Source organism: Hydrogenophaga atypica (assembly GCF_042665215.1).
Taxonomy (GTDB): domain Bacteria; phylum Pseudomonadota; class Gammaproteobacteria; order Burkholderiales; family Burkholderiaceae_C; genus Hydrogenophaga; species Hydrogenophaga defluvii_A.
Genome location: NZ_JBHTCA010000004.1, coordinates 219,176 through 275,360, shown reverse-complemented (window position 1 = coordinate 275,360; position 56,185 = coordinate 219,176). Strand labels below are relative to the sequence as shown.

Genomic DNA, 56,185 nt, shown 5'->3' with positions numbered 1-56,185 from the left:
CACGGCATCGCGGTCTATTTTGTGTTGTTTGCGCCGGCCGCGCGCCGTGCGAGCCGCGCGTATCTGCACAAGGTCCTGGGGCGCTGGGCGACGTGGCGCGACGGCTACCGCCATGTGTTCAGTTTTGCCAGCACCATCCACGACCGCATCTACCTGCTGAACGACCGTTTTGACCTCTTTGATGTGGAGGTGGTGGGTGACAAGGCGGTGTTGGAGCAGCTTCAGCGCCAGCCCGGTGCCTTGCTCATGGGGGCACACCTGGGCAGTTTTGAGGTGCTGCGTGCCATGGGGCGGGGCAAAAAAGGCTTGCGTGTGGCCATGCTGATGTACGAACAGAACGCGCGCAAGCTCAACGCCACGCTCGCGGCCATCAACCCCAAGGCCATGCAAGACATCATTTCGCTCGGGCATCTGGAGTCGATGCTGGAGGTGCGCGACAAGCTGGACCAAGGTTTCCTGGTGGGCATGCTGGCCGACCGCTCGTTGAACGATGACCCCGCGTTGTCGGTGGAATTCCTGGGCGAGCCGGCCGCGTTTCCACTCGGGCCGTGGCGCATGGCCGCACTGCTCAAGCGCCCGGTGTTCCTGATGGCCGGCCTCTACCTGGGTGGCAACCGCTACCAACTGCACTTTGAGCCCTTGGCCGATTTCTCGCACGTCAAACGCGGTGACCGCGACGCGGCGATTCACAACGCGGTGCAGGCCTACGCGGACAGCCTGGCGCGGTTGTGCCAACTGGCGCCCTACAACTGGTTCAACTTTTTCGATTTTTGGCAAAAAAAATGATGAAACGTTTTGGTCTGGTGGCCTTGTTGTGGCTGGGGTTCGCCGGTGCGGCCCAGGCCGCCTACGACATCGAACAGTTGATGAGCGACCTGGCCAGCCACAAGGGCGGGCGGGCGCGTTTTGTCGAGAAGCGCCACATGGCGGTGCTGGACAAGCCGGTGTTGTCCAGTGGTGAGATGGTGTACAGCCCGCCCGACCGCTTGGAAAAGCGCACGCTGTTGCCCAAACCCGAGACCATGGTGCTCGACAAGGACACCCTCAGCATGGAGCGAGACAAGCGCAAGCTCTCCATCAACCTGCAAAGCCGCCCGGAGGCTTTGGCTTTTGTGGACAGCATCCGCAGCACCTTGTCGGGCAACCGCCACGTGCTGGAACAGAACTACCGGCTGAGCCTGCAAGGCGAGTCTGGTCAATGGGTGTTGACCTTGGTCCCGATCGAGCCGGCCATCGCGGCGCTGCTCCAGCGCATCACGGTCAGTGGCGCCCAACGCCAGGTGCGCCACATCGAATACCTGCAGGTGGACGGCGACCGGTCGGAGATCAGCATCGACCCCATCGAGACCCCATGAGCCCGGCCCGTTCGCCCCAAGGGTTTTTCACCGCAGTGCACCCAATGGGGATGGTCCAGTGAGGTCGATAGCGGTCAGGGTGTTTTTGATTTGGCTGGCGCTGATGCTGGCTGGGGTGGCTGTGGTGTGGAACAGCCGCTTTTCGGCGGACATGTCGTTTTTTCTGCCGTCTGAGCCCTCGGTGGAGCAACAGGCATTGGTGGAGCAGATGCGTGACGGTGCGGTGTCGCGCCTGTTGATGCTGTCGATTGAAGGCGGTGACGCGCCACAACGTGCCGCCGTCTCGCGCGGGTTGCGCACCCAACTGGCCAGCAGTGGCGCTTTTGTCTCGGTGCAGAACGGTGAGGCTGGCGGGCTCGAGGGCGAGCGCGACGTGCTGCTGCGCTACCGCTACCAGCTCAGCCCGGCGGTCTCACCCGAGCGTTTCACCGAAGAGGGCCTGCGCACCGCCGTTGCCGACACCATTGACCTGCTCTCTTCGCCGGCAGGCGTGTTGCTCAAGCCCTACCTCGCGAACGACCCCACGGGTGAGGTGCTCGCCGTGCTGGGTCAACTTGACTCGGCCGCGCAGCCGCAGATGCGGGCGGGCGTTTGGGCTTCGCGCAACGGCGAGCGTGCCATGCTGCTGCTGCAGACGCGCGCCCCCGGCTCCGACACCGATGGTCAGGCCGCCGCCATCGACACGGTGCGCCTGGCCTTCGCCCAAACGCTGCAGGCCACCGGGCATTCGGATCTGAAATTGAACCTGTCAGGACCAGGCCAGTTCGCTGTGCAATCGCGCGCGACCATCAAGGCCGAGGTTGCCCGCCTGTCCCTCATCAGCTCCGTCGCCATCTGGCTGGTGCTGTTTGCGGTCTACCGTTCCTTCCGCTTGCTGCTGTTGGGTTTGATTCCCGTGCTGAGCGGCACGCTTGCCGGCATCGTCACGGTGAGCCTGGTGCATGGCACGGTGTTTGGCATCACCGTGGGTTTCGGGTCGGCTTTGATTGGCGAGGCGGTGGACTACGCCATTTACTACTTTGTGCAGGCAGGGCACCAGGGGGTCCACCAATGGCGCCGGGTGTTCTGGCCGACCATCCGGCTGGGCGTTTTGACCACGGCCATCGGTTTCGGTGCCTTGTTGTTCTCGGGTTTCCCGGGCCTTGCGCAGCTGGGCCTGTACGCCTTGTCGGGTGTGGTCACGGCGGCGCTGGTGACCCGTTTTGTGCTGCCCGCACTGACCAGCGCGGGCGTCAACGTGCCGCAGTCGGGGCTGTGGGTGAAACAGGGCTTGTTGCTGTTGAACCAGGCCCACCGCCTGCGCTGGCTGGCGGTGGTGTTGACGGTGGCGGTGGGCGCCTACCTGTGGCAGGTGCGCGATGGTTTGTGGGACGGCAACCTGTCGGCCTTGTCCACCGTGAGCGCGGCCGAAGCCTCGGCCGATTCGCGCATGCGAACCGACCTCGCCGCGCCCGACGCGCGTTACCTCGTGACCGTGGCGGCGCCCGATCAGGAGGGCGCTTTGCAGGCCGCCGAACGTGCTGGCCAGCGGCTGGACCGGCTGGTGGAGGCCGGCGTGATCGGTGGCTACGACAGCCCCGCACGTTTTCTGCCCAGCGAACAATTGCAGCGCCAGCGACTGGCCAGCGTGCCCGAGCCCGCCGAATTGCAGGCCCGGCTTGACCGGGCGCTGGTCGACTCACCCCTGTCTTCGCGCAAGCTCGGGCCTTTCCTGGCCGACGTGACGGCGGCCCGCAGCCAGGGTGTGGTGCGCCGCGCCGACCTGGAGGGCAGTGCGCTGGCCCTGGCGGTGGACTCGATGTTGACCCGCAACCAGCACGGTGGATGGACCGCGATGCTGCCGCTGCGGCCGACGGCGGACGCGCCCGAATCCAGCCTGCCCACCGACCAGATTCGTGCCACGCTGGCAGGCAGCGGGGCCGTGTTTGTGGATCTCAAGACCGAGTTCGAATCGCTCTACAGCGGCTACATGAGTGAAGCGGTGCAACTGTCGCTGGCCGGGGTGGTGGCCATTGCGGTGCTGCTCGGTTTCACCATGCGCTCGGCCCTGCGTTTGTCGCGGGTCTTGTTCACCCTGGCGCTCACGGTGGCCTGCGTGATCGCGCTGCTGCACCTCTCCGGTGCGCGGCTGCACCTGTTGCACCTCGTGGGCATGTTGCTGATCGTGGCCGTGGGCTCCAACTACGCGTTGTTCTTCGACCGCGCGGCGGCGGGCGAACCGCTGGACCAGGCGACATTGATGTCCATGTCGGTGGCCGTGCTCACCACCGTGATCGGATTTGGCACCTTGGCCAGTTCCAGCGTGCCCGTGCTGCAGGCCGTGGGCATCACGGTCGGCCCGGGGGCTTTGCTGGCGCTGCTGTTGTCTGCGGTGCTGGTCTATCCCAAGGGTGGCAAGTGAACGCGACGGAGCGACATGAATGTGGCGCCACCAGCGTGCTGATCATGCTGCCGGGCGCCTTGATGACGCCGCAGCACATGCGCGCTGCCGGGCTGTTTGTCGAGGTGGCGCAGCGCGCGTTGGCGCTGGACCTCATCGCGCCCGATCTGCACGCCGAGGGGGCCGACAACCGGGTCGCGCTGCAACGCTTGGAGCAGGACTGGCTGGCACCGGCCCGCGAGCGCTACCAGCGTGTCTGGCTGGGGGGCATATCGCGTGGTGGCCAACTGGCTTTGTCGTTCCTGGCAGGGCGGCACGGCACGATGCATGGCCTGTGCCTGCTTGCGCCCTACGCGGGTGGGCGCATCACCACCAACGCCATCCGCCGCGCGGGCGGGCTCCATGCCTGGCAGCCCCCTGCCGACCAGCAATCCGACCCCGATGTGCGCCTGTGGACGTGGCTCAAAACGCCGCTGCCTGCGGTGCCGGTGTTCATGGGCTACGGCGAACAGGACCGTTTTGCCGACGGCATGCAGATGTTGGCCACCCAACTGCCAACGGCCACCCACGTCACCGTGTCTGGGGGCCACGATTGGGCGGCGTGGCTGCCGCTGTGGCAGGGTTTCCTTGACCAGCGTCACTTTCCTGTTTTGACATGAGCCGCGCCTGGACGATCTCACCCGCGCTCAAAGCCTCGGCCGCCCTCCATGTGGGGGCCGTGTTGGGCACCGCTGCCGTGCCGGCGGTTTGGCCCTGGGCGCTGGGCGCGCTGGCGCTCAACCACGCGGTCATCACCGGCGCCGGGCTTCTGCCGCGAACACACCTGCTGGGGCCCAACCTCACGCGCCTGCCGCCCGCTTCGCAGGCACGGCACGAACTGGCATTGACGATCGACGACGGTCCCGATCCGCAGGTCACGCCGCGTGTGCTGGATCTGCTGGATGCCGCAGGTGCCAAAGCGACTTTTTTTTGTATTGGCTGGCGGGCACGGGCGCAGCCCGCCTTGTGCCGCGAGATCGTCGCGCGGGGCCACCGGGTCGAAAACCATGGTGACGCGCATTCCAACCTGTTCTCGCTGTTTGGCCCAGGCCGCATGCGGGCCGACATCTCAGCCGCGCAGGCCAGCCTGAGCGACATCACCGGCCAGGCGCCGCTGTTTTTTCGCCCGACGGCTGGCCTGCGCAACCCGTTCCTGGAGCCGGTGCTGGCCAGCCTGGACCTGCAGCTTGCCGCCTGGACGCGCCGGCCCTACGACACCCGCGATGGCCGTCCGCAGCAGGTCTTGCAGCGGCTGACGCATGGGCTGGGCCCGGGCGACATTCTGCTGATGCACGATGGCCACGCCGCACTCACGCCCGAGGGGCAAGCCGTCATCCTCGCCACCTTGCCGGCGCTGTTGGCCTGCATCAAAGCCCAGGGACTCCACACCGTGACATTGCAACAGTCATTGACATGACCGATTCCTTTTTTAGAACCCTGCTCGACGACGCGACCCAGCCGTTCAAAGTGGCCGGGCCATTTGCTTACCACTATGCGCGTGGCAAGCTCGGCTCCGACCCGATTTTCCGGGAGGTGCTGCGTTTGGGTTTGTTGCCCGCCACAGGTCGTTTGCTGGACCTGGGTTGTGGGCAGGGCAGCCTGTTTGGCTGGCTGTTGGCCGCTCAGCGCATGCACGTGCGTGGCCAGTGGCCCGCCGACTGGGCCCCCGCGCCTCATTTTCAAAGCATGCGTGGCATCGAGCTCATGCAGAACGACGTGGACCGCGCGGCCCGCTGCTTTGGCGCCAACCACCCGGTGGTCCGGGTCGAACGTGGCGACATGAACCAAGCCGACTTTGGGCAGGTGGATGTGGTCACGGTGCTCGACGCACTGCACTACTTTCCCCATGAACAGCAGGCGCAGGTGTTGCAGCGCATACGCGCGGCCCTGCCGCCCGGTGGCCTGTTTCTCACCCGCATTGGCGACGCCAGTGCGGGCCTGCCTTTCCACATTTCCAACTGGGTGGACCACCTGGTCACCTTCGCTCGGGGGCACCGCCTGCCGCGCCTCTACTGCCGCAGCCTGGCCGAGTGGACAACGCTGCTCACGGGGCTGGGCTTTGTGGTCGAGTCCGAGCCCATGAGCCACGGCAAACCCTTTGCCAACGTGATGCTGGCGTGCCGTGTGCCCGCCTGATCCTCAACCCATGGCCTTGTTGCCCCGCTTGTTGTGAACCCTGTCCAGCTCTCTGCCTACACGCTGACCACCGCCCTCGGGCGTGGCCTGCAGGCGCACCGTGAGGCCTTGCGCGCCGAGCGTTCCGCGCTGACCGCTTGCGCCTTCGAATCGGTCGCGCTCAACACCTGGGTCGGTGAGGTGCCCGGTGTGGATGCCCAACGTTTGCCCGACGCGCTGGCACGCTACGACTGCCGCAACAACCGCCTCACCTTGATGGGGCTGGAGACCGATGGTTTTGCCGATCGCGTGCGCGAGGCGGCCGCGCGCTACGGCGCCGACCGCGTGGGCGTGTTCCTGGGCACCAGCACCGCCGGCATCCTTCAGACCGAGTTGGCCTACCGCCGGCGCGACCCGCAAAGTGGCGCGCTGCCCGACGACTTTCACTACCGCAGCACCCACAACGCGTTCTCGCTCGCCGAGTTCACGCGCGACCACTTTGGGTTGGAAGGCATGGCGATGGCGATCTCCACCGCCTGCTCGTCCAGCGCCAAGGTGTTTGCCGCAGCGGCACGCCAGCTCGCATTGGGCACCATCGATGCGGCCGTTGTTGGTGGTGTCGATTCGCTGTGCCTGACCACGCTCTACGGTTTTGCCTCGCTGCAACTCACCTCGACACAACCTTGCCGGCCCTACGACGCGCAACGCGACGGCATCTCCATCGGCGAGGGCGCGGCCTTTGCCCTGCTGGAGCGCAACGAGGCCCCAGCGGCCGGTGCGGTGCTGCTGCTGGGCGTGGGCGAGTCCAGCGACGCGTACCACATGTCGGCGCCCCACCCGCAGGGCCTGGGCGCACGCCTGGCCATGGAGGCCGCGCTGCGCTCGGCGGGCCTGCAAGCACAAGATATGGGCTACATCAACCTGCACGGCACCGCCACGCCCGCCAACGATTCGGCCGAAGGCCAGGCCGTGAGCGCGCTGTTCGGCGACACCGTGCCGGCCAACTCCACCAAGGGCTACATGGGCCACACCTTGGGCGCTGCCGGCGCCATCGAAGCCATCATCTGCGCGCTGGCGCTGACCGACGGGCGCCTGCCCGGCAGCCCCGGTACCGGCGCGCTCGACCCGTCCATCCCGATCCGCTACCAGCGCCACGGTGCCGATGCGCCGCTGCGCCACGCACTGAGCAATTCGTTCGGATTTGGTGGCAGCAATTGCAGCCTCGTGTTGGGGGTGGCGCAATGAACCCCACACCCTTGCATGCCTGGATCAACGGCGTTGGTCTGATCGCACCCGGGCTGCCAGACTGGCCTACCGCAGCGGCGGTGCTGCGCGACGAGGTGGCTTATGTGCCGGCCCCGAGCGTGCTGCCCGCGCCCATGTTGTTGCCCCCGGCCGAACGCCGCCGCGCCAGCCGCGTGATACGGCTCAGTCTGGGGGTGGGCCTGGAGGCGGTGACCCATGCGGGCGCCGATGCCGCCACGCTGGCCACGGTGTTTTCGGCCTCGGGCGCCGACGGCCACAACTGCCACGCGCTGTGTGAGCAGCTCGCGGGCGACGACCGCCAGATATCGCCCACACGTTTTCACAACTCGGTGCACAACGCCGCCGCCGGCTACTGGGGCATTGCCACGCGCAGCATGGCGCCTTGCCAGGTGTTGGGCGCGTTCGATGCCAGCTTCGGCGCCGGCCTGCTGGACGCCCTGGCCCAGGTGGCCCTGGGCGGCGAACCGGTGTTGCTGGTGGCCTACGACAGCGAATACCCCGAACCGCTGCACGCCAAACGCGACACGCCCGACTGCGGCGGTGTGGCCTTGTTGTTGAGCGCGCAACGCAGCGAGCGTTCGCTGGCGTCTGTCGCGGTGACGGCTGGCCGCGCGCCGGCCGACGTGTTGGCGGTGCCGGCCCTGGAGCGGTTGCGCCGGAACATCCCGGCCATGCGCGCCTTGCCACTGTTGCATCACCTGGCGCATGGCATGGCGGGCGCCGTGGTGCTGGACTACCTGGCGCCCATGCAGCTTCAACTGGAGCTTCAACCGTGCTGAACCACGCGTGGATTGCCGCGCACATTCCCCACCAGGGCAACATGTGTCTGTTGGAGAACGTGCTCGAATGGAGCGAGCATCGCATCGTTTGTGATGCCATCAGCCACACGGACCCGGCCAACCCCTTGCGTGCGGCCGGGCGGCTGGGCGCTGCGGTCGGTGTGGAGTACGCGGCGCAGGCGATGGCGGCGCACGGCGCTTTGCTGGCGCCGTCCGACGCGGCGCCCACCCGAGGTTTTCTGACCAGTGTGCGTGGCCTGAGCCTGCACGTGAACCGCCTGGACGATCTGGCCGGGCCGCTGCGTGTGAGCGCGGAGCGCTTGTCAGGGGACACCCGCCTCAGCCTTTACCAATTCCACATCCACCACGGCGAGCGCTGCCTGCTTGAAGGCCGCGCCTCGGTGGTGCTCGACGCACAATCCCTATGACTGCTTCATCCACTCGCCGACGCGCTTTGGTCACCGGCGGCAGTGGCGGCATTGGCGCCGCCATTTGCCAGCGCCTGGCCGCCGACGGCCACCATGTCATCGTGCACGCCAACCGGGGCCTGGCAAAAGCGCAGGCCATCGCCTCGCAGATCGTGGCCGAAGGCGGCAGCGCCGAGGCCGTGGCCTTCGACATCACCGACCGTGCCGCCACCGCCGCTGCGCTGGAGGCCCTCACCGAAGCCGGCGCGATCCAGATCCTCGTCAACAACGCCGGCATCCACGACGACGCAGTGTTTCCGGGCATGAGCGGCGAGCAGTGGGACCGGGTGCTCGACGTGTCGCTCAATGGCTTTTTCAACGTGACCCAGCCGTTGACCATGCCCATGATGCGCACGCGCTGGGGCCGCATCGTCAGCATCTCGTCGGTGGCGGCCGTGGCGGGCAACCGGGGGCAGGTGAACTATTCCGCCGCCAAGGGCGCGCTGCACGCGGCGAGCAAATCGCTGGCGCTGGAGCTGGCGAGCCGGGGCGTGACCGTCAATGCCGTTGCGCCGGGGCTCATCGCCACCAGCATGATCGAGGGCAGCTTCGATGCGGATATGGTCAAGCGCCTGGTGCCCATGCAACGTGTGGGCCAGCCGCAAGAGGTTGCGAACCTGGTCGCCTTTTTGGCCTCAGACCAGGCAGGCTACATTTCCGGACAGGTCATTTCTATCAATGGGGCGATGATCTGAACGCGCCCCGCAGGCCCGTTGTGGGCCGGAAAGCGAAACACATGCGGCACCTCCGACACCTAGCCTGCCTCTTGGCCACCTGCCTCACATGGGCGGCTGCAGGCCCGAGCCACGCGCAAGACAATGAAAGCGGCGCGCTTCAGGCCTGCCTGGCGGCCTGGGGTGAACATCCCTTCGGCCCCAACCCCAGCTACAGGACGCTGGCCACCTCGGTCAAGGTGTTTGGCATTGGCCCGGGCACGGCGGACCGCGAGGTCACGGCCGGCCCGAGCCTTGTCATGGTCAACCCAGGCGTCAACGTCATGGGCGGCTCCGCCATCGAGTTGCTCAACCCCCAGGGTTGGTACTGCCTGCGTGCGGCGGTCAATGTCATGGGCGGCATGGACATCAAGCTGCATTGCAGCGCCCGCTTGGCGTCGTCCAGCAACGGCGCCTCGGTCATGAGCGGGGAGAACACCGCCAAGGGTGTGTCGGTGATGGGCGCGATCAAAGTCGAGCGGGTGGGCTGCAGCAACTCGTAGACGTTGGCGCAGGATCAGGTGCGTTGATTGGCCCAACCGGCCAACGCGCGCGCACGCCGCATCAGCGGCTCCACCATGGGCACGGTCAGCATGGTGCTGGCCACGGCCATCAGCAGCAGGGCGGTGAAGGTTTCGTTGGTGATCACCTGCTTGTCGAGCAGGATGTTGGCGAAGATGATCATGATCAGGGCCTTGGTTTGCAGCAGCCAGCCAATGATGGAGGCCTCTCCTGCGGGCCAGCGCAACACGCGCGCCGCCAAGCGCACACCAACGAGTTTGCCGGCCACCGATGCGACCAGCAGCAGCGCGGCTGCCGCGAAGACCTCGGTGCCGCCCACGGCCCAGTTGGTGCGCAGGCCGGTGGAGAGGAAAAACACGGGCATCATGATCAGCAGCACGTGGTGGCGCAGTTGGTCGAGCTTGTCTTGGTTGAACCAGTGGACGTCCATGATGGCGCCTGCGAGGAATGCGCCAACCATGAAATGCAGCCCCGCCCAGTCAGAGCCCAGCCCGCACAAGGCGAGCCAGATGGGTGCCACGTACCAGCGGTCTTTTTCGTCCAGCCACGCCATGAGGCGGCGAAACGCCCAACCCAGCACCACAAACCCGACCAGGAAGGCGAGCTGTTTGCCGATGCGGCTCCAGTCCATCAGGATCAAGGCGAGCACGCCCCAGATGGCGATGTCGTCCAGACTGGCGTAGCGCAGGATGCGCTGGCCCAGGGGGTGGCGCAGGATGTCGAGCTTCTCCATCAGCAGGATGAGTATGGGCAAGGCGGTGACGGCGCAGGCCATGCCAATGCCCACGACAAATTGCCAGGGCTGCGCTTGCTGACCCACCCAGCCGTCAAAACCCAACAACACGGCGGCAGCGGCACAGCCCAGCAGCAAGGGTGCGCCCAGGGCAAAGCCCGCTGTGATGCCGCTCTCGCGGCGGTGTTGCCAAGCCTTGTTGAGGTCGAGCTCGACACCCGCAATCATCACAAACAACATGACCGCCCACCAAGCGATGCCGTTGAGGGAGTGCACCACGGTGGGTGTGAACACAAAGTCGTAGTACGCCGGAAACCAGTGACCCAGCACGCCGGGGCCGAGCACGATGCCCATGACGATCTGCACGACCACCAGGGGGGCGTAGTAGTCGGTGTTGCACAGGCGCCAGACCAACCAGGGGATGCTGAAGATGATCAGCATCGCGATGAGAAAAATTTCGGTGGTGTTCACGGGCGGCGTCCGGTGTATTCGCGAAAAACACCCAGGGTCACCGAGCAGCCCACGTCGACAAAACCGGCCCGCTTCAAGGCGTCCAGTATGGGTTGTGGCTCCAGCGCGGATTCGATGGTGTCGCCGTAGTAGGCCCACAGGCGCTGCACGTCGGCGTGGCGGCGTGTGAGGCGCGCCAACACCGGAACAATCACGGAGAGGTGAAAGTGCAGCAGACCACGCAGCACCCGGTTGCTGGGGCGGCTGATTTCCATGATGCAGACACGCCCCCCCGGGCGCAGCACACGCAGGTATTCGGCAAACGCCAGGTTCAGGTCGCTCACGTGCCGCAGCGCGTAGCCCATGGAGACAAAGTCGACCTGGGCATCAGGCAGTGGGATGGCCTCAGCATAGGCCACAAGCGTCTCGACCTTCACCTTTTTGCGCAGTTCAGACAACATGCCGGGCGAGGGGTCCAAGGCCCACACGCGGCCCTGGGGGCCGACCAGCTCGTGCCCGGCAACGGTGACGAGCCCGGTGCCAGCGGCCACGTCCAGCAAGGCCATGCCGGGTTTGAGGCCATTGCGTTGCAGCACGTCGCGGCGGTACCAGGCGCCACTGCCCATCGCGGTCAGGGCTTCGGCCTTGTCGTAGCCCGAGGCCGCTTCGTCGAACATCGCTTGTGTCATGGCGCGGCGTTCGTCTTCGGACTTGAAGTACTGCTGCATGCGCGGGTCGGACTTCAGCGCTGCGGTGGGTTCTGGGGTGGGGTTCATGTCATTCTCCGAAGGTGCGCAGTCGGCGCCAGATCAGCAGGGGAAGTCGGGCCACAAAGCCGAGGAAGAGGCGGGTGTGCATCCACGTCAGCAGGCTGTTGTCGCGCAGGTATTTGAAGTGCGAGACGCCACCTTCTTCGGCACTGAGGTAGCGCACGGGCGCGTCGATGTTGATGGGCCGCACGCCTGCCCAGCAGAGCCGGACCACCGCTTCGGGGTCGAAGTCGAAGCGCCGCATGAAACGGTTGGCGTGCATGATGCGGGACAGGGGCGCGATGGGGTAGACGCGAAAGCCGTAGAGCGAGTCGCCGATGCCCATCCACAAGGTTTCGAGGTTGGCCCAGCCGTTGGACACCTTGCGTCCGTTGACGCGAAGGGCGGGCGCTTCCGGGCCGAACACCGGTTTGCCCAGCACCATGGCCGCGGGCGATTGCAAGGACGCGGCCATGAAAGTGGGAATCAGATGGGCCGGGTGCTGGCCATCGGAGTCCATGGTCAGGGCGTGTGTGAAGCCGGCCCGGGCGGCTTGATCGATGCCTTCGAGCACGGCTGAGCCTTTGCCCCGGTTCTGTGGCAGCACAATGACCCGCAAGCCTGGGTCGTCTTGGGCTATGGCCTGCAGGCTGGCGTCGGTGCCGTCGGTGCTGCCGTCCACAACGACCCAGACCGGCGTCCATTGCGCTCGGGCTTGGCGCACGGTCTCCAGCACACCGGCGCCGGGGTTGTAGCTCGGGATCAACACCACATGGGTGGTCGATGGGGCGGGTGGGGTCTCAGTCATCGTGGATGGCCTGTGCAGGCGGGGTCAATTCCTGTCGAAAGTAGGCTTCCAACGTTTGGGTGAATAGGGCGTGGTCGGTGGGCACGTCGAACCGGCGCCCCAGGCGCGCGCGGCAACGCAGCGGCAGCATGGGCTTGCGCCACAGCGGCCAGGCTTTGCCCAGGTAGGGCGTGGAGTACTCCAGGATCACGGTTTGCACGGGCACACCCGAGCGTTGGGTGATCAGTCCCAAGGTGGGCGTCAGGGCGCCCAGGGGAAACGTGCCCGTTCGTGTGCCTTCGGGGAAGATCAGCACCTGCGCGCCGGTCGGCAGCGCCTCGCGGCTTTGTTGGACGATTTGCAACATGCCGTCGTTGCGGATGTAGCGCGCCAGCCGCGCGGCGGCGCCGAACAGCGGGTGGTGCATCAGGCTGGCCTTCATGACACATAGCACATTGGGCAAGCGGGACACGATCAGCACCACATCGAGCAGGGACGGGTGGTTGGCGGCGATGATCAGCGGGCCGTCGTGTTGCAGGTTGTCCAGTTCGGAGAGGTCGAAACGGCAGCCACACACGGCACCCAACACACGCAGGTAAACACGAAAACCCCACATGATGGCTTGGCGGCCCAGCCGCTGCCCCGTGGCGGGTGGCAACAGGGGGGTCAGCAGCATGGCAAAGGGCAACCACGCCAGGCACATGAGGGCCAGGCTCCCCAACCCAACGACCATGGCGACGTGCTCGTACACCGCCCACAGCGGCCGGCGCTGCGCAAGCTGCTCAGTCATCAACGGCGACACGGGTGGCGGACGAACCCAGGACCCACGACACCGCCACCCCAGCCGCCACATGGTGTCGGGTTCGCACCAAGGGGCTGTTCACAAAGCGTGCGCCGGTGAGGTTGTCGTAACGCAAAAATGCCCCCACCCAGTGGTTGGGGTAGCGTTTGGACACGCCAACAACGTACTGCATGCCCCCGAAACCCGCAGCGGCGGCATAGGCGGGCCGCTCGCCTGTGGCGTAGGGCGCGGTAACGCCATAAAAGTGGTTGTGTTGCCTGCGGTCGCCCCACAGAGGGCCGGCCTGCAGCCCCAGGTTCCAGCCCGCCAGGCCACCGACATGTGCGACGTCGAGGTTGAGTTTGGGGTGAAACACCCAACCCACGTGTTGGGGGCGTTGTTCCAGCGTGAAGGCGGCGCGCACGGGCAAGAGCAGCTTGAGTGTGGCGCTGCGCCGCTGTGTTTGCCACAGGGTGAGGTCGAGCTGGGGGCCCACTTCGAAGGTGGCTCGCAGATCCGGCATGCCGGCGCGTGCGCGCACGTCCCGCGTGGACGCTGGCGGCGAGAGTGCCCCCGAGAAGGTGAGTTCCACCCGGTCTGAATCGAACAACTGCGCGCGAACGCCGTCCCTGTCCACCTTGAAGAAATCGCCTCGGTAGACCAGATAAGGCACAGGCAGCAGCAGGCCTTGGCCCTGGTCTGACCCCCGGTACGCCGGAAAGTGGAGGGCGGCTGCGCCCAGCCCCACTTCCCACAGGGGCTGCTCCTGGGCGGCTTGTGCGGTGTGTCCGGCGGCGGCCATCAGCAGCACACAGCCCATGAGCGCACGGGCGCGATGCCGTGCCTGTGGTGTTGGCATGCGCGTCATGCGTTGTACAGGCTGGGGTCGTCCACCTTGCGGATGTTGACGCGGCGGCGCTGCCAGGCGAGGTAGGCGCGCCGGGGCTGGACGATGTTGGCGACGTAGTAGATGGTCTTGAACACCAGGAGGGAGCGCCAGATCGGTGTTTTGCCGAACACGTCGCCCGCCAACACCGACAAGATCGCTTCTTTCACCCGCAACACGTTCTTGGGGCCCATCAGGAAGTCGCGCATGATGGGATTGGTGACCCGGTAGATGAACCAGGAAAACGCCTTGGGGCCGTGCCGCATCGTGCGGTCGAAGTGCTTCAGCGCGGCGCCCGCACGGTGGGGCTCTCGCAGGCAGGTGTCTACGGTGTCGGCGCCGACCACGGCGCTGTGCATGGCCAGCCACACACCCGATGAAAACACCGGGTCGATGAAGGCGTAAGCGTCGCCCAGCATCACGTAGCTGTCACCGTGGGTGCAGGTCGAGACGTAGGAGAAATTGCCTGTGGCCTCGGCGTCGCTGACCTGTCGCGCCTGTTTCAGCCGCTCCAGCAGCGGTGGGCAGGTGGCGATGTTGTCGTCCAGGAACTGCTGCAGGCTGCGCCGAGCACGCGTTTTCATGTGGTAAGGCCAGGTCACCATGCCAATGCTGGTGGTGCCGTTGGTCAGCGGTATGAACCAGAACCAGCCGTGGGCAAACCAAAAAATGCTGATGTTGCCTTCGTCCGCGCCGCCATGCCGCTGTGCGCCTTCATAGTGGGCGTACACCGCCGAGCTGTTGTGGCGCGGGTTGCGCTGCTTGGTCTTGAAGCGGTTGGCGAGAAAGGTGTCGCGCCCAGAGGCGTCCACCACAAACCGCGCTTGCCATCGCAGGTCCTGTCCGTCGTTGTTGCGGGCGCTGACCACGGCGCCACCTTGGGCTTGAAAGTCCACCCCGGTGACTTTGACCCCTTCGTGCACCTCAGCCCCTTGGGACGCCGCGTGCCGGAACAGGATGTTGTCGAAATCTGCCCGGCGCACCTGGTAGGCATGGGGCATGGACTTGTCCCAGGCTTCGGCGAAATGCACCGTCTGCGCCCGGTTGTGCTCCATGGAGACAAACTCGGCGCCGGGCTTGTGCATGCCAATCGCCTTGATTTGGTCCGCGATGCCCATTTTTTCAAACAAGGGCAGGTTGGCCGGCAGCAGGGATTCGCCGATGTGAAAGCGGGGATGGTGGGCCTTCTCCAGCAGCACAACACGGTGGCCTTTTTGGGCCAGCAGGCTGGCTGCGGTCGATCCGGCGGGGCCGCCGCCAATCACCAGGACATCGCAAGTGGGGCCGGTGTCTGCCAGGGCCATTGAATTCATAAAAATAGACGTGTGGGTGTCGGCCGGAACCAAGGGTCGATCATCGGAAGGCAACCCGGAATGATAGTCCCTCCACTGCTGCCCGCCCTTGGGGCGTGCGGCGTGCGGGCATGTGCGTGTGTGTGGTGTTCAGGGCAGGGTTTCGTGCAGCATGGGTTCGTCTGTCCCCGTGGCATCGGCGGTGGCTGAGAGGCATTGGGCCAACGCGCTGGTGTCCAATGTGGGGTGCGCTGCTTGCGCTCGGCGGAGGATTTCGGTCGCCAGGCGGTTCAGGCGTTCATGTGACTCGCGTATGCGGGCGATGAAGCCGTTGGCATCGAGCTTGTCGGTCAGGCTGCGGTTGAGTTCGGCGAACCAGGGCATTTGTGCTTGGTCCAGCATCACCGCCGGATTGCGTTTGAGGCTCAGACCCGACCACTGGCGCAGGAAGTTCTGCATGCTCGCATTGAGTTGCTGGCATTGGGCCAGCTCGCCACGCAGCGCTGCCAGCGCGGACAAATCGGTCAGCCGGTCGTGGAAAAAAAACTGGGCCAGCACCCCCCAGTAGTAGGTGTAATCCCAGATCACCTTGACCGGCAGCACCTCGGGGTCGCCGAACAGGGTGTACTGGTCTTGGTACAGCGCCATGGTGCTGTCGTAGAACGAATGGAACAGCTGGTCAAAAATCTGTGCGCGGGCGCCCAGGCGCTCGCCCCGCCGGTCCATGGCAACCAGTTCGGTGATGTAGGTGTTGCCGATGGCAATGAAGTCGCTGCCAGGCGAATAAAACGGGTCGAGGAACAGCCCGGCCTCGCCGGTGAGGGCCCATCGCTCGGCGGAAAACACCTGTTTGCAGCCGTAGGAAAACCGTTTGAAGCAGGCAAAGTCCTGCAGCAGGTGGCGTTTTTGATCAAGCTCGTCGAACAGCAGCGGCTGGTGGTGTTCCAGCCAAGCCATGGCCTTGTCGAAGCTGTTCATGTCCGTGAAGGGATGCATCGAGGGGTCGGCCACAATGCCCACCGAGTGGGAGCCTGAGACCAGGGGAATCAGCCAGACCCAGTAGCCCGCGCCCACCAGGTGGTTGGTCGACAGCCAACGCGCTTGTGGATCGCAGCGCGCGCGCCAACGTGGGTCGCTGCTCCAGCGATCGAGGTGGATGTGGTCTTTGATGCGAAACCACACGGCGTGGGCCAGGTGCTGGTTGGGTTCGGCCAGGCCGAGTTGGCGTTTGAGCAAACCGGCGCGCCCACTGGCATCCACCACCCAGCGCGCCTGCACCGTGTGGGTGCTGCCCCCGTGTTCGAAACCCACTTGGTGTGGGCCATCTGCTGCTGCTGCTGAGGCGCTGTTGAGTGCCACCTGCCGAACCGTTGCCCCTTCGATGAGCCCGATGCCCCGGCGTTTGGCCTCAAGTGCCAGGTGGTTCTCAAAGATGCCCCGGTCGATTTGGTAGCTGGGCACCGAGAGATGGCGGCTGGCGCCAATTTCAGTCACTTGGTCGATGTCTCGGCGCCCCTCGGAGAAGAAGAAGCGGAAACCGAACTTGCGGAGCTGGTGCTGTTTGAGGTGGTCACCCAGGCCCAGCACCTGATCGAAATAATGGGCACCGATTTCAACCGACGACTCGCCCACTTTGTGGGTCGCGTCGGGTGCCGGGTCGGCGCGCCGCTCCAGGACCAGCACCTGGGTATCGGGGTCTCGTTTTTTGAGTTGAAGGGCCAGCGTCAGGCCGGCCAGACCTCCGCCGAGAATGACGACGTCGGTGGGGGAATGTGTGTTGCCCATGGGCAGAGTATCGCTTCACGTCTTGACCGGTTTGCCCGGGGTGCCTGCCAGCGGTGCTACAGCGCTACGGGCGGCGGTTGCGGGCTGATGAGCGCAGTGTGTGGCGCAGCGTGGGGCACCAAGCACCTAAAATCCGCGCTTGGTGTTCCTGCCTTGCCCACGCCCCACGCTGCCGATGTCCTCCCGCCCGCCCGAAATCCTCGACGCCTTGCCGGCCGGGTTGCCCTGTGAAGCGGCAACCCTCGACACTGAGGATGCGGCAGGTGCAGCCGACTCACTGTGGGGCCACGCGCGGGCCGTCGGGGTGGTGGTGCTGGCGGTGGTGTGGGCGGTGGCCTCGCACTACGCCAGCACGCATCCGGGATCAAGCGGCTGGGGTGCGGTCCTGGCCTTGGTGCCCATCACATCGGCGTTGGCGGTGGGCTTGTCGCGCCTGCCGCATCGCTGGCTGGGTGCGCTGCTCGGGATGGGCGTGATCGGCTTGCTGGTGGGTTTTTGGCCCCACCTCAAAGGCCAGGTGGCGCTGTTGTACTACCTGGAGCATTTGGGGGTTTATCTGCTGATGGCCCATGTGTTTGGGCGCAGCCTGCGTGGCCCGGGGGAATCGCTGGTCACGCGCATGGCGCGCAGTGTGCACGGTGGTGTGCTCTCGCCGGCCCAACTGGTCTACACCCGGCGCGTGACCGGTGCCTGGTGCGTGTTTTTTGTGGGCATGGCGGTGATGTCCACGTTGTTGTTTGTGTTGGCGCCAGTGGTCGTGTGGTCGACCTTCGCCAATCTGTTGGGCGGCCCGTTGATTGTGTTGATGTTTGTGGGCGAATATTTCTGGCGGCGCCATGCATTGCCAGACGACAAACCTTCCACCATGGCAGATGCCGTCCGTGCCTGGAAAGCCCAACGCGCCAACAGCGTGAAGTGAGCTTGCCTCTGAGGCTTGGCGTTCTGGGGCCTTGTTCTGGGCCCTTGTCAAAAAGGCGGCAAGGCGTCCGGGCCTTCGGGTGCCGGATGTGCGTCAAAATTGCCACGTCATGATGTTTACCCCTCCCGAACTCTCGCTGGCCCTGGGCTTGGTCAATCTGTTGCTGTTGATGTGGCTGGTGCTGCGCAAGCCGACCGTATCTGAGGAAACCCCGGCGCAGGCGCTGCACCGTCAGCAGTTGATGGACGCCGTCAAAGGAGGCGACGAGCGACTGGAGCGCGAGCTGCGCCACGAGGTTACCGAGTCGGCGCGCGCTGGCCGCCAGGAGTTGTTGCAGACGCTGAGCGCTTTTCAGGGCAGCCTGTCGCAGCAAAGTGCCGATGCCACCCGCACACAAAACGCGCAGATCGACGCCTTTGCCCAGCAGCTGCTGCAGTTGCGTGGCACGCTGGCCGACACCCTCACCAAACAACTGCAAGACCTGAGCGAAAGCAACGCGCGCCGCCTGGCCGAGGTGCGGGCCACGCTGGAGCAGCAACTCGCCCAACTGCAGCAGAACAACGCCGCCAAGCTCGACGAGATGCGCGCCACGGTGGACGAAAAGCTGCACGCCACGTTGGAGGCCCGGCTGGGCGAGAGCTTCAAGCAGGTGGCCGAGCGCTTGGAGCAGGTGCACAAAGGCTTGGGCGAGATGCAGACCCTGGCCCAGGGCGTGGGCGATTTGAAACACCTGTTGAGCAACGTGAAAACGCGTGGCATGTTTGGCGAAGCGCAACTGGCGGCGCTGCTGGAGCAGGTGTTTGCGCCCGACCAGTACGCCACCCAGGTGGCCACGCGTCCGGGCAGCAAAAACGTGGTGGATTTCGCCATCCGCCTGCCGGGCCGGGGGGACGATGGTGCACCCTGCTGGTTGCCCATCGACGCCAAGTTTCCCAACGAAGATTACGAGCGCCTGCTCGATGCCCAGCAACGGGCCGACGTGGCGGGGGCCGATGCGGCTGGCAAGGCGCTGGAAGCGCGCATCCGGCTTGAAGCCAAAAGCATGGCCGAGAAGTACGTGGAGCCACCGCACACCACCGACTTCGCGTTGATGTTTTTGCCGACCGAAGGTCTCTACGCCGAGGTGCTGCGCCGCCCTGGCCTGATGGAGGCACTGCAGCGCGATCACCGCGTCACGCTGGCCGGGCCCACCACGCTGCTGGCCATGCTCAATTCGCTGCAGATGGGATTTCGGACCCTGGCGCTGGAAAAGCGCAGCTCCGAGGTTTGGCAGGTGCTGGGGGCGGTCAAGACCGAGTTCGGAAAGTTTGGTGACGTGTTGGCCAAGGTCAAGGCCCAGACCCAGACGGTGCTCAACACCCTGGACAGCGCCGAAGTGCGCAGCCGCGCCATGGGGCGTGCACTCAAACAGGTGGAGGCCTTGCCCACCGAACAGGCGCAGGCCTTGCTGCCCCTGCCCGAGCAGGACGAATGAAACAGCAGCTCCTGCGCCTGATCGCAGCCCACGTGTGCCTGCACGTGTGCATGGCGGGCACCCGCATGGCCGCACCTTTGTTGGCCTTGCGCGAGGGCCACAGCCCGGTGGCGGTGGGTGTGCTGTTGGCCTTGTTTGCGCTGGCGCAGGTGTTTCTGGCCTTGCCTGCCGGTCGCTACGCCGATCGCCACGGCCTGCGTCGGCCGGTCGGCTGGGCCGTGTTGGTGGCCATGTTGGGTGCGGGGGCCGCCGCCGCTTGGCCCGCATTTGGTGTGCTGTGTTTTGCCGCGCTGTTGACCGGAGGCGCCACCGGCGCAGCCTCGATTGCGGTGCAGCGCCAGGCCGGTGTGCTGGCCACCAACCCCACCGAGCTCAAGCAGGTGTTCAGTTGGCTGGCCATTGGCCCGGCCTTGTCCAACTTCGCGGGGCCGTTTGGGGCTGGGCTGTTGATCGATCACGGGGGCTTTCGGCTGGCCTTTGCCGTGCTCGCGCTGGTGCCCTTGTTGAGTTGGTGGTGGGTGCGCAGCCAGCAAGCGCCCGCCCGCGCCGCGCCCAGCGCCACGGCCGCAGCCGGCCCCGGTGCCTGGGACCTGATGCGCGAGCCACCGTTCCGACGCCTGATGATCGTCAACTGGCTGTTGGCCTCGTGTTGGGACGTGCACACCTTTCTGGTGCCCGTGCTGGGGCACGAACGCGGCATGAGTGCGTCGGCCATTGGTGCCGTGCTGGGCGGTTTTGCGCTGGCGGCCACCGCCGTGCGTGTGCTGATGCCTTTGCTGGCCGCCCATTTGCGGGAAGCGGTGGTGGTGTCGGGGGCCATGGTGGCCACGGCACTCTTGTTCGGTGTCTACCCGCTGGCACACTCCGCGCTGGCCATGGGCGGCCTGTCGGTGCTGCTGGGCGTGGCCTTGGGGTCGGTCCAACCCATGATCATGAGCACCTTGCACCAGATCACGCCCAGCCATCGCCATGGTGAGGCGCTGGGCCTGCGGCTCATGGCTATCAATGGCTCCAGCGTGTTGATGCCACTGCTGTTCGGCAGCGCCGGTGTGGTGGTGGGGACGGCCGGTGTGTTCTGGGTCGCGGGTGCCGCTGTGGGCCTGGGCGCACGGCTGCCACTGCGGCGCTGAGGCCCGGCGTGGCGCTGCCCTTTTTGGGCCGGTGTGCGGAACTTGTCTGACGCAGTTTTATCTTGCGTTAGATTCGAAGTTTTGGGAATAAAGCCGTGTTATTGCTGATCGTCATGTTGCCCCTGGTGCTGGGCGTGGGGCTGACGGCATGGGGCGGGCGCCATGGGCGGCCGGCCTCTGCCGCTTTTGCCGGCGCCATCACGCTGGGCTGCATCGCCTTGCTGTTGCAGCAGGGCGGGGCCGTGTTCGACGGTCAAACCTTGATGAACGCTTGGGCCTGGGTGCCCGAGATCGGCCTGAACCTCACGTTCCGGCTCGATGGCCTGTCGCTGATGTTTGCGCTGCTGATCACCGGCATTGGCCTCTTGATCGTCGTCTACGCCCACTTCTACCTCGCGCCCGAGGACTCGGCGGCCAAGTTCTACAGCCTCATGATGCTGTTCATGGCCGCCATGCTGGGCGTGGTGCTGTCGGACAACCTGCTGCTGCTGGTGGTGTTCTGGGAGCTGACCAGCCTGTCGTCCTTTTTGCTGGTGGGCTACTGGAGCCACCGGCCCGATGCCCGTGCGGGTGCCCGTCAGGCGCTGGCCGTCACCGGCGGCGGCGGCTTGGCCATGTTGGGCGGGTTTGTGTTGTTGGGCCAGATCGCGGGCACCTTTGAGTTGAGCGAGATGGCGGGCCGCGCCGCCGAGATCCAGGCTTCGCCCTTGTTCCTGCCGGCCCTGCTGCTCATTCTGCTGGGCTGTTTCACCAAAAGCGCGCAGTTCCCCTTCCACTTCTGGTTGCCCGATGCGATGGCTGCGCCCACCCCGGTGTCGGCCTACCTGCACTCGGCCACCATGGTCAAGGCCGGGGTGTTTCTGCTCATGCGCATGTACCCGGTGCTGGGCGGTTCGGGTTACTTCGAGGCGATTGTGACCACCGCCGGTTTGATGACCGTGTGTTTTGCGGCCTTTATCGCCATCTTCAAACACGACCTCAAAGGCCTGCTGGCCTACTCCACCGTCAGCCACCTCGGGTTGATCACGTTCCTGATCGGTCTGGGGTCGCCGCTGGCGGCCGTGGCGGCGGTGTTTCACGTACTCAACCACGCCACCTTCAAGGCGCCGCTGTTCATGGTGGCGGGCATCGTGGACCACGAGACCCACACGCGCGACATGCGGCAGCTGGGTGGCCTGTGGAAGTTCATGCCCTGGACAGCGACATTGGCCATGGTGGCGGCAGCGTCCATGGCCGGTGTGCCACTGACCAACGGTTTTCTGTCCAAAGAGATGTACTTCACCGAGGCGGTGGTCGGCACGGCCGCCGCGGGTGTGCTGGCGTGGCTGGTGCCCGCGCTGGTGACGCTGGCCGGTGCCTTCAGCGTGGCCTATTCGCTGCGCCTCATCCACGATACCTTCTTCAACGGCCCGCCGGGCGACATGCCCCACATGCACCCACACGAGCCCCCGGTGGGCATGAAAGCGCCGGTGGCGCTGCTCGCCGCCATCTGCCTGGCGGTGGGGCTGTTGCCGGCCGCGTTGTTTGGTCCCATGGTGCATGTGGCCGCCACCGCCATGACGGGGAAGGCGCTGCCCGAATACCACCTCGCCATCTGGCACGGCTTCAACCTGCCGCTGCTGATGAGTGCCATCGCCTTGGTGGCCGGCGTGGTGCTCTACCTGTGGCTGGCGCGTGGGCGTTGGCTGCACCGTATCCAGTCCGAACACTGGTTTGGCGCGCTCACGGGGCGCAGTCTGTTTGAAGGCAGTGTGGACCGCCTGTTTGGCCTCGCCGGCCGGCTCACCGATGCGCTGGAGAACGGCTCGCTGCAGCGCTACGTGGCCATCACCCTGGGCGCGGCCATTGTGGGTGCGGCGGTGGTGCTGGTGGAGCAGCCGGTGGTGGGTGGTGCGCGCGCCCTGTTGCCGGCTTCACCGCTGGCGGTTGTGTTGTGGCTGTTGTTGGTGGTGGCGCTGGTGCTCATCGTGCGCGATCACCACCAGCGTTTCCGCGCCGTGGTGCTGGTCGGGGTGGTGGGGCTGGTCACGGCGGTGTCGTTCATTGGCCTGTCGGCGCCCGATCTGGCGCTCACCCAGCTGTCGGTGGAGGTGGTGTCCACGGTGTTGTTGCTCATGGGCCTGGCCTTGCTGCCGGCCACGTCGCCGCGCGAATCCAGTGGCGCGCGCCGGGGGCGCGACGCCTTGCTGGCCCTGGCCGGCGGCGGTGGTGTGGGCTGGCTGGCCTGGCTGGTCATGACCCGCGACCACGACTCGATCTCGTGGTACTTCCTCGACAAATCCTTGCCTGCGGGCGGCGGCACCAACGTGGTCAACGTCATCCTGGTGGACTTCCGGGGTTACGACACCTTTGGCGAGATCACGGTGCTGGGCATTGCGGCACTGGGCGTGTACGCCCTGATGCAGGGCATGCGCACGCGCCGTGCCGGCACCGATGCGCAAGGTCTGGCCTGGACCTTTGCCGAACAACCCCTGCTGCTGCGGGTGGCGGCGTCGGTGGTGCTGCCGCTGGCGCTGGTGTTCACGCTCTACATCTTCATGCGTGGCCACAACCTGCCCGGCGGCGGCTTCATTGCCGGCCTGATCACCGCCGTGGCCCTGGTGCTGCAGTTCATGGCCCTGGGCCAGGCCCGTGCCGAAGCCATGCTGCGCGCGCGTTTGGGGCGGCGCTTCATCCAGTGGATTGGCGCCGGCCTCGGCATCGCGGGCCTGACCGGCATCGGCGCCTTCGTCTGGGGCCGTCCCTTCCTCACCAGCGCCCACGGTCACCCGCACGTGCCAGTGCTGGGTGAACTGCCGTTGGCCACCGCCGCCTTGTTTGACCTGGGCGTCTACCTCACCGTGGTGGGCGCCACGTTGTTGACCGTGTCGGTGCTGGGCAACGCCAGCCGCGACACGGCCCCGTCCGCCACCACCGGAGCCACGTCATGAACAGTTGGATGAGCCTCGAATTTCTGCTCGCATCTGGCCTGGGCCTGGTGGCCGCGGCCGGCATCTACCTCATGCTGCGCGGGCGCACCTTCCCGGTGGTGTTGGGCCTGTCCTTGCTGGGCTACGCGGTCAACGTGTTCCTGGTCGCCATGGGCCGGCTGTGGCACAACGCGCCGCCCATTCTCACCGGCGGTGCGGCTGTGGCCGACCCGTTGCCCCAGGCCCTGGTGCTGACCGCCATCGTGATCGGTTTTGCCACCACCGGTTTTGTCATCGAACTCGCGCTGCGCAGCCGACACGAGAGCGGCAGCGACCACGTCGATGGGCACGAGCCCGCGCCACAGCGCGCGAAGGCGGGGGACCGCTGATGGCGATGCTGATGGAACTCTGGCTGCAACACGCGCCCGTGTTGACGGTGCTGCTGCCGGCCATGACGGCGGTGGTCTTGCTGCTGCTGGGCGACAGTGGGGGCGAACACGGGCACGATGGCGACAGCGTGGGTGTGTGCCGCCGTGTGTCGCTCACGTCGGTGGCCTTGGGGGTGCTGATGGCGGTGGGCCTGGTGGTGCACGCGAGCACAGGCGAACTGATGGTCTATCGGCTGGGCGAGTGGCCGGCGCCGTTTGGCATCGTGCTGCTGGTGGACCGCCTCTCGGCCCTGATGCTGTTGCTCACCGCCACCGTGGCGCTGCCGGTCTTGTGGTACGCCTGTGGGGGCTGGGACACACGGGGGCGCTACTTCCACGCGCTGTTCCACTTTCAGTTGATGGGCCTCAACGGCGCGTTTGTCACCGGCGACCTGTTCAACCTGTTCGTGTTTTTCGAGGTGCTGCTGATCGCCTCCTACGTGCTGTTGGTGCACGGGCAGGGGCGCGAGCGCTTCCGCATGGGCGTGCACTACGTGGTGCTCAACCTGGCCGCCTCGGCGCTGTTCCTCATTGGCCTGGGCCTGGTCTACGCCACCACGGGCACCCTCAACATGGCCGACGTGGCGCAGCGTGTGGCCCAGTTGCAAGGCGACGACGCGACCCTGGCCCATGTGGCTGCGGTCATCCTGCTGGTGGTGTTCGGCCTCAAGGCCGCACTGGTGCCGCTGTACGCCTGGCTGCCTGCCACCTACGCGGCGGCCAGCGCGCCGGTGGCCGCGCTGTTTGCCATCATGACCAAGGTGGGGGTCTACAGCATCCTGCGGGTGCACGGGGTCATCTTCGGCATCGATGCGGGCGCCTTGACCGAAAGTGTGGCCGGCTGGCTGCTGCCGCTGGCGCTCACCACCAGCGCGCTGGGCGTGTTGGGCGCGCTGGCCGCACCCAACATGGCGCGTCTGGTGGCCTACCTCACCGTGTCGTCGGTCGGCACCATCCTTGCGGGTGTGGCGCTGTATTCCACCCAGGCCTGGTCGGCGGCGTTGTACTACACGCTGCACAGCACGCTGGTGGTTGCTGCGCTGTTCCTGCTGGTGGAACTGATCTCGGCCCAACGCGGCGACACCTGCGACCGCTTGCAGCCCGCGCCCGCCGTGCGCGAGCCCGTGTTGCTGGGCCTGATGATGTTGTTGGGCGCGGCGTCTGCCGCTGGCCTGCCGCCCCTGCCCGGTTTTCTGGGCAAACTCATGATTCTGGAGGCCTCGCATGGCCTCAGCGCCCAAGCCTGGGTCTGGAGCGTGGTGCTGGTGGTGGGCTTCTTCACCATCATCGGCCTGGCCCGCGCAGGGGCCATCGTGTTCTGGCATGTGCAGCCCTGCGAGGCCGATGCCGTTGGCCACGCGGGCCACAGCGCGCGCCTGATCGCGCCCACCGCCTTGCTGTTGTTGCTGGGTGTGGTGATGGCGGGGCTGGCCTCGCCGCTCAAACGCTACACCGACGCCACCGCCCAACAACTGACCGACAAGGCCGCCTACGTGCGCGCCGTGTTGGGTGAGGGGGCCGCGCCCACCACACACCCCTACCGTGGGGAGCCCGCACGATGAAACCCCTCCACACCGCCACCACCGCCGCGCGCCGTGGCTGGCTGCCCCACCCGATCCTCTCGGCGCTGCTGGCGGCGAGTTGGCTGGCCTTGTCTCACAGCCTGGCCGTGGTGCACCTGTTGTCCGCCGCGCTCATCGGGTGGGGCGTGCCGCGCCTGATCGCCCCTTTCCTCGGGCCCGCCAACCACATCCACTGGCCCACGGCCTGCCGTCTGGCGGCCGTGGTGTTGTGGGACATCGTCTTGTCCAACATCACCGTCGCGCGCCTGGTGCTGGGCCCCATGGCGCGGCCACAACCGGCCTGGATTGCCGTGCCGCTGGACAGCGCCCACCCCTGGGTCAACGCCTTGTTCGCCAGCATCATCACCACCACGCCCGGCACCGTGTCGGCGGTGGTCGATGAAGCCGGTGCGCGCATCTGGGTGCACGCGCTCGACTGTGGTGACGCGGCCGCCATGGCGCGCGACATGAAGGCCCGCTACGAGGCGCCGCTGCTGCGGATGTTTGGCGCGCAACCAAGGAGTTCGACATGAACGTGATCGACATCGCTTTGAACATGGCCCTGGGCGCGGTCGCCCTGGCCATGCTGCTGTGTGGCTGGCGCCTGCTCAAGGGGCCAGCCGCCACCGACCGCATCCTGGCGGTCGACACGCTTTACATGAACGCGGTGGCGCTGATCGTGCTGCTGGGCTTGCGCTGGGACACGCCGCTGCTGTTCGAGGCCGCGCTGCTGGTGGCCATGCTGGGTTTCGCCTCCACCGTGGGGCTGGCGCGTTTTCTCACGCGCGGTGACGTGGTCGAATAAGGAGAACAACCGTGCCTGTGCTGATCGAATGGCTGGTGGCCGCGCTGTTGCTGGTGGCGTCGTTTTTTCTGCTGGTGGGGGCCATTGGCCTGGTGCGCCTGCCCGACTTTTTCATGCGCCTGCACGCGCCCACCAAGGCGTCCACGCTGGGCGTTGGCGGGGTGCTGCTGGCGTCCATGCTGCTGAGCTGGCAAGCGGGCCGGCCCGGCGTGGCCGAGTTGCTGATCACGCTGTTCGTGTTTGTCACCGCGCCGGTGTCGGCCAACCTGCTGGCGCAGGCCGCCCTGCACCTCAAGCTGCGGTCACGGGCGCCGCTGCCGCCCGACGTGGTGCCCGAGCGTTCGCCCAAGTGAAACCCAGGCCGCCGATGTAGGCATCAAAACTCTGCCGACCGGCGGCCTCCAGGTCAAAAGCTTCGGGCGCCAGCAGCCAGTTCTGGATCAAACCGTCGATCAGCGCGTGTAACCCGTGCGCTGCCGTGATGGCGGGCATGGGCAGCTTCACATCGCCCAGGCGCGCGGCCTGCAGCAAGCCCGCGCGGGTCATGGCCACACACTCGTCGCGCGCCTTGAGGTGGCGGTCGCGCACGTCCAGCATTTCGGCCACGTACTCCACCTTGTGGGTGGCGATGTCGCGCACCCGCCGCGTTGGTGTGTCGTGCACGGTTTTGTGCAGGGCATTGAGAAAGGCCGAGCGCATGCGCTCCAATGGCGCCGTGGGCGTGTCGTCGTCTGAGGCCTGGCCGGCGCAGGCCAAGGTGTCCTCCAGCGGCAGGGTCACCCGCTCCATCATGGCGTTGAACAGGGCGGCCTTGTCCTGGAAGTGCCAGTAAATGGCGCCGCGTGTGGTGCCCGCCGCCACCGCGATGTCGTTGAGCGAGGTGCGCGACACCCCCCGTTCGGCAAACAGCAGTTCTGCCGCGTCGAGCAGCTTGTCACGGGTTGCCAGTGCGTCGGCTTTGGTGCGTCTGACCATGTCTCTCTTTTTGTGGGGGCATTTGAAACGGGTCTCTACTATACATTCAAGATTGTATGTATACTGCCGGACTGTTTCAAATTCCACATTTCTCCAAAGGTTGACCATGTCTGCATTGATGCATGTCAAACCCCTGGCGCCGCGTTTGCGTGCGCCTTTTGTTTTGTCGGTGGCCGTGTTGGCCGTCGCTGGTTTGTTGTCCGCCTGTGGCGGCAAAGACGCCGCCGCTCAGGGCGCGGGTGGTGGTGGGGGCATGCCGCCGGTGGAGGTGGGCGTGGTCACGGTGGCGCCGGGTGACGTGGGCCTGACCACCGAACTGCCCGGTCGCCTCGAGGCCTCGCGTGTGGCCCAGGTGCGGGCGCGTGCCGCTGGCATCGTGCAGCAGCGCCTGTTCAAGGAAGGCAGCGACGTGAAGGCTGGCCAGGCCTTGTTCCGCATCGACGCCGCGCCCTATGCCGCCGCGCTGGCCAGCGCCGAGGCGCAGCTGGCGCGTGCCCAGGCCAACCTGGGCCAGGCAACCGCCACGGTGGAGCGTTACCGCCCGCTGGTGGCGCAGCGTGCCGTGAGCCAGCAGGATTTTGTCAACGCCGAAGCGGCACAAAAGCTGGCGCAGGCCGACGTGGCGGTGGCCCAGGCCGCCGTGCAGACCGCCCGCATCAACCGCGACTACGCCAACGTCACCTCGCCCATTTCGGGCCGCATCGGCCGCGCGCTGGTGACCGAAGGTGCGCTGGTGGGGCAGGGCGAAGCCACCCCGCTGGCGGTGGTGCAACAAATCGACCCGCTGTACGTGAACTTCACCCAGTCGGCTTCCGAGGTGCTGCGGTTGACCCGCGCCATCGAGGCCGGCCGATTCAAGCGCAGCGGCGCCCAGGCCGCGCAGGTGCGTGTGGTGCTGGACGACGGCAGCGAACACCCGCAAATGGGCAAGCTGCTGTTTGCCGATCTGTCGGTGGACAGCACCAGCGGCCAGGTGACCTTGCGGGCCGAGGTGCCCAACCCGGGTGGCAAGCTGCTGCCTGGCCTGTACGTGCGCGTGCGCCTGGAGCAGGCACAGGCCAGCAATGCCTTTGGTCTGCCGCAGCAGGCCGTCACCCGCACCCAGCAGGGCGACACCGTGACCGTGATCGATGGTGCGGGCCAACGTGTGCCACGCACCGTGAAGATCTCGGGCCAGCAGAACGGTCTGTGGGTGGTGACCGATGGCCTCAAGGCCGGCGAACAGGTGATGGTGGACGGCTTCCAGAAGCTGATGATGCTGCCCCCCACCGCACCAGTGAAACCCGTGCCCTGGTCGCCCACGCCGGCAGCGGCGGCGCCCGCTGCAACGGCCAAGCCTTGAGGGAGTTGAGGCATGGCCCGATTTTTTATTGACCGCCCCATCTTCGCGTGGGTGATCGCGCTGTTCATCTTGGTGCTCGGTGGCGTGTCCATCACCCAGTTGCCGATTGCGCAGTACCCGCCGGTGGCGCCGCCCGCCATTGTCATCAGCGCCGCCTACCCAGGTGCGTCAGCGCAGACGCTGGAGGACAGTGTGTTGTCCGTCATCGAACGCGAGATGAACGGCGCGCCTGGCCTGATCTACATGGAGTCGGTGGCACAAGCCGACGGCAGCGGCAACATCACCCTGAGCTTTGAGCAAGGCACCGACGCCGACCTGGCCCAGGTGGAGGTGCAGAACCGCCTCTCGCGCGCCACACCACGCCTGCCCTCGGCGGTGACGCAACAGGGTGTGCGGGTGGACAAGTCGCGCAACAACTTCCTGTTGTTCGCCATGATCTCCAGCGACGAACCGTCGCTGGACCCCGTCGCGCTGGGCGACTATTCCTCCCGCAGCATCGTGCCCGAACTGCAGCGCCTGCCCGGCGTGGGGCAGGTCCAGCTGTTCGGTTCCGAACGCGCGATGCGTGTGTGGGTGGACCCGGCCAAGCTGCTGGGCTACGGCCTGAGTGCGGCCGATGTCACCAACGCCATCCGCGCGCAGAACGCCCAGGTGTCGGCCGGTGAAATTGGTGCGTTGCCCAACATCGCGGGCCAGCAGGTGGCCGCCACCGTGGTGGTCAAAGGCCAGCTCACCAGCGTTGAGCAGTTTGGTCAGGTGGTGCTGCGCGCCAATGCCGACGGCTCGGCGGTGCGCCTGAAAGACGTCGCCCGCATCGAGTTGGGCGGCCAGGCCTACGCCACCTCGGCGCGCCTCAACGGCCAGCCTTCGGTGGGCATTGGTGTGCAGCTCTCACCCAGCGGCAACGCCCTGGCCACGGCCACGGCCGTGCGCGCCAAGATGACCGAACTGGAGCGCTTCTTCCCCCAGGGCATGAAGTGGGACATCCCTTACGACAGCTCGCGTTTCATCAAGATCTCCATCCAGCAGGTGGCCGAAACCCTGGTGGAAGCCGTGGTGCTGGTGTTCCTGGTGATGTTCCTGTTCCTGCAGAACTGGCGCTACACCCTCATTCCCACCATCGTGGTGCCGGTGGCCCTGATGGGCACCATGGGCGTGTTGCTGGCCATGGGCTACTCGATCAACGTGCTCACCATGTTCGGCATGGTGCTGGTCATCGGCATCGTGGTGGACGACGCCATCGTGGTGGTGGAGAACGTCGAACGCATCATGAGCGAGGAGGGCCTGCCGCCCAAACAAGCCACCCACAAGGCCATGGGCCAGATCTCCAGCGCCATCGTGGGCGTGACAGTGGTGCTGATCTCGGTCTTCGTGCCGCTGGCGTTTTTTGCCGGCTCGGTGGGCAACATCTACCGCCAGTTCTCCACCGTGATGGTCGCGTCCATCGCCTTCTCGGCTTTCCTGGCGCTCACGCTCACGCCCGCGCTGTGTGGCAGCCTGCTCAAGCCGGTGGAGGCGGGCCACGCCCACGCCAAAACCGGTTTCTTTGGCTGGTTCAACCGGGGCTTTGCGCGCACGGCCAAAGGCTACGAAGGTTTTGTGGCACGCCTGCTGCCGCGCGCCGCGCGTTACCTGGTGATCTACCTCGCCATTGGCGTGGCCGTGGGCTGGATGTACATGCGCCTGCCGACGTCCTTCCTGCCCGGTGAAGACCAGGGCAACATCATCGTCAACGTGCAGTTGCCGCCCGGCGCCACGCAGGAGCGCACGCGCCAGGTGATGGAGCAGGTCGAGGACTTCATCCTCAAGCAGCCCGAGGTGCAGAGCATGGTGGGCGTGATGGGCTTCAGCTTCTCCGGCCAGGGTCAGAACGCCGGCCTGGCCTTCGTGACGCTGAAGGACTGGTCCGAACGCACCGCGCCGGGCAGCAGCGCGGACGCGCTGGCCGGCCGCGCCTTCGGTGCATTGATGGGCATACGCGACGCGTTCATCTACCCGCTGAGCCCGCCGCCCATCCCCGAACTGGGCGCCTCGTCCGGCTTCAGCTTCCGCTTGCAGGACCGCGCCGGCCTGGGCCACGACGCGCTCATCAACGCACGCAACCAGTTGCTGGGCATGGCCTCGCAAAGCAAGGTCATCACCCAGATGCGCCCGGACGGCCTGGAGGACGCCCCGCAGCTTCAGGTGGACATCGACCGCGAGCGCGCCTTTGCGTTGGGGGTGGGGTTTGATGGCATCAACAGCGCCATCTCCACCGCCCTGGGCTCGGCCTACGTGAACGACTTCCCCAACGGCGGCCGTTTGCAGCGCGTGGTGGTGCAGGCCGATGCCACGGCCCGCATGCAACCCGAAGACGTGCTCAAGCTCAACGTGCCCAACAGCCGTGGCCAGATGGTGCCGCTGTCGGCCTTTGCCACCACCCAGTGGGTGACCGGCCCGATGCAGACCGTGCGCTACAACGGCTACCCGGCCGTGCGCCTGAGCGGCAGCGCCGCCCCGGGCTACAGCACGGGTGCGGCCATGGCCGAGATGGAAAAGCTCGCCGGCCAATTGCCGCAGGGCTTTGGTTTTGAGTGGACGGGCCAGTCGCGCGAAGAAAAACTCGCCGGCTCGCAAGCCCTCATCCTGTACGGCTTCGCGGTGCTGGCGGTCTTCCTGTGCCTGGCCGCGTTGTACGAGAGCTGGACCATCCCGCTGGCGGTGATTCTGGTGGTGCCCTTGGGCGTGTTGGGTGTGCTGGCGGCCACCTGGGGCCGGGGCTACGCCAACGACGTGTACTTCCAGGTCGGCCTGATCACCATCATCGGCCTGTCGGCCAAAAACGCCATCCTGATCATCGAGTTCGCCAAGGACTTGCAAGCGCAGGGGCGTGGTCTGGTGGAGGCGGCCCTGGAAGCCGCGCACTTGCGTTTCCGTCCGATTCTGATGACCTCGCTGGCCTTCACCCTGGGTGTGTTGCCACTGGCCATTGCCAGCGGTGCGGGTGCTGCCAGCCAGCGTGCCATCGGTACCGGCGTCATCGGCGGCATGATCACCGGCACCGTGTTGGCCGTGGTGTTTGTGCCCATCTTCTTTGTGGTCGTGCGCGGCCTGTTCAAGGGCAGCGCGCGCCAGCGCCTGGTGCATGCCCACGATGCCGAGCACCTGGGGGTGAAGCATGATTAAATTTATTTCCCCCCGCGCCGCCTTCGGCGTCACCCCCCAGGGGGCAACACCAGCCGTCTGGCAGAGCCAGCCCGGCGGTGTTCCCGGACGGGTCACTTCGCTGGGCGTGTTGTTGTTGGCAGGGCTGTTGTCGGCCTGTTCGCAACTGCCGGTCTACCAACGGCCTGCGGTCGATGTGCCGGCCGCCTTTCCCGCCGCCACGGCACCCGCGGCCACGCCCGCGCGTGACCTGGCGTGGCAGGACTTTGTGCGCGAGCCCGAGTTGCGCGCGCTGATCGAGACGGCCATCGCCAACAACCGCGACCTGCGCGTGGCGGTGCTGCAGATCGAACAGGCCCGCGCGCAGTTTCAAATCCGGCAAGCCGATCAGCTGCCCACCGTCAACGCGGCGGCCACCGGCAACCGCCAGCCGGCCGCCAACGGCGACGGCATCAGCAGCACCTACACGGCGGGCCTGGCCCTGGCCAGTTGGGAGATCGACCTGTTTGGCCGGGTGGCCAGCCTCAAGGAAGCCGCGCTGGCCCAGTTCCTGGCCAGCGAAGAAACCCGCAAGGCGGTGCAGGTCAGCCTGGTGGCCTCGGTCAGCAGCGCCTGGCTGGGCCTGCAGAACACCGACGACCAGATCGCACTCACGCGCCAGACCTTGGCCTCGCGTGTGGACGGGTTGTCGCTGACGAAGCTGCGCTTTGACAACGGCACCGCCACCGCGCTGGACCTGCGCCAGGCCGAGTCGCTGGTGGCGTCGGCCCAGGCCACGCTGGCCCAGTTGCAGCGCCAGCGTGCGCAAGAGGCCAACGCCCTGGCCTTGCTGGTGGGGCAAGGCGGTGCCTTGCCGCCCGCCGCTACCACCCGGGCGCCGGTGTTTGATGCAGCACTGCCGCTGGCCGAGGTGCCGGTGGGCCTGCCGTCGGATGTGCTGTTGCAGCGCCCCGACGTGCGCGCGGCCGAACAGCAACTGGTGGTCGCCAACGCGCAGATCGGCGCCGCCCGGGCGGCCTTTTTCCCGCGCATCAGCCTGACTGCCAGCGTGGGTACGGCCAGCAACCAGCTCTCCAACCTGTTCTCCAGCGGCTCCTGGGGATGGACACTGGCGCCGCAGGCGCTGCTGCCCATCTTCGACGCCGGCCGCAACCAGGCTGGGCTTGAGTCGGCGCAGGCCGCGCAACAGATTGCTGTGGCGCAGTACGAAAAAGCCATCCAGACCGCGTTCAAGGACGTGGCCGACGCGCTGGTGGCGCGCGAGCCCCTGGCGGAGCAATGGCGCGCCCAGCAGGCGTTGCTGACGTCTGAGGCCGAACGTGCCCGCCTGACCGACCTGCGCGTGAATGGTGGTGTGGCCAGCCAGCTCGAACTGTTGGATGCCCAGCGGTCGCTGTTCAGCGCCCAGCAGGCCCTGTTGCAGACCCGTCTGGCGCTGGCACAGAACCAGGTGGCCTTGTACAAGGCGCTGGGTGGCGGCTGGAAAACGCCGGGCTGATCGCTCGCGTTTGCCGGTTCTCAGTGGCTGGTCACGTGCCCCAGCCGCTGTGACAACATGCGCCCGGTCTCCAGCAGCGCCCGCGCCTGCGGGCCATCTGCTTGCAGGTCCAGGAGGGCGCTCGGTCCGATGGCGGCGATGGCCAGCGCCACGCGACCAAAACCGTCGAACACCGGCACCGCCAAGGCGCTGAGGCCGGGCAACAAATCGTCCCGCACGCGGGCGATGTGCTCGCGCCGGATGTCGGCCAGCTCGGCCGCAAAGGCGGGTTCATCGAGCGCGCCGGCGGCACCCTCTTCGGCCAGGGCGGCGGCGATTTCGGCGCGGTCGCGAAAGGCCGCGAACACCTTGCCCGTGCCGGTGCTGCGCAGCGACGCGGGCAGCCCGTGCCGCATGGACACGCGCACGGGTGTGGGGCCGTCTTCCACCCGGATGATGACCGGACCATGGGCACCCCACACGGCGGCCGACACGGTGCAGCCGGTGCGCAGGGCCAGGCCGGGCATTTCGGCAATCACCAAACGCACCGGGTCCAACTGCTGCAGGCTGATCAGGCCCAGCTGCATGGCCAGCGGCCCGAGGCCGTAGTGGCCACTCAGCGGGTCCTGCTCGATCAAGCCCACCTTGCCAAAACTCACCAGGTAGGGGTGTGATTTGGCCGGTGTCATGCCGGCCTCGCGCGCCAGGTCCTTCAAGGCCATGGCGCGGCCCGAGCGCGCCAGTGCCTTCAGCAACTGGCTGCCCACCTCAATGCTCTGGATGCCCCGCGACCCCCGGCCGCTGGGGGCCTCGGCGTCGTTGTCAGGGTCGTCGTGGTCTGGGCTGGGGGCGGGGGCGTGTTTCATGGCGGGCAAAAGGTTGCGCGGATTCTGCCAGTCTACGGGTTTTCACCTAAGCAAAGAGATTCGACATTGACGAATTTTCTCGCTACCATCCGCGCATTCGTTTCTGATAAACAAATTCGTCATTGACAAATATTCAGCCATGAACACCAAAACCTTCGCCTCCGCCGCCGACCTGGAAGAAAAGCAGGTCAGCTTCGACCGCCTGTCCGAACACGCCTACGCCTACACCGCCGAAGGCGACCCCAACACCGGCGTCATCATTGGCGACGACGCGGTGATGGTCATCGACACCCAGGCCACGCCGGTGATGGCGCAAGACGTGATCCGCCGCATCCGCGAAGTCACCGACAAACCCATCAAGTACGTGGTCATGAGCCACTACCACGCGGTGCGCGTGCTGGGTGCCTCGGCTTACATGGCCGAAGGCGGGCAGCACATCATTGCCAGCCGCGACACCTACGACCTGGTGGTCGAGCGCGGCCAGTTCGACAAGGACAGCGAGATCGGCCGTTTTCCGCGCCTGTTCCAAAACGTCGAGAGCGTCCCGCCCGGCCTGACCTGGCCCACGCTCACCTTCGAGGGGCGCATGAGCCTGTGGCTGGGGAAGCTCGAAGTGCAGCTGATCCAGCTCGGCCGGGGCCACACCAAGGGCGACACGGTGGTGTGGATTCCGTCCGAAAAAATCCTGTTCAGCGGTGATCTGGTCGAGTTCGACGCCACGCCCTACGCGGGCGACGCCTACTTCAAGGACTGGCCCCAAACGCTGGACAACATCGCCGCGCTCAAGCCCGAGAAGCTGGTGCCCGGCCGAGGTGCGGCGCTGCAAACACCCGAGCAGGTGCAGGCCGGCCTGGCCGGCACACGCGATTTCATCCGCGACCTCTACGCCAGCGTGCAAGCCGGCGTTGCAGCAGGGCAGGACCTGCGTCAGGTGTACGAGGCCACCTTCGCCGCCCTGCAACCCAAGTACGGCCACTGGGTCATCTTCAACCACTGCATGCCGTTTGACGTGACCCGTGCCTATGACGAGGCCACCCAACACGCCGACCCGCGCATCTGGACGGCCGAGCGCGACCGCCAGATGTGGCAGGCCTTGGAAGGCTGAGCTTTTTCCCCCACATCCACCCCGGAGACAAACCATGCAACGCAAAACATTCATCCAATCGCTGCTGACCCTGGCCTTGGCCACCACCACCACACTCGCGTCCGCGCAGGACAAACCCATCGAATGGGTGGTGGGCTACGCCGCAGGTGGCGGCTCGGACGTGGTCGCCCGCATCTTGGCCGAGGCCATGGCCAAGCCCTTGGGCCGCACCATCATCGTGACCAACAAGCCCGGCGCCGGCACCAACATCGCGGCCGACTACACGGCCCGCTCCAAGGACTTCGGCAACATCGTCTTCACCGCCGACTTTGCAACGCTCGCTGCCAACCCCACGCTGTTCACCAAGCTCAGCTACAACGCCGAGCGCGACTTCCAGCCCGTGGGCCTGCTGGTGCGTTTTCCCATGTTCCTGGTGGTGTCCAACACCGTGCCGGTGAACAACCTCAAGGAATTCCTGGCCTGGGCCAAGGCACAGAAAGACCCGGTGAGCTGGGGCTCGGCCGGCCTGGGCAGCCCGCACCACCTGGTGGGCGAGCTGTTCCGCGAGCAGAGCGGTCTGAACCTCGTCCACGTGCCTTACCGGGGCGCTGCCCCCGGTGTGCAGGACGTGGTGGGCGGCCAGATCCCGGCCATGTGGCTGGACAGCGCCAGCGCCTACCCGTTCATCCATGGCAAGAAACTCAAGGCCATCGCCGTGGCCAGCCCGGCCCGCCTGAGCACCATGCCCGACGTGCCCACCGCACACGAGCAAGGTCTGAAAGGTTTTGAGGGCTACGCCTGGCAAGGCCTGGTGGTGCCCACCGGCACCCCGCCCGAAGCCACGGCCAAATTTGCCCATGCGCTGCAACAGGCCTTGGGTCAGACGGTGGTCAAGGCCAGGCTGCAGGCCATGGGCCTGGAAACGCTGCCGGGCACGCCGGAACACATGGCGAGCTACGCCCGCGCCGAGCGCGACAAGTGGGGTGCCGTCATCACCAAAATCGGCGTCAAGCTGGACTGAGCGGGCGCTTTCACAGGAGCCTTGACATGCAGAAGACCTACACCTACCCCGAATACGCCTACGAACAAAGTGATGAGCAGCGCGCCGGTGTGCTCAAGCGCCACCCGGTGGTCATCATCGGCGCTGGCCCCATGGGCCTGACCCAGGCGCTGGACCTGGCGCAGCGTGGCGTGCCCACGGTGCTGCTCGACGACAACAACACCGTGAGCGTGGGCTCGCGCGCCGTGTGCTACGCCAAACGCCCGCTGGAGATCTGGGACCGCCTGGGCGTGGGCCAGGACTTTGCCGCCGCCGGCGTGCAGTGGCAAGTGGGCAAGGTCTTCTTCCGCGACGAACTGGCCTACCGCTTCGACCTGCTGCCTGAAACGCAGCACAAGATGCCTGCCATGATCAACTACCAGCAATACCACCTGGAAGAACGTCTGGTGCGCGCCTGCATGGATGCACCCCTGGTGGACCTGCGCTGGAAACACAAGCTGCTGGCCATTGAGCAACACGCCGACCACGCCACCCTCACGGTGGAGACGCCCGACGGCATCTTCAAGCTGGAGGCGCAGTGGGTCATCGCCGCCGACGGTGCCAACAGCGACACCCGCCGCATGATCGGCGCCGACTTCAGTGGTCAGTTCTTCCAGGACCGTTTCCTCATCGCCGACGTGGTGATGAAGGCCGACTTTCCCACGGAAAGGTGGTTCTGGTTCGACCCACCCTTTCACAGAAACCAGAGCGTGCTGCTGCACAAGCAGTGCGACAACGTCTGGCGCATCGACTTCCAGCTCGGCTGGGACGCCGACCCGGTGGAGGAGAAAAAGCCCGAGAACGTGATCCCGCGCATCCAGGCCATGCTGGGCCCCGATGTGGACTTCGAGCTGGAGTGGGTGTCGGTCTACCAGTTCGCTTGCCGTCGCATCGACCAGCTTCGCCACGGCCGTGTCATCTTCATCGGTGATGCGGCCCACCAGGTCTCGCCCTTTGGCGCACGCGGTGCCAACACCGGCGTGCAGGACTGCGACAACCTGGGCTGGAAGTTGCACGCCGTGCTGGCCGGCAACGCCCCGCTGGCCTTGCTCGACACCTACCATGAGGAACGCGCCTTTGCGGCCGACGACAACATCGGCCACTCCACCCGCGCCACCGACTTCATCACCCCCAAGAGCCGCAGCTCCCTGCGCCTGCGCAACGCGGTGCTGGAGCTGGCCCGTACCGAGCCCTTCGCGCGTCCGCTGGTCAACAGCGGCCGCCTGTCCACCCCCACGCCGTATGTGACGTCGTCGCTCAACACGCCGGACAGCGAGCCGTTCGCCGGCCACATGCGCCCCGGCACCAACTGCGCCGACGCGCCCATTGAACGCAACGGCGAGGCCGCCTGGCTGCTCAACCAGTTGGGTCAGGGTTTTGTGTTGCTGAGCTTTGGTTCGGCGACGCCGGTGAGCGTGGGCGGCGTGACCGCACAGGTGCTGGAGGTGGGCAAAGACATCATCGACCGCGCCGGCGTGTTGACCGAGCGCTACGACGCGTTGCCCGGCACCGTGTACCTCATCCGGCCCGACCAGCATGTGGCCGCCCGCTGGCGCACGTTCGACCCCACCCAGGCCCAGGCTGCGCTGGCACGCGCACTGGCCTTGCAATGAACAGCGAGACAAGCATGGCACTCAACCGACAACCCAACATCGCCAACCCCGACGTGTTCTACGCCGAACTCATCAACGCCCAGCGCGAACTCAGCGACGAGCAAGCCGACATGGTGCTGGCCAAGCTGGTGCTCATCCTGGCCAACCATGTGGGCGACCGCGCGGTGCTGAGCGAGGCCATTGCGCTGGCGCGCGAGAACACGTTGGACTCGGCCGCCTGACCTCAGGCCGAGGCCCATTGGGCCAACACCCCGGCCACCGCCGGCACAATGCTGACCGCGTTGCTGGGGTGGGGGATGCAGTCGGTGCTCCACACGTGCCGCGCGCCCGCTGCCTTCACCCGGTCAATGGCGTCGCCCGCGAACAGCGCGTGGGTCACGGCCACGTCCACACTGGCGGCGCCGGCCGCCCGCAGCAGGCGGGTGGCCTCCACCAGCGTCTGGCCCGAGCTGGCCACGTCGTCAAGCAGCACCACGGCGCGCCCGGCCACGGGCAGGGCGGGCAGGGCGGGCAGGGCAATGGTGACGTGGCGGTCGCCGTGGCGTTGTTTCACACAGGCGGCGTGGTCCCAGCCTCGCGCTTGGGCGGCACTGGCCACCCACTGCAGCGATTCTTCGTCGGGCCCCAGCAGCAGGGGCGCGCTGTGGTGCTGGGCGATCAGTTCGGCCAGCAGCGGCGCGCCGCTGAGCACCACGGCACGCTTCGCATCGCGCAGGGGCACGGCTTCGTGCAGGGTGGCCACGCGGTGCAGGTGCGGGTCCACGGTCAACACGGCGTCAAACAAATCGGCCAGAAAGCCGCCCACCACGCGCTGGCTCACCACCTCGCCGGGGTGGAAGGCGATGTCCTGGCGCATGTAGGCCAGGTAGGGCGTGACCAGGCCCAGCCACTGGGCGCCCAGGGCCCGAGCGCCGCGCGCGATCAGCAGCAGTTCCACCAGTTTTTCGTTCGGTTGGTGCAGGCCGCGCCAGACCACCACACGCGCAGGCAGTTCAGGCGGCAGTTGCAACCGCAACTCGCCGTCGGGGAAGCGGTGGCGTTGCACCACCTGCAGGGGCAGGTGTGCGGCGTGTGCGGCGCGGCTGGCGATCTCGGCTTCGTCTTCCAGGCACAGCAGGCAAAGGGGGGCGCTCATGTTCAAAACTCCACAAACACGTGTGGCATCTGGCTGGCGTCACCCAGCGCAAAGGCGGTGCTGCGCTGGGTGGCCTGGCGCGCAAACTCCAGGTCGGCGGGAAAGTCGGCGTACACGCGGTACAGCGGTTGACCGGCTTGCACCGTGTCGCCGAGTTTGTGGAACAGATCCACGCCAGCGCTGGGCACTTTGGGTGCGCCGGCCAGGCGCGCAATGCGCGCGATCTGCAGGTTGTCGATGCCAATCACCACACCGTCGGCGGGGGCCAGCACATCAAAATGGAGTTTGCCCAGCGGCGGGTGGTGGTGGTCGAAATGGCGCGAACCCTGGGCCTCGATCAGCGCGTTCATCTGTGCCAGGGCGCGGCCCGAATCGAGGATGTCGCGTGCAATGGTGAAGCCGTCGCCACCGCGAACGTCCGGGTTGCATTCGATCAGCCGGCCGGCCAGGCGCAGCGATTTCTGCCGCAGGTCGTTGGGGGCCAGAGGGTCGTTTTCCAGCACCCGCATCACGTCGCGCGCTTCCAGCACCGGGCCAATGCCTTGGCCAATGGGCTGGCGGCCGTCGGTGATGACCACATCCAGCGAGAGGTGCAGGCGCTGTGCCACGTATTCGAACAGGCGGCGCAGGCGTTGCGCCTCGGGCATGGAGCGCACTTTGGCGGTGGGGCCGATGGGGATGTCCAGCACCAGGTGGGTGGCGCCAGCGGCGATTTTTTTCGACAGGATGGAAGCCACCATCTGGCCGGGTGAATCGATGGACAACGGGCGCTCCACCGAGATCAGCACGTCGTCGGCCGGCGAGAGATCGGCGGTGCCACCCCAGGCCAGGCAGGCCTTGTGCTGTTGCACGATGGCGGTGAGTTCGTCGAAGGGCAGTTCCACGCGCGCCATCACCTCCATCGTGTCGGCCGTGCCGGCGGGCGAGGTGATGGCCCGCGACGAGGTTTTGGGGAACACCAGCCCGGCCGCCGCCACGATGGGCACCACCAGCATGGAGGTACGGTTGCCTGGTATGCCGCCGATGCAGTGTTTGTCCACCACCAGCGGGGCGTGCCAGTCCAGCCGGCGGCCGGTGGCCACCATCGCTTCGGTGAGGAAATACACCTCCTCGCGGTCCAGCTCGGCGCGGTTGCAGGCCACCACAAAAGCGGTCAGTTCGATTTTGGAGTAGCGGTGCGCCGCGATGTCGCGCACGATGGCCAGAAAGTCCTCACGGCCGAGGCGCTCGCCTTCGATCTTGCGGAACAGCGCCGGTATGGACTCGGGCGGTTCGGCTTGCGAGACGGTGACCGGGTGGCCCTTCTCAACACCCAGGCGCTCGAAGGCGTCTTGCGAGAGGCCCAGCTCGTGGCACTGCACGATGCGCGGGTCGCTGCTGACGTTGAGCACCGCGAGGATGCGTTTGCCGTTGGCCCGCACCTCCACCTTGGCCAGGGCCTTGAAGCCCTCGGCGCGGTAGATGGCGCAGTCGCGGTGCAGGTAGGCGACGTTTTCGTGGTGGGTGTCGATGGCCACGCGGCGCAGGGCCAGGGTGTTGCTGTGCTCGGTGGCAACGGCGGCCGCATCGGGGCCGGCTCGGCTGGTGGTGTTGTTCATGGTGCGCTGCTGAAGGGCTGTCTCTGTGTTCATGCTAGCGCCAAAGTGCGCTGGCGGCTGTGGCTTCTCTGACGACTTGCGCTTCACGGTGGGGACGCGGTGGCCAGGTTGTGCAGCAACGCCCGTTTCATGGCTTGCGCGGCATCTTGCATGGGCATCAGGACGCGGCGCACGGTGTCTTCGGTCGAGGCAATTTGCAGCAGCCACGAGCAAGAGACGCACGCCAGCACCTGCTGCCCGTTGGTGACGGGCACCGATAGCGCGCCGTAACGTTCGGGCGAGTCGGCTGGCACGACCAACACATCCCGCAGCGCGTAGCCGCTGGTGCGCACGTCGCGCAGGCGTTGCGGCAGCCTGCCAGACCGCAACATGGCCTGATCCCGTTCATCGGCCGAGTGCGACAGCCGCTGCAGCAGCGCATCGCGTTCGGCGGCAGGGCAGAATGCCAGGTAACACAAACCCAGCGACGACCGCAGCATGGGGGCCTGGTAGCCCAACTGGCGGTGGTTGGCCGCCAAGCCCAACACCACGGCGTCGGGTTCATCGACGATGAGCATGTGCTCACCCTCACGCACACCCAGGTTGACGGGCCACGGCACGGCTTGCTGAAGCCGCGTCATCGCGGGATGTGCGAGTTGCGCCACGCGGGCCAGGTGGGCGCGCTGCGCTGGTGGCAGGCCGGGCGAGGTTTCCATGACGTAGCGCCCGCGTGTGCCTTGGCGCCTGATCCAGCCGCTCTCCACCAGCGTGTGCAGCAGCCGCACCAGCGTGGCCTTGGGCAGGCCAGTGGCGTCCCTCAGTTCGGTGAAGGACAGGGACGACGCGCGCCGCACGGCGCTCAGCACCTGCAGGCCACGCTGCAGCGATTCGACAGTCGGTGGAGGTGGCATCGCCGGTCAGAAAAGTTCCGTTGCGTGGAACTATAGCTGCCACGCTGCGGCGGGTCTTCCTACATTGCAACGCCTTGCACACACAACTTTCCCATCACACAACCCCATGAAGAACGATCCCATGAACACGCTGCGCATTGCCTTTGTCACAGGCGGTGCCTCCGGCATCGGCCTGGCCACCGTCGAGCGCCTGGCGCGCGACGGCCACCGGGTGGTCGCCATCGACCGCAACGAGGCCCAGTTGACCGAGGCCGTCGAACGTTTGCAGCAGCTCAAGCTCGACGTCCAGGCCGCGGCTGCCGATGTGTGCGACCGCACGGCCATCGCCCACATCCTGGACACCCAGCCTTCGGTGGATGTGGCGGTGGCGGTGGCGGGCGTGTACCGCTCGCGTGCTTTTGATGAGCTGAGCGATGCGGATTTTCAGCGCACGCTGGACGTGAACCTTCGCGGCGTGTTTGTGCTGGCCCAGGAGGCGGCGCGGCGCATGCAGGCGGGCGGGCGCATCGTCGCGGTGTCCTCACGCGGTGCGCTGGGCATGCACCGCGCCGCAGACTACGTGGCGTCCAAGGCCGGCGTGGTGGGCCTGGTGCGCGCCATGGCCATGGACCTGCGCACGCGGCAGATTGCCGTCAACTCGGTGGCGCCCGGCTTCACCGACACGCCCATGACCCGCAGCATGCCCAGCGACTTGTACGCGGCGGCTGAGGCGCTGGAGCCCAGCGGTGCGGCGACCTCACCCGATGACATCGCCCACGCCATTGCATTCCTCGCCGCGAAGGAAACCCGGTTCATCACCGGTCAGACCCTGATGGTGGACGGTGGCAAGTCGCTGGGCGGCCTGGGGGTTTGAGTTACCAGGCGACACAACCGCCGCGCTCGCCGCGCTTTGGGTCACCCGTGCCCGGTGCCGCGTGACAGCCGGTTGGCCATGCTCCAGCGGTGCACCTCCGATGGCCCGTCGTAAACGCGGAAGGCGCGGATGTCCTTGAAGATGCGGGCGACGATGGTCTCGTCCGACACACCGCTGGCGCCCAGCACCTGCACCGCGCGGTCCACCACGCGCCACTGCGCCTCTGAACACAGCACCTTGGTCAAACTCGACTCGTGCCGCCCCTTGTGCCCCTGGTCCAGCACCCAGGCGCAGTGCCAGATGGCAAGCCGCGCGCTGTGCAGGTCCATGTCGTTGTCGGCCAGCATGAAACCCACGCCCTCGTGTTCAATGAGCGGCTTGCCAAAGGCGTGGCGGCTGCGGGCGTAAGCGGTGGCCACGTCGTGCGCGCGCCGCGCCTGGCCTTGCCAGCGCATGCAGTGCGTGAGCCGTGCGGGTGCCAGTCGCACCTGGGCATAACGAAAGCCCTCGCCGATTTGCCCCAGCACATCGCTGGCGGGCACACGCACATTGGTGAAGCGCACCACACCGTGGCCACCTGTGAAGCAGCTGTCCAGCGCGTCGATCTGGCGTTCAATGACGATGCCATCAACGTCCATGTCGCTCAGGAACATGGTGGCGCTGCCGTCTTCCATGCGCGCCATGATGATGGCGAAGCTGGCCCCGGTGGCGCCGGTGATGAACCATTTGAGGCCGTTGATCACATAGTGGTCGCCATCACGCACGGCCGTGGTCTGCAGCATGGACGGGTCGGAGCCGGAACCGGGCGCCGGCTCCGTCATGCAGAAACACGAGCGGATGTGTCCTTGTACCAGCGGGCGCAACCAGCGTTCTTTTTGCGCGTGGGTGGCCACCACCTCCATCAGGTGGATGTTGCCTTCGTCGGGGGCGTGGATGTTGAGTGCCACCGGCCCGAGCGGCGAGTAGCCGGCTTCCTCGAACACGATGGCCTTGTCGATGTGCGACAGGCCCAGACCGCCCAGTTCGGGTGACGCATGGGGTGTCAGCAGCCCGGCCGCGCGGGCTTTTTCAACCAAATCACGGCGCAGGGCTTCGTGTGGGCCGTGGCCGTCCTGGCGCGGATCGCGCTCCATCGGAATGACCTCATCGGCGATGAAGCGGCGTGTGCGTTGCTGCAGTTCGAGTTGGGCGGGGCTGAGGCTGAAATCCATGGTCGGCGCGGCGGGGTCGGTGGGAGCCGGAGTATGAGATTCAGGCCGTTCTGAAGGCTGTCGCCATCGGGTCAGCGCGGGTGCCTGCCGCCCTCAGCTTGCGTGACCCAGCGCCTGGTTGTAGATCGCGCGGCTCTGCTGGTAGCAGCTGCAGCTGGCCTGGAGCAACGCCGGCCGGTCGGCGATGACGATGTGGCCGCGGTTGTAGTGAATCAACCCCTGTTGCTGCAACCACCCGGCCGCTTCGGTGACCCCCGCGCGCCGCGCGCCCAGCATGTGGGCCAGGTGTTCGTGGGTCAGCCAGAGGTCGCGCGAGCGCATGCGGTCCTGGCACATCAGCAGACAGCGCGCGAGCCGCTGTTGCAGGGGGTGGAAATGGTTGCACACCGATTGCAGCCCCAACTGGCGCAGCTCCGCGTACAAGTAGTGACTCACCAGCCACACCAGATGCGGGTGGTCGCGGCCATGACGCGCCAGCCGGGTGGCTTCGATCTTCCAGGCCATGCCAGCTGCGCTCACCACGGCGCCGCACGCCGAGACAAATATGCCCAATGCACAGCCACCGCCGTACAGACCTTCGGGGCCGGTCAGGCCCAGGTTCAGGCGTTTGCCGTCCAGTGTGGGGGCCACCAGCGAGATCATGCAGGTGGTGGGGAAGTACGCGTGGCTTTGAAGCGTGCCACCTTCGCCCAGCACGGTGGATGCGCTCAGCTCCACCAGTTCCGCCTGAGCCAGCAGACCCTGGCGGTCGTGCGGCTCCAGTTGCTTCAGGATGCGGTTGGCCAGCGTGTGGTTGATACTGGCTTTCAACCGGCCGGGTAGGCTGTTTGGGAAGAGCCTGCCAGGCAGCAGGCGCCTGCGCATGCGCACTGACCGCCTGCGCACCTGGGGTGGGTGGCGCACTTGGCGTCGTGTGGGTGTTGCATCGGCGTTTCCTTGAACCTGCCACAGGGGCGTGAAGAGCGTCCGACCAGGGACGCTCTGTTCAAGGGAATTCTGCGGAGAAAAAGGGACAAAAGCGGCCAGCGTACGTTGCCGTACAGAAGCCGTTGTCACGCAGGCGGTCGTGGCCACCTGGCCTGTTCCCGCAGGCGGCTGTCCGATGTCAGGAGGCCGTCTGCTGACCGGTCAGCCGGTGGTGGCCAGTGCCCGTTGCCGCGACGAGGTGGTCATGACGTTGGCTTCGCCGTCGATCACCACCTTGTCACGCACGCGGCAGGTGGTGGACAACACGGCGCGCGCGCGTTCCAGGTCCACCGACACCACTTCCACCGTCGCATGCACCGTGTCGCCAGGGCGCACCGGCGCCCGAAACTTGAGCTGCTGGCCCAGGTAGATGGTGCCTGGCCCGGGCAGCCGGTTGGCGATGGCGGCCGAGATCACGCTGGCGCTCAGCATGCCGTGCGCGATGCGCCCCCCGAAGGGGGTGCTGCGCGCGAACTCCTCGTTCAGGTGCACCGCGTTGTTGTCACCCGAAACGCCGGCAAACAACACGATGTCGGCCTCGGTGATGGTGCGCGAGAACGTCGCGCTCAAACCGGGGCGCAGGTCCTCGATGTCGTGGCCGTTGAGTTCGTTCATTTTTGTTGTCTCCCTGAATGTGCTTGTGTGAGCCGGTGGATGTCAGTCCGGCACCACCGCCGTGACTTCGATTTCCACTTTGGCGCGGTCTTCCACCAGCGCTGCCACCTCGACCGCCGTCATGGCGGCGTTGAAGCTGCCGATCAGCTCCTTGAAGGCCTTGCCAATTTCGGGGTAGGCGGCCACATATTCTTTTTTGTCGGTCACGTACCAGGTCATGCGCACGATGTGCTCGGGCTTGGCGCCACCAGCGGTCAGCACCTCGACGATGTTTTGCAGCGCCTGGCGCACCTGGCCGGCCATGTCGTCGGTGTGGAAAACGCCCTGGGCGTCCCAGCCGATCATGCCGGCAACAAACACCATGCGGCCTTTGGCGGTGACGCCGTTGGCGTAGCCGCGGGGACGGGGCCAGCCGGGGGGAAGCAGAACTTGCATGTGGTCTCCAATCAGGACAGTTTCAAGAAACGGGTTTCGATGGCGTGGCGCACATCGTCGGGGGCGGGTATGGGCTGGTGGGTGTCCAGGCTGGTGAACACCAACACCTTGTGGGCTTTCATGCGCAGCTGGTCGCCGACGCGGATGTCGAAGTCGAGTGAAAAGGAGCTGCGACCCAGGTGTTTGACTTGCAGGCCAAGCACCACCTCGTCGCCGGGGCGGCTGATGGCGGTGAAGTCACACTCCAGCCGCACCGTGGGCGTGCCCACGCGGCGCGGCCCCAGCAGCTCGGCGTAGCTCACGCCCAGGCCTTCGGTGAACCAGTCCTCCAGGTGGCCATTGAGCATCACCAGGTACTGTGGGAAGTAGACAATGCCAGCCGGATCGCAGTGGGCGAAACGGATGCGCAGCGGCTTCTCAAAACGTTTCATGTGTCCAAGTCCTCAATGGCCGCAGCGCAGGGCCGCCCCAAGCAAGGCCCGCCCCCTCGGGGGGCAGCGACCCGCGCAGCGGTGGAGCGTGGGGGCGTCATGCTTCGTGCAGTTTGAAGCGCTGCAGCTTGCCGGTCTGGGTGCGGGGCAGCTTGTCGACAAACTCGACGGCGCGCGGGTACTTGTAGGGCGCCACCGTCTGCTTGACGAAGTCCTGCAGCGTTTTCACCATGGCCGCGTCCTGCTCCTGGCCGGGGCGCAACACCACAAAGGCTTTCACGATCTGGCCGCGTTCTTCGTCGGGCACACCAATCACCGCGCACTCGGCCACCGCCGGGTGCAGCATCAGCGCGTCTTCCACTTCGGGCGCGGCGATGTTGTAGCCGGACGAGATGATCATGTCGTCGGTGCGGGCCTGGTAGAAAAAGTAACCGTCGGCGTCCATCAGGTAGGCGTCGCCGGTCACGTTCCAGCCGTTTTTCACATAGGTCTTCTGGCGCTCATCGGCCAGGTAGCGGCAGCCGGTGGGGCCTTTCACCGCCAGCTTGCCCACGGTGTCAGGCGGCACCTCGTTGCCGTCGTCATCCACCACCTTGGCCTGGTAGCCGGGCACGGGTTTGCCGGTGGCGCCGGGGCGGGCCTTGTCCTCGGTGTGCGAGATGAAGATGTGCAGCATCTCGGTGGCACCGATGCCGTCGATCAGTTCGATGCCGGTGGCTTCTTTCCACAGGGCGCGGGTGGAAGCGGGCAGGGCCTCGCCGGCCGACACACATTTGCGCAGGTGGGTCCGCTTCAGCTCAATGCCCCGTGCCGCCAGCGTGCGGTAGGACGTGGGCGCGGTGAACAGCACCGTGGCGTGAAATTCCTTGATGCCGTCGAGCAACTGCGGCGGGCTGGCCTTTTCCAGCAGCACGGTGGACGCGCCCACCGACATGGGAAACAGCACCAGACCACCCAGGCCAAAGGTGAAGGCCAGCGGCGGGCTGCCAATGAACACGTCGTCGGCCGTGGGCTTGAGCACGTGCGGCGGCCAGCAGTGGCAGATCGCCATCACGTCGCGGTGGAAGTGCATGGTGGCCTTGGGCACACCGGTGGTGCCCGAGGTGAAGCCCAGCAGGCAGGTGTCGTCGCTGGCGGTGTCCAGGTTGTCGAAATAGGGCGAGGCGCGCTCCATGGCGGCTTCCAGGCTGTCCGGCCCTTCGTAGTTGAAGTGGCGCAGGTGGCGCAGCAGGGGCGTTTCCAGCGCGGTCAGGCGCATCTCTTCGGCCAGCGAAGCGTCGCACAACGCGTGGCTGACTTGCCCAATGTCAACGATGGCTTTGAGCTCCTTGGCGCGCAGCAGCGGCATGGTGGCCACGGCGATGCCGCCGGCCTTCATCACCGCAAACCAGCACGCCACCAACATGGGGTTGTTGGGTGCGCGCAGCAGCACGCGGTTGCCGGGCACCAGGCCCATGTCCTGCACCAGCACGTTGGCGATGCGGTTGGCCTTGTCGCGCAGGTCGGCGTAGGTCCAGGTCAGGCCGGGTGCTCGGATGCAGACACGGTCGCCGTGGCCGGCGGCCACATGTTTGTCCAGCAACTCGGTGGCGCAGTTGAGGCGCTCGGGGAACTGCAGCTCGGGCAGGTCGAACACAAATTCGGGTTGCTGATCGGCCGGCGGCAGGTTGTCGCGGGCAAAGGTGTCAACGTGGGCTGTGGTCGCAGCGTGTTTCATGGCGTGTCTCCCCGGTTGTTCAGCGGGCCACTTCTTTGAGCAGCTCGCGGCCGATGATGAGCTGCTGCACCTCGGTGGCGCCTTCGTAGATGCGCAGCGAACGGATCTCGCGGTACAGGCGCTCCACCGGCTGTTCGCTGACCACGCCCAGGCCGCCCCAGATTTGCACGGCCGCGTCGATGACCTGCTGCGCGTTTTCGGTGGCGGTGAGCTTGGCCATGGCGGCTTCCTTGGTCACGCTGTGGCCCTGGTCGCGCTTCCAGGCGGCGCGGTAGGTCAGGAGGGCGGCGCTGTCGATCATGGTGGCCATCTGCGCCAGCTTGGCCTGGGTGAGCTGGAAGTCGGCCAGCACGCCACCAAACATCTTGCGGGTGGTGGCGCGGTGCAGGGCCTCGTCGAACGCGCGGCGGGCAAACCCCAGCGAGGCGGCCGCCACCGAGGTGCGGAACACGTCCAGCGTGCGCATGGCCACCTTGAAGCCTTCGCCGGCCGCGCCCACGCGCTGCGTGGCGGGGATGCGGCAGTTGGTGAAGCGCAGCCGCGCCAGCGGGTGTGGCGCGATGACGTCGATGCGCTCGGCGATCTCGAAGCCCGGTGTGTTGGCCTCGACGATGAAGGCGCTGATGCCACGTGCACCAGGCGCTTCGCCGGTGCGGGCGAACACCACGTAGAAATCGGCAATGCCGCCGTTGGAGATCCAGGTTTTCTCGCCGTCGAGCACGTAGTGGTCGCCGTCGGCCACGGCCGCGCAGGCCATGGCCGCCACGTCGGAGCCGGCTTGCGGTTCGGACAGAGCGAAGGCCGAGATGGCTTCTCCGGTGGCGACTTTGCTCAGGTATTTCTGGCGCTGCTCGGGTGTGCCGTGCAGCGAAATGGCGCCCGAGCCCAGGCCCTGCATGGCAAAGGCAAAGTCGGCCAAGCCGCTGTGGCGTGCCAGGGTTTCGCGGATCAGGCAGATGGCGCGTGCGTCCATGGTCTGCGAAGACTCGCCCACCGCGTGGCGGAGCCAGCCGGCCTGGCCCAACGACTTGACCAGGGCCTTGCACTCGGCGTCCACGTCGGGACCGTGGGCGTGCGGGATGTTCTCGGTCGCCCAGGCATCCAGAGCGCGCGCGAGTTCGGCGTGGCGAGGTTCGAAAAAGGGCCAGTCGAGGTAGGTGGTATCGCTCATGCCGCGTCCTTGTGTCAGTTGCCTTGGAAGACCGGTTTTTGCTTGGCCACAAACGCGTGGTACGCGCGCCCGTAGTCCTCGGTCAGCATGCAGATGGCCTGGGCCTGGGCTTCGGCTTCAATGGCCTGTTCGATGGTCATGGCCCATTCCTGGTGCAGCATGGTTTTGGTGATGCCGTTGGCAAAACTCGGACCGGCGGTCAGGTCGGCGGCCAGTTTGTGGGCGTCGGCCAGCAGCGCTTCGGGCTCGCTCAGGCGGTTGAAGAAACCCCAACGCTCGCCTTCTTCACCACCCAGGCTGCGCCCGGTGTAGAGCAGCTCGCTGGCACGGCCCTGGCCGATGATGCGCGGCAGCATGGCGCAGGCGCCCATGTCGCAGCCGGCCAGGCCGACGCGGTTGAACAGGAAGGCGGTTTTGCTGCGGGCCGTGCCCAGGCGCATGTCGGACGACATGGCGATGATGGCGCCGGCGCCGGCACACACACCGTCGATGGCGGCAATGATGGGCTGCGGGCACACGCGCATCATCTTCACGAGCTCACCCGTCATGCGGGTGAACATCAGCAGCTCGGGCGCTTTCAGGTCGATCAGCGGGCCGATGATTTCGTGCACGTCGCCGCCCGAGCAGAAGTTGCCACCCGCGCCGGTGACCACCACGGTCTTGACGTCGGTCGCCCACTTGAGGTTGTGGAACAGGTCGCGCAGTTCGGCGTAGCTGTCGAAGGTCAGCGGGTTCTTGCGCTCGGGGCGGTTGAGCGTGATGGTGCCCACGCCGTCTTTCACTTCCCACAGGAAGTGCTGGGCTTGGTAGCCGGCCAGGGGCTTGTGGTTGCCGGCTTGCAGCGCGGGGTCGAGGGGCTTGTTCATCTTGTCTTCCTTCTTTGTGTTCACATGACTTCGCCGCCAGCGACGGAAATTTGCTGGCCGGTGACGGCAGAGGCGCCTTCGCCACACAGCCAGGCCACCGCGTCGGCCACCTGCTCGGGCAACACCAGCTTGCCCTGCGGGTTGGATTTGACGAATTCGGCACGGGCCTCTTCGGCGCTGCGGCCGGTCTTGGCCACCACACGTTCAATGCTTTCGCGCACGATGTCGGTTTCGGTGTAGCCGGGGCAGACCGCGTTGACGGTGACACCCTTCTTGGCCATCTCCAGCGCCAGCGATTTGGTCAGCCCGACCACGCCGTGTTTGGCCGCGCAGTAGGCCGACACGTAGGCATAGCCCACCTGGCCGGCCGTGCTGGCCACGTTGACCACGCGGCCCCAGCCGCGTGCCACCATGCCCGGCAACACGGCCTGGGTGCAGACCAGGGTGCCGGTGAGGTTGACGCTGAGCATCTGGTGCCACAACGCCAGGTCCATCTTGAGGAAAGGCGCGGTCTGGGCCTGGCCGGCGTTGTTGACCAGCACGTCCACCGGGCCAAAGCGGGCCTCGGCCTGTGCCACAGCCGCCGCCACCTGGGCCGGGTCGGCCACGTCGGCGCTCACGGCCAACAGGTGCTCCGGGTCGGTGTTGGCCAGGGCCTGCACCACGGCCAGCCGGCGGCCCAGCACGGTGACGTTGAGGCCACGTGCCACCAGGGCCTGCGCGATGGCCGCGCCTATGCCCTGGCCGCCGCCGGTGACGAGGGCGTGACGGTTGGCGCTCATTTGGCCGATGCCGCTGCGGCCATGGACTTCTCGCGGGCGAAGATGGACTCCATCTGGCCCTTGGCGGAGCGGTACTGCTTGGGCCAGCCCACCGGCGTGTAGCCGATCTTGGCCGCCTCGGTCAGCGTCCAGGCCGGGTTGGCCAGGTGCGGGCGGGCCACGGCGCAAAGGTCAGCGCGGCCGGCGGCCAAGATGGAGTTGGCGTGGTCGGCCTCGCTGATGGCTCCCACCGCGATGGTGGGAATGCCGGCTTCCTGGCGGATGCGATCGGCAAACGGCGTCTGGAACATGCGGCCATAGACCGGCTTTTCCTTCTTGCTGACCTGCCCCGAGGAGCAGTCGATCATGTCGGCGCCGGCGGCCTTGAACGCCTTGGCAATCTCCACCGCGTCGTCGGGCGTGATGCCACCTTCAACCCAGTCGTGCGCCGAAATGCGCACCGACATGGGTTTGTCGGCCGGCCACACGGCGCGCACCGCTTTGAAGACTTCCAGCGGGTAACGCAGGCGGTTCTCCAGGCTGCCGCCGTATTCGTCGCTGCGGTGGTTGGTCAGCGGCGAGATGAAGCTGGACAGCAGGTAGCCGTGGGCGCAGTGCAGCTCCAGCCAGTCGGCGCCGGCCTCGTGTGCTGCTTTCGTGGAGGCGACGAACTGGGCCAGCACCGTGTCCATGTCGGCACGGGTCATGGCCTTGGAGACCTGGCTCACACCTTCAAGGTACTGCTGCTCGGACGCCGACATGATGGGCCAGTTGCCTTCCACCAGCGGTTGGTCAATGCCGTCCCAGGCCAGGCGGGTGGAGGCCTTGGCGCCGGCGTGACCGATCTGGATGGCGAACTTGGCGTCGGTGTTGGTGTGGATCCAGTCGGCGATGCGCTTGAACGCGGTGGTGTGCTCGGGCTTGTACAGGCCGGGGCAGCCCGGGGTGATGCGGCCTTCCGCGCTCACACAGCTCATCTCGGCAAACACCAGGCCGGCGCCGCCCATGGCGCGTGCGCCCAGATGCACCAGGTGGTAGTCACCCGCCAGGCCGTCCACCGCGCTGTACTGCGCCATGGGCGAGACCACGATGCGGTTCTTGAGCGTGAGGCCGCGCACGGTGTAGGGCGTGAACATGGGGGGCACGGGCACCGGGCTGTTGAGGCCGGCCTTTTGGGCCAGCCACTGCTCGTAGCCGTCCAGCCAGGCCTTGTCGCGCAGGCGCAGGTTTTCGTGGCTGATGCGCTGGCTGCGCGTGAGCATGGAGTACATGAACTGCTCGGGTTCCAGCTGATCGCAGTAGCGCTTGCCACACACCTCAAACCACTCCATGGCGTTCCAGGCAGCGTTCTGCAGGCGCAAGGTTTCCACGCGGCGCAGCTCTTGGTATGTGCTGAGCACCTCGCCGATCTTGTCGGGGCTGTCGCCCAGCAACTTGAACTGGCGGGTGAGTTCGATCGCGTCTTCGATGGCCAGTTTGGTGCCTGATCCGATGGCGAAGTGGGCGGTGTGGACCGCGTCGCCCATCAGCACCACGTGGCTGTTGTTCTCGTTCTTGAGCCACCACTGTTCGCACACCACACGCTGGAAGTTCAGCCAGGCCGAGCCACGCAGGTGGCGGGCGTTGGTCATGAGCTTGTGGCCTTGCAGCGTGTCTTTGAACAGGTTCTCGCAGAAGGCGATGGACTGGTCCTGGTCGGCCTTGTCGAGGCCGTGGGCCAGAAACACCTCTTCGGGGCACTCGACGATGAAGGTGGTGGTGTTCTCGTCGAACTTGTAGATGTGGGCCTGGAACCAGCCGTGTTCGGTGCGCTGGAAATCGAAGGTGAAGGCGTCGTACAGGCGGTGTGTGCCCAGCCAGATGTAGCGGTTGGGGCGGGTGACGATGTCGGGCTTGAAGGTGTTGGCGTAGCGCGTGCGGATCTGCGAGTTGATGCCGTCGCTGGCGATGATCAGGTCGGCGTCCGCGTAGGCCAGGTCGTTGTCGGCGTTGGTTTCAAACACCAGCTTGACGTCCAGCTCTTCGCAACGTGCTTGCAGGATGTTGAGCAGCTTCTTGCGGCCAATGCCCACAAAGCCGTGGCCACCCGAGCGGATGGTGCGGCCCTTGAACAGCAGCTCGATGTCGTCCCAGTGGTTGAAGGCCTGCTCGATCTCGGCGGCGGTGGCCGGGTCCCACTGGCGCATGTTGTCCATGGTGGCGTCGGAGAACACCACGCCCCAGCCGAAGGTGTCGTAGGGCTTGTTGCGCTCGACCACCGTCACGTCGTGGGCGGGGTCCAGCTGTTTCATCAGGAGACCAAAGTACAGGCCGGCTGGGCCGCCACCGATGCACACAATTTTCATCGCAGTTCCTTCAGTTGGGTCGGATCAAGAACAACTCCATTCAGAGTCGAATAATTCATATCTAAAGTAAGTGAAGATGAGTTTAGAAGGACTTCCCCAATTTGGCAAGCGTTGCGCAGCGTGTCGTTGCGAGGGTTTACCCGATGGCGCTCGGGCGGGGGCTGGGTTCAGTTTCTCGCGTGGGACAGTTGCAGGCTGTCTACCCCTTCCAGTTGGCGCAGGAGGCGCGAAAGTTCGAACAGCGAACCCGCCTCAGGGCGGCTGGTGTTGGCCACCATGACGAACTGCCAGGTCACGTGGTGGTGTTGGCGGGCGATGTGCAACGAGCCCTCGGCCACGCTGTAGCCCCACGACCGCATGAGTTGACGCATGCCCCGCTCATCGGGCTCAACACCACTGCCAAAGCCCAGGGTGACGCCCAACGCACGCCGGGAGGGCAGACGCATTTCCAGTTTGGACCCCCACATCATCAGCGACGCCGACAGCAGCGACAGCAGGATGGCGGCGGCATAAAACCCCACGCCCACCAGCACGCCGATGGCCGACGAAGCCCAGATCGAAGCGGCGGTTGTGAGGCCGCTGATGTTCATGCCCTCTTTCATGATGACGCCCGCGCCCAGAAAACCGACGCCGGTGACGATGCCCTGCACCACCCGGGTGGGGTCCACCGGCGGCAGGCCCGTGTGCTCCAGCCCACCCCACCAGAAACCGGGGTAGCCCGAAAACACCGTCAGCGCGGCCGAGGCCATGCACACGATGCCGTAGGTGCGCATGCCGGCGGCACGGCCGTGGTACGAGCGCTCGTAGCCCACCAGCAAGCCCAGCAACAAGGCGCCCACGAGGTTGGCGAACACCAGCAGGTTCACTTCAACGAGGGGCGCACTCCAGTAGGACTGGAACAGGGGCAGCGTGTTCATGGCACTTCTCCTTGGCGTGTACCATCATGCCCACTTTGGTGCCTGCGGAAAACCCCGAGCACCCGGCTCATAAATCAGTAGATAATGATATTTGAGTGGGGCACCCAGTTGCACGTGGGCCACCCGCAGACGGGTTGAGTTGTGTTTGGGACTGCGTTTTTTCTTTCTTCTCTGGAGATGTTCATGAAACAAGTGTTTGTGATGGCTGCTGCCGCCGCTGCCATGGTTGTTGCTTCCCCCGCCATGGCCAACCTGGCCCTGGCGCAAAAGAACGCCTGCATGGCCTGCCATGCGGTGGACAAGAAGCTGGTGGGCCCCTCCTACCAGGACGTGGCCAAAAAGTACGCCGGCAAGAGCGCCGACGAACTGGCCAAGAGCATCAAGGCGGGCGGCTCCGGCAAATGGGGCGCCGTGCCCATGCCCGCACAGGCTGCGCTGAGCGACGCCGATGCCAAGACCCTGGCCGCCTGGATCCTCGGCGGCGCGAAATAAGTCTGACCAAGGCCTGTGAACCAGGCGAGCCCGGCTGACCACGGTCGCCAGGCTTGCGCCCGGTCATCCAACGCCCGCAGCGAAATCTGCGGGCGTTTTTTTTGACGTGGCACAAACAAGGCTGCGATGCGGGATACGAAGAGCGTGATATATCTTCATCCTGAAAGATGTTTTGCAAATGGTGTCGGGCCAAGGGCTGGGCACAAGGGGCACTTTTGCTACTTGGGGCGCCCTGGGGCGCCGTGACAGACTGATTGGAGAGCCTTCCGGATGGCCGAATCCAGCGATGAGTTGTTTGCCTTCGAGGACGAGGCGCCCGCCGATGGGATGGCGGGCGTGCGTCGCGCTGCACGCGAGTGGAAGGTGCTGGTCGTGGACGATGACGCGGATGTGCACCAGGCCACGCTCTTTGCCCTGCAAGACGTTCAGGTGTTCGGGCGGTCCATAAGTTTTCTCCACGCCCACAACGCGGCCGAGGCCCGGCGGTGTTTGCTGGACACGCCCGACCTCGCGCTGGTGCTGCTTGATGTGGTGATGGAGACCGAAAACGCCGGTCTGGAGCTGGTGGATTTCATCCGCAACGAGGCTGGCCTGACCGCCACCCGTATTGTGCTGCGCACCGGTCAGCCGGGTTATGCGCCCGAGCACGAAACCATTCTTCGCTACGACATCAACGACTACAAGACCAAGTCGGAACTGACCCGCCACAAGCTGCTCACCACCCTGACCACCGCCATCCGCTCCTACGAGCAGATCTGCGCGATCGAGGCCCACCGCAGCGGGCTGGAGCTGATCGTGCGCTCGAGTGCCGATTTCATGGAAGAGGGGGGGCTGCACACGTTTGCGCAGGGCGTCATCACCCAGCTGGCCGCCTTGTTGGGCACCCAACCCGAAGGCCTGGTGTGCGCCCAGGTGGAGCGAGGCGGGCGCGAGTACCGCGTGCTGGCGGCGGCAGGCCAGTTTTCGGCGCTCATCGACCGGCCGCTGGACACCCTGCCCGATGCCGACGTGCGTGCCTTGTTGGAGCGTTCGCTGCAACGACACGAGAACGTGTTTTCCCCAGCCGGTGTCGCGCTGTACGTGGGCTACCGCAACGGCAGCGACATGGCGGTTTTCATCGACACCCAGCAGACCCCCGAGAGCACCGACCGCAGTTTGCTCGACGTGTTCTGCTTCAACATCGGCAACCTGCTGCGCAACCGCCACCTGATGCAGCGCCTGCACGAGTTCGCGTTCTACGACCAGCTGGTGGGCTTGCCCAACCGCGCCAGTTTTGTCGATGCGCTGGACCGCCAGATCGCGGCCGGGGCAGAAGGGCATGCGCTGGCGTTGGTGGACATCGACGACTTCAGCGCCACCAACGACGTCATGGGGCACCGTTTTGGCGACCTGCTGCTCAGCGCGGTGGCCCAGCGCCTGCGTGAAAGCCTGCCGTTGCACACGGTGCTGGCACGCATCGGCAGCGACATATTTGGCGTGCTGGGGCCCAAAGCCGAGGTCAACCCCGACGCCCTGATGGCCGCCGCGCGCGTGCCGCTGAACATCGAAGGCATTGCGCACAAGTTGTCCATCACCTGTGGCTACGTGCAATTGCAGAGCGATGCCAGCGCGGGCGTGGACCTGCTCAAGGACGCCAGCATTGCCCTCAAGCGGGCCAAAAAAGACCACAAGGGCCATTACGTCACCTTCTCGGCGCACCTGGGTGCCGAGGCGCGCGCGCGCGCGCTTATGCTGGCCGAGCTGCGCGCCGCCTTCGAGACCGAGCGCCTCTACCTCGTCTACCAGCCCCAGGTGGACTTGAGCACCCACGAACTGATCGGGCTGGAAGCGCTGATCCGCTGGCGCACCGAGGATGGTCGCTTTGTGCCCCCCGATCAGTTCATCCCGGTGGCCGAACGCTCCGGCCTGATGGCGCC

The 56,185-nt window shown here is 66.3% G+C and carries 53 protein-coding genes (2 of these 53 cut by a window edge); 30 read left to right on the top strand and 23 right to left on the bottom strand.

Annotated elements, in window-relative coordinates:
- The 11 genes from ACFQPB_RS08060 to ACFQPB_RS08010 all read left to right on the top strand — a co-directional run.
- Positions 1–786 carry the 3' portion of an LpxL/LpxP family acyltransferase gene (locus ACFQPB_RS08060; RefSeq protein ID WP_382222020.1) on the top strand. The gene continues 51 nt to the left of window position 1, outside the view, so 786 of the gene's 837 nt are visible here — the last part of the coding sequence; the start codon falls outside the window, past its left edge; it ends in the stop codon at positions 784–786.
- A complete protein-coding gene (locus ACFQPB_RS08055; RefSeq protein ID WP_382221638.1) occupies positions 786–1,355 on the top strand; it encodes a LolA family protein in 570 nt (189 codons plus the stop codon). Before ACFQPB_RS08060 ends, ACFQPB_RS08055 begins: the two co-directional genes overlap by 1 nt.
- Positions 1,356–1,434: 79 nt before the next feature.
- The gene (locus tag ACFQPB_RS08050) at positions 1,435–3,756 is read left to right on the top strand and encodes an MMPL family transporter (protein ID WP_382221635.1); all 2,322 of its coding nucleotides are present in this window, start codon (positions 1,435–1,437) and stop codon (positions 3,754–3,756) included.
- Positions 3,757–3,791: 35 nt separating this feature from the next.
- Positions 3,792–4,394 carry a hypothetical protein gene (locus ACFQPB_RS08045; protein WP_382221633.1) on the top strand — a complete coding sequence of 201 codons (603 nt, stop codon included), beginning with the start codon at positions 3,792–3,794 and terminating at the stop codon, positions 4,392–4,394.
- Positions 4,391–5,191 carry a polysaccharide deacetylase family protein gene (locus ACFQPB_RS08040; protein WP_382221630.1) on the top strand — a complete coding sequence of 267 codons (801 nt, stop codon included), beginning with the start codon at positions 4,391–4,393 and terminating at the stop codon, positions 5,189–5,191. Before ACFQPB_RS08045 ends, ACFQPB_RS08040 begins: the two co-directional genes overlap by 4 nt.
- Positions 5,188–5,910, top strand: a complete 723-nt coding sequence (locus ACFQPB_RS08035; RefSeq protein ID WP_382221627.1) for an SAM-dependent methyltransferase — start codon at positions 5,188–5,190, stop codon at positions 5,908–5,910. The genes ACFQPB_RS08040 and ACFQPB_RS08035 overlap by 4 nt, the downstream gene beginning before the upstream one ends.
- Before the next feature lie 33 nt (positions 5,911–5,943).
- Positions 5,944–7,134, top strand: a complete 1,191-nt coding sequence (locus ACFQPB_RS08030; RefSeq protein WP_382221625.1) for a beta-ketoacyl-[acyl-carrier-protein] synthase family protein — start codon at positions 5,944–5,946, stop codon at positions 7,132–7,134.
- Positions 7,131–7,934 (top strand): beta-ketoacyl synthase chain length factor, encoded by an 804-nt coding sequence (locus tag ACFQPB_RS08025; RefSeq protein ID WP_382221622.1) that lies wholly within the window; start codon positions 7,131–7,133, stop codon positions 7,932–7,934. Before ACFQPB_RS08030 ends, ACFQPB_RS08025 begins: the two co-directional genes overlap by 4 nt.
- The gene (locus tag ACFQPB_RS08020) at positions 7,928–8,362 is read left to right on the top strand and encodes an ApeP family dehydratase (RefSeq protein WP_382221621.1); all 435 of its coding nucleotides are present in this window, start codon (positions 7,928–7,930) and stop codon (positions 8,360–8,362) included. Before ACFQPB_RS08025 ends, ACFQPB_RS08020 begins: the two co-directional genes overlap by 7 nt.
- A complete protein-coding gene (fabG, locus tag ACFQPB_RS08015; protein WP_382221618.1) occupies positions 8,359–9,096 on the top strand; it encodes a 3-oxoacyl-ACP reductase FabG in 738 nt (245 codons plus the stop codon). Before ACFQPB_RS08020 ends, fabG begins: the two co-directional genes overlap by 4 nt.
- A gap of 71 nt (positions 9,097–9,167) precedes the next feature.
- Entirely contained in the window at positions 9,168–9,617 is a 450-nt protein-coding gene (locus tag ACFQPB_RS08010) for a hypothetical protein (RefSeq protein ID WP_382221615.1), read from the top strand.
- A 14-nt stretch (positions 9,618–9,631) separates the two neighbouring features.
- Here ACFQPB_RS08010 and ACFQPB_RS08005 read toward each other — a convergent pair whose 3' ends face one another.
- The 7 genes from ACFQPB_RS08005 to ACFQPB_RS07975 all read right to left on the bottom strand — a co-directional run bounded on the left by ACFQPB_RS08005 (position 9,632) and on the right by ACFQPB_RS07975 (position 17,099).
- Positions 9,632–10,840 carry a cation:proton antiporter gene (locus ACFQPB_RS08005; protein WP_382199180.1) on the bottom strand — a complete coding sequence of 403 codons (1,209 nt, stop codon included), beginning with the start codon at positions 10,838–10,840 and terminating at the stop codon, positions 9,632–9,634.
- Positions 10,837–11,595, bottom strand: a complete 759-nt coding sequence (locus tag ACFQPB_RS08000; protein ID WP_382221612.1) for a class I SAM-dependent methyltransferase — start codon at positions 11,593–11,595, stop codon at positions 10,837–10,839. Before ACFQPB_RS08000 ends, ACFQPB_RS08005 begins: the two co-directional genes overlap by 4 nt.
- Position 11,596: 1 nt before the next feature.
- Positions 11,597–12,376 carry a glycosyltransferase family 2 protein gene (locus ACFQPB_RS07995; protein WP_382221609.1) on the bottom strand — a complete coding sequence of 260 codons (780 nt, stop codon included), beginning with the start codon at positions 12,374–12,376 and terminating at the stop codon, positions 11,597–11,599.
- The gene (locus ACFQPB_RS07990; RefSeq protein ID WP_382221607.1) at positions 12,369–13,145 is read right to left on the bottom strand and encodes a lysophospholipid acyltransferase family protein; all 777 of its coding nucleotides are present in this window, start codon (positions 13,143–13,145) and stop codon (positions 12,369–12,371) included. The genes ACFQPB_RS07995 and ACFQPB_RS07990 overlap by 8 nt, the downstream gene beginning before the upstream one ends.
- The gene (locus tag ACFQPB_RS07985; protein ID WP_382221605.1) at positions 13,138–13,995 is read right to left on the bottom strand and encodes a MipA/OmpV family protein; all 858 of its coding nucleotides are present in this window, start codon (positions 13,993–13,995) and stop codon (positions 13,138–13,140) included. The genes ACFQPB_RS07990 and ACFQPB_RS07985 overlap by 8 nt, the downstream gene beginning before the upstream one ends.
- 5 nt (positions 13,996–14,000) lie before the next feature.
- Positions 14,001–15,335, bottom strand: a complete 1,335-nt coding sequence (locus ACFQPB_RS07980; protein WP_382221601.1) for an NAD(P)/FAD-dependent oxidoreductase — start codon at positions 15,333–15,335, stop codon at positions 14,001–14,003.
- A 129-nt stretch (positions 15,336–15,464) separates the two neighbouring features.
- The gene (locus tag ACFQPB_RS07975; RefSeq protein WP_382221598.1) at positions 15,465–17,099 is read right to left on the bottom strand and encodes an NAD(P)/FAD-dependent oxidoreductase; all 1,635 of its coding nucleotides are present in this window, start codon (positions 17,097–17,099) and stop codon (positions 15,465–15,467) included.
- Between the two features lie 139 nt (positions 17,100–17,238).
- On the opposite strand from ACFQPB_RS07975, the gene ACFQPB_RS07970 reads away from it, so the two are divergent.
- From ACFQPB_RS07970 to ACFQPB_RS07930, 9 genes are all read left to right on the top strand, one after another.
- On the top strand, positions 17,239–18,018 hold the full coding sequence (locus ACFQPB_RS07970) for a COG4648 family protein (RefSeq protein WP_382221595.1): 780 nt from the start codon (positions 17,239–17,241) through the stop codon (positions 18,016–18,018).
- 109 nt (positions 18,019–18,127) lie between these two features.
- Complete coding sequence (locus tag ACFQPB_RS07965) at positions 18,128–19,492, top strand: DNA recombination protein RmuC (protein ID WP_382221592.1); 1,365 nt, start codon at positions 18,128–18,130, stop codon at positions 19,490–19,492.
- Positions 19,489–20,622, top strand: coding sequence for an MFS transporter (locus ACFQPB_RS07960; RefSeq protein WP_382221589.1), 1,134 nt, complete (start codon positions 19,489–19,491; stop codon positions 20,620–20,622). Before ACFQPB_RS07965 ends, ACFQPB_RS07960 begins: the two co-directional genes overlap by 4 nt.
- 95 nt (positions 20,623–20,717) lie before the next feature.
- Complete coding sequence (locus ACFQPB_RS07955) at positions 20,718–23,552, top strand: monovalent cation/H+ antiporter subunit A (protein WP_382221587.1); 2,835 nt, start codon at positions 20,718–20,720, stop codon at positions 23,550–23,552.
- Entirely contained in the window at positions 23,549–23,920 is a 372-nt protein-coding gene (locus ACFQPB_RS07950) for a Na+/H+ antiporter subunit C (RefSeq protein ID WP_382199166.1), read from the top strand. The genes ACFQPB_RS07955 and ACFQPB_RS07950 overlap by 4 nt, the downstream gene beginning before the upstream one ends.
- On the top strand, positions 23,920–25,521 hold the full coding sequence (locus ACFQPB_RS07945; protein ID WP_382221584.1) for a monovalent cation/H+ antiporter subunit D: 1,602 nt from the start codon (positions 23,920–23,922) through the stop codon (positions 25,519–25,521). The genes ACFQPB_RS07950 and ACFQPB_RS07945 overlap by 1 nt, the downstream gene beginning before the upstream one ends.
- A complete protein-coding gene (locus tag ACFQPB_RS07940) occupies positions 25,518–26,054 on the top strand; it encodes a Na+/H+ antiporter subunit E (protein ID WP_382221581.1) in 537 nt (178 codons plus the stop codon). Before ACFQPB_RS07945 ends, ACFQPB_RS07940 begins: the two co-directional genes overlap by 4 nt.
- Positions 26,051–26,326: a K+/H+ antiporter subunit F gene (locus ACFQPB_RS07935; protein WP_382199162.1), complete on the top strand. Its 276-nt coding sequence runs from the start codon at positions 26,051–26,053 to the stop codon at positions 26,324–26,326. Before ACFQPB_RS07940 ends, ACFQPB_RS07935 begins: the two co-directional genes overlap by 4 nt.
- Positions 26,327–26,337: 11 nt before the next feature.
- Positions 26,338–26,679, top strand: a complete 342-nt coding sequence (locus tag ACFQPB_RS07930) for a Na+/H+ antiporter subunit G (RefSeq protein WP_382221578.1) — start codon at positions 26,338–26,340, stop codon at positions 26,677–26,679.
- Here the strand turns inward: ACFQPB_RS07930 and ACFQPB_RS07925 are convergent.
- The gene (locus tag ACFQPB_RS07925; RefSeq protein WP_382221576.1) at positions 26,618–27,301 is read right to left on the bottom strand and encodes a TetR family transcriptional regulator; all 684 of its coding nucleotides are present in this window, start codon (positions 27,299–27,301) and stop codon (positions 26,618–26,620) included. The genes ACFQPB_RS07930 and ACFQPB_RS07925 overlap by 62 nt on opposite strands.
- A gap of 106 nt (positions 27,302–27,407) precedes the next feature.
- Between ACFQPB_RS07925 and ACFQPB_RS07920 the strand changes: the two genes are divergently transcribed.
- From ACFQPB_RS07920 to ACFQPB_RS07910, 3 genes are read left to right on the top strand one after another with little or no spacing between them, the layout of a single operon-like run.
- Positions 27,408–28,643 (top strand): efflux RND transporter periplasmic adaptor subunit, encoded by a 1,236-nt coding sequence (locus tag ACFQPB_RS07920; RefSeq protein WP_382221573.1) that lies wholly within the window; start codon positions 27,408–27,410, stop codon positions 28,641–28,643.
- 12 nt (positions 28,644–28,655) lie between these two features.
- Complete coding sequence (locus ACFQPB_RS07915; RefSeq protein WP_382221572.1) at positions 28,656–31,808, top strand: efflux RND transporter permease subunit; 3,153 nt, start codon at positions 28,656–28,658, stop codon at positions 31,806–31,808.
- Positions 31,801–33,285 carry an efflux transporter outer membrane subunit gene (locus ACFQPB_RS07910; protein WP_382221571.1) on the top strand — a complete coding sequence of 495 codons (1,485 nt, stop codon included), beginning with the start codon at positions 31,801–31,803 and terminating at the stop codon, positions 33,283–33,285. The genes ACFQPB_RS07915 and ACFQPB_RS07910 overlap by 8 nt, the downstream gene beginning before the upstream one ends.
- A gap of 20 nt (positions 33,286–33,305) precedes the next feature.
- Here ACFQPB_RS07910 and ACFQPB_RS07905 read toward each other — a convergent pair whose 3' ends face one another.
- On the bottom strand, positions 33,306–34,130 hold the full coding sequence (locus tag ACFQPB_RS07905) for an IclR family transcriptional regulator (RefSeq protein WP_382221568.1): 825 nt from the start codon (positions 34,128–34,130) through the stop codon (positions 33,306–33,308).
- A 139-nt stretch (positions 34,131–34,269) separates the two neighbouring features.
- Here ACFQPB_RS07905 and ACFQPB_RS07900 point away from each other — a divergent pair, with 139 nt between their 5' ends.
- Genes ACFQPB_RS07900 through ACFQPB_RS07885 form a run of 4 tightly spaced genes read left to right on the top strand, consistent with a single transcriptional unit; the run spans position 34,270 to position 38,087 of the window.
- The gene (locus ACFQPB_RS07900) at positions 34,270–35,235 is read left to right on the top strand and encodes an MBL fold metallo-hydrolase (RefSeq protein ID WP_382221565.1); all 966 of its coding nucleotides are present in this window, start codon (positions 34,270–34,272) and stop codon (positions 35,233–35,235) included.
- Between the two features lie 34 nt (positions 35,236–35,269).
- Positions 35,270–36,235 carry a Bug family tripartite tricarboxylate transporter substrate binding protein gene (locus ACFQPB_RS07895; RefSeq protein ID WP_382221562.1) on the top strand — a complete coding sequence of 322 codons (966 nt, stop codon included), beginning with the start codon at positions 35,270–35,272 and terminating at the stop codon, positions 36,233–36,235.
- Positions 36,236–36,261: 26 nt separating this feature from the next.
- On the top strand, positions 36,262–37,866 hold the full coding sequence (locus ACFQPB_RS07890; protein WP_382221559.1) for an FAD-dependent oxidoreductase: 1,605 nt from the start codon (positions 36,262–36,264) through the stop codon (positions 37,864–37,866).
- Between the two features lie 14 nt (positions 37,867–37,880).
- Complete coding sequence (locus tag ACFQPB_RS07885) at positions 37,881–38,087, top strand: DUF2783 domain-containing protein (RefSeq protein ID WP_382221556.1); 207 nt, start codon at positions 37,881–37,883, stop codon at positions 38,085–38,087.
- Positions 38,088–38,089: 2 nt separating this feature from the next.
- Here the strand turns inward: ACFQPB_RS07885 and ACFQPB_RS07880 are convergent, their stop codons facing one another.
- From ACFQPB_RS07880 to ACFQPB_RS07870, 3 genes are all read right to left on the bottom strand, one after another.
- Complete coding sequence (locus ACFQPB_RS07880) at positions 38,090–39,001, bottom strand: ribose-phosphate diphosphokinase (RefSeq protein WP_382221553.1); 912 nt, start codon at positions 38,999–39,001, stop codon at positions 38,090–38,092.
- 2 nt (positions 39,002–39,003) lie between these two features.
- Complete coding sequence (locus ACFQPB_RS07875; protein ID WP_382221550.1) at positions 39,004–40,599, bottom strand: thymidine phosphorylase family protein; 1,596 nt, start codon at positions 40,597–40,599, stop codon at positions 39,004–39,006.
- Between the two features lie 83 nt (positions 40,600–40,682).
- A complete protein-coding gene (locus ACFQPB_RS07870; protein ID WP_382221547.1) occupies positions 40,683–41,489 on the bottom strand; it encodes a helix-turn-helix domain-containing protein in 807 nt (268 codons plus the stop codon).
- Positions 41,490–41,595: 106 nt separating this feature from the next.
- On the opposite strand from ACFQPB_RS07870, the gene ACFQPB_RS07865 reads away from it, so the two are divergent.
- Entirely contained in the window at positions 41,596–42,342 is a 747-nt protein-coding gene (locus ACFQPB_RS07865; RefSeq protein WP_382221544.1) for an SDR family NAD(P)-dependent oxidoreductase, read from the top strand.
- 41 nt (positions 42,343–42,383) lie between these two features.
- Here ACFQPB_RS07865 and ACFQPB_RS07860 read toward each other — a convergent pair whose 3' ends face one another.
- The 11 genes from ACFQPB_RS07860 to ACFQPB_RS07810 all read right to left on the bottom strand — a co-directional run bounded on the left by ACFQPB_RS07860 (position 42,384) and on the right by ACFQPB_RS07810 (position 53,777).
- Positions 42,384–43,553, bottom strand: coding sequence for an acyl-CoA dehydrogenase family protein (locus tag ACFQPB_RS07860; protein ID WP_382221541.1), 1,170 nt, complete (start codon positions 43,551–43,553; stop codon positions 42,384–42,386).
- Positions 43,554–43,646: 93 nt separating this feature from the next.
- Positions 43,647–44,363: a Crp/Fnr family transcriptional regulator gene (locus ACFQPB_RS07855; RefSeq protein ID WP_382221538.1), complete on the bottom strand. Its 717-nt coding sequence runs from the start codon at positions 44,361–44,363 to the stop codon at positions 43,647–43,649.
- 318 nt (positions 44,364–44,681) lie between these two features.
- The gene (locus tag ACFQPB_RS07850; RefSeq protein ID WP_382199144.1) at positions 44,682–45,134 is read right to left on the bottom strand and encodes a MaoC family dehydratase; all 453 of its coding nucleotides are present in this window, start codon (positions 45,132–45,134) and stop codon (positions 44,682–44,684) included.
- Positions 45,135–45,176: 42 nt separating this feature from the next.
- Positions 45,177–45,569: a RidA family protein gene (locus tag ACFQPB_RS07845; protein WP_382199143.1), complete on the bottom strand. Its 393-nt coding sequence runs from the start codon at positions 45,567–45,569 to the stop codon at positions 45,177–45,179.
- Positions 45,570–45,580: 11 nt separating this feature from the next.
- Positions 45,581–46,000, bottom strand: coding sequence for an acyl-CoA thioesterase (locus ACFQPB_RS07840; protein ID WP_382221535.1), 420 nt, complete (start codon positions 45,998–46,000; stop codon positions 45,581–45,583).
- Between the two features lie 97 nt (positions 46,001–46,097).
- Positions 46,098–47,717 (bottom strand): AMP-binding protein, encoded by a 1,620-nt coding sequence (locus tag ACFQPB_RS07835; RefSeq protein WP_382221532.1) that lies wholly within the window; start codon positions 47,715–47,717, stop codon positions 46,098–46,100.
- A 19-nt stretch (positions 47,718–47,736) separates the two neighbouring features.
- Positions 47,737–48,888, bottom strand: coding sequence for an acyl-CoA dehydrogenase family protein (locus ACFQPB_RS07830; RefSeq protein ID WP_382221529.1), 1,152 nt, complete (start codon positions 48,886–48,888; stop codon positions 47,737–47,739).
- Between the two features lie 14 nt (positions 48,889–48,902).
- Complete coding sequence (locus ACFQPB_RS07825; protein ID WP_382221526.1) at positions 48,903–49,754, bottom strand: enoyl-CoA hydratase family protein; 852 nt, start codon at positions 49,752–49,754, stop codon at positions 48,903–48,905.
- Between the two features lie 20 nt (positions 49,755–49,774).
- Positions 49,775–50,536: an SDR family NAD(P)-dependent oxidoreductase gene (locus ACFQPB_RS07820; RefSeq protein ID WP_382221523.1), complete on the bottom strand. Its 762-nt coding sequence runs from the start codon at positions 50,534–50,536 to the stop codon at positions 49,775–49,777.
- A complete protein-coding gene (locus ACFQPB_RS07815) occupies positions 50,533–52,860 on the bottom strand; it encodes a bifunctional salicylyl-CoA 5-hydroxylase/oxidoreductase (RefSeq protein WP_382221520.1) in 2,328 nt (775 codons plus the stop codon). The genes ACFQPB_RS07820 and ACFQPB_RS07815 overlap by 4 nt, the downstream gene beginning before the upstream one ends.
- Positions 52,861–53,027: 167 nt before the next feature.
- Positions 53,028–53,777 carry an MgtC/SapB family protein gene (locus ACFQPB_RS07810; protein ID WP_382221517.1) on the bottom strand — a complete coding sequence of 250 codons (750 nt, stop codon included), beginning with the start codon at positions 53,775–53,777 and terminating at the stop codon, positions 53,028–53,030.
- Between the two features lie 183 nt (positions 53,778–53,960).
- Here ACFQPB_RS07810 and ACFQPB_RS07805 point away from each other — a divergent pair, with 183 nt between their 5' ends.
- Positions 53,961–54,269 (top strand): c-type cytochrome, encoded by a 309-nt coding sequence (locus ACFQPB_RS07805; RefSeq protein WP_382199134.1) that lies wholly within the window; start codon positions 53,961–53,963, stop codon positions 54,267–54,269.
- Between the two features lie 270 nt (positions 54,270–54,539).
- Positions 54,540–56,185: the 5' portion of a putative bifunctional diguanylate cyclase/phosphodiesterase gene (locus tag ACFQPB_RS07800; RefSeq protein WP_382221514.1), read on the top strand. 586 nt of this gene lie beyond the right edge of the window; the window shows 1,646 of its 2,232 coding nt (coding positions 1–1,646); its start codon is at positions 54,540–54,542; its stop codon lies beyond the right edge, outside the window.

Coding starts and splice junctions, on each gene's coding strand:
- ACFQPB_RS08055 (WP_382221638.1), top strand. CDS start 786: ATGAAACGTTTTGGTCTGGTGGCCTTGTTGTGGCTGGGGTTCGCCGGT.
- ACFQPB_RS08040 (WP_382221630.1), top strand. CDS start 4,391: ATGAGCCGCGCCTGGACGATCTCACCCGCGCTCAAAGCCTCGGCCGCC.
- ACFQPB_RS08035 (WP_382221627.1), top strand. CDS start 5,188: ATGACCGATTCCTTTTTTAGAACCCTGCTCGACGACGCGACCCAGCCG.
- ACFQPB_RS08025 (WP_382221622.1), top strand. CDS start 7,131: ATGAACCCCACACCCTTGCATGCCTGGATCAACGGCGTTGGTCTGATC.
- fabG (WP_382221618.1), top strand. CDS start 8,359: ATGACTGCTTCATCCACTCGCCGACGCGCTTTGGTCACCGGCGGCAGT.
- ACFQPB_RS08000 (WP_382221612.1), bottom strand. CDS start 11,595: ATGAACCCCACCCCAGAACCCACCGCAGCGCTGAAGTCCGACCCGCGC.
- ACFQPB_RS07995 (WP_382221609.1), bottom strand. CDS start 12,376: ATGACTGAGACCCCACCCGCCCCATCGACCACCCATGTGGTGTTGATC.
- ACFQPB_RS07990 (WP_382221607.1), bottom strand. CDS start 13,145: ATGACTGAGCAGCTTGCGCAGCGCCGGCCGCTGTGGGCGGTGTACGAG.
- ACFQPB_RS07985 (WP_382221605.1), bottom strand. CDS start 13,995: ATGCCAACACCACAGGCACGGCATCGCGCCCGTGCGCTCATGGGCTGT.
- ACFQPB_RS07980 (WP_382221601.1), bottom strand. CDS start 15,335: ATGAATTCAATGGCCCTGGCAGACACCGGCCCCACTTGCGATGTCCTG.
- ACFQPB_RS07975 (WP_382221598.1), bottom strand. CDS start 17,099: ATGGGCAACACACATTCCCCCACCGACGTCGTCATTCTCGGCGGAGGT.
- ACFQPB_RS07965 (WP_382221592.1), top strand. CDS start 18,128: ATGATGTTTACCCCTCCCGAACTCTCGCTGGCCCTGGGCTTGGTCAAT.
- ACFQPB_RS07960 (WP_382221589.1), top strand. CDS start 19,489: ATGAAACAGCAGCTCCTGCGCCTGATCGCAGCCCACGTGTGCCTGCAC.
- ACFQPB_RS07950 (WP_382199166.1), top strand. CDS start 23,549: ATGAACAGTTGGATGAGCCTCGAATTTCTGCTCGCATCTGGCCTGGGC.
- ACFQPB_RS07945 (WP_382221584.1), top strand. CDS start 23,920: ATGGCGATGCTGATGGAACTCTGGCTGCAACACGCGCCCGTGTTGACG.
- ACFQPB_RS07940 (WP_382221581.1), top strand. CDS start 25,518: ATGAAACCCCTCCACACCGCCACCACCGCCGCGCGCCGTGGCTGGCTG.
- ACFQPB_RS07935 (WP_382199162.1), top strand. CDS start 26,051: ATGAACGTGATCGACATCGCTTTGAACATGGCCCTGGGCGCGGTCGCC.
- ACFQPB_RS07925 (WP_382221576.1), bottom strand. CDS start 27,301: ATGGTCAGACGCACCAAAGCCGACGCACTGGCAACCCGTGACAAGCTG.
- ACFQPB_RS07920 (WP_382221573.1), top strand. CDS start 27,408: ATGTCTGCATTGATGCATGTCAAACCCCTGGCGCCGCGTTTGCGTGCG.
- ACFQPB_RS07915 (WP_382221572.1), top strand. CDS start 28,656: ATGGCCCGATTTTTTATTGACCGCCCCATCTTCGCGTGGGTGATCGCG.
- ACFQPB_RS07910 (WP_382221571.1), top strand. CDS start 31,801: ATGATTAAATTTATTTCCCCCCGCGCCGCCTTCGGCGTCACCCCCCAG.
- ACFQPB_RS07905 (WP_382221568.1), bottom strand. CDS start 34,130: ATGAAACACGCCCCCGCCCCCAGCCCAGACCACGACGACCCTGACAAC.
- ACFQPB_RS07900 (WP_382221565.1), top strand. CDS start 34,270: ATGAACACCAAAACCTTCGCCTCCGCCGCCGACCTGGAAGAAAAGCAG.
- ACFQPB_RS07895 (WP_382221562.1), top strand. CDS start 35,270: ATGCAACGCAAAACATTCATCCAATCGCTGCTGACCCTGGCCTTGGCC.
- ACFQPB_RS07890 (WP_382221559.1), top strand. CDS start 36,262: ATGCAGAAGACCTACACCTACCCCGAATACGCCTACGAACAAAGTGAT.
- ACFQPB_RS07885 (WP_382221556.1), top strand. CDS start 37,881: ATGGCACTCAACCGACAACCCAACATCGCCAACCCCGACGTGTTCTAC.
- ACFQPB_RS07880 (WP_382221553.1), bottom strand. CDS start 39,001: ATGAGCGCCCCCCTTTGCCTGCTGTGCCTGGAAGACGAAGCCGAGATC.
- ACFQPB_RS07875 (WP_382221550.1), bottom strand. CDS start 40,599: ATGAACAACACCACCAGCCGAGCCGGCCCCGATGCGGCCGCCGTTGCC.
- ACFQPB_RS07870 (WP_382221547.1), bottom strand. CDS start 41,489: ATGCCACCTCCACCGACTGTCGAATCGCTGCAGCGTGGCCTGCAGGTG.
- ACFQPB_RS07865 (WP_382221544.1), top strand. CDS start 41,596: ATGAAGAACGATCCCATGAACACGCTGCGCATTGCCTTTGTCACAGGC.
- ACFQPB_RS07860 (WP_382221541.1), bottom strand. CDS start 43,553: ATGGATTTCAGCCTCAGCCCCGCCCAACTCGAACTGCAGCAACGCACA.
- ACFQPB_RS07850 (WP_382199144.1), bottom strand. CDS start 45,134: ATGAACGAACTCAACGGCCACGACATCGAGGACCTGCGCCCCGGTTTG.
- ACFQPB_RS07845 (WP_382199143.1), bottom strand. CDS start 45,569: ATGCAAGTTCTGCTTCCCCCCGGCTGGCCCCGTCCCCGCGGCTACGCC.
- ACFQPB_RS07840 (WP_382221535.1), bottom strand. CDS start 46,000: ATGAAACGTTTTGAGAAGCCGCTGCGCATCCGTTTCGCCCACTGCGAT.
- ACFQPB_RS07835 (WP_382221532.1), bottom strand. CDS start 47,717: ATGAAACACGCTGCGACCACAGCCCACGTTGACACCTTTGCCCGCGAC.
- ACFQPB_RS07830 (WP_382221529.1), bottom strand. CDS start 48,888: ATGAGCGATACCACCTACCTCGACTGGCCCTTTTTCGAACCTCGCCAC.
- ACFQPB_RS07825 (WP_382221526.1), bottom strand. CDS start 49,754: ATGAACAAGCCCCTCGACCCCGCGCTGCAAGCCGGCAACCACAAGCCC.
- ACFQPB_RS07820 (WP_382221523.1), bottom strand. CDS start 50,536: ATGAGCGCCAACCGTCACGCCCTCGTCACCGGCGGCGGCCAGGGCATA.
- ACFQPB_RS07815 (WP_382221520.1), bottom strand. CDS start 52,860: ATGAAAATTGTGTGCATCGGTGGCGGCCCAGCCGGCCTGTACTTTGGT.
- ACFQPB_RS07810 (WP_382221517.1), bottom strand. CDS start 53,777: ATGAACACGCTGCCCCTGTTCCAGTCCTACTGGAGTGCGCCCCTCGTT.
- ACFQPB_RS07805 (WP_382199134.1), top strand. CDS start 53,961: ATGAAACAAGTGTTTGTGATGGCTGCTGCCGCCGCTGCCATGGTTGTT.